Here is a 57671-nt window from a genome sequence, read left to right on the forward strand (position 1 = left end):
CTGAAGCCCCTGCGCCGGGTCATTCCGGGCTTTGGCGGTATCGACTTTGCCTCTTTGCTGCTGGCACTGGTCATACAAGCCATTCTGATTGGCCTGCTTCTGGGTCTGGCCGGTGGCGGCATGCCGGGGCTGCTGCAGATCATTGTCTGGTCTCTGGTCGGCATCACCGCCCTCTTCGTAAAGATCTTCTTCTTTGCCCTGATTATCAGCGTGATTCTGTCCTGGGTCGCTCCGCAGAGCCAGAACCCGGCCGCACTGATCGTGCACCAGATCTGCGAGCCACTGCTGGCACCGATCCGCCGCTTCCTGCCGTCCATGGGCGGACTTGACCTGTCACCGATCTTTGCCTTTATTGCCCTGCGGCTGGTCGACATGCTGTTGATCACCAATCTGGCGATCGCCACCGGCATGCCCCGTGGGCTGACCCTGGCCTATTGAACACCCAATCAGGAACAAGCGACCCGATGTCCCTATTTCCCGACGATTGCGTAGGCCTGGTAACGCCGCAGCGGCAGGCGTTCAGTGAACCCCTGCTGCTCTCCTGCGGGCGCTCCCTGGCGCCCTACGAACTGGTCTACGAAACCTATGGCACGCTGAATGCCTCTGCCAGTAACGCCGTACTGATCTGTCATGCCCTGTCCGGGCACCACCATGCTGCCGGCTATCACCATGAAGATGAACGCAAGCCCGGTTGGTGGGATGCCTGTATCGGCCCGGGCAAGGCCATTGATACCAACCGCTTCTTTGTCGTCAGCCTGAACAACCTCGGTGGCTGCCATGGCTCCACCGGACCCTCGAGCATCGACCCGTCCACCGGCAAGGCCTATGGCGCCAGCTTCCCGGTGGTCACCGTGGAAGACTGGGTACACAGCCAGGCTCGGCTGGCCGACCTGCTCGGTATTCAGCAGTGGGCCTCCGTGGTCGGTGGCAGTCTGGGGGGCATGCAGGCATTGCAGTGGGCGATCAGCTACCCCGAGCGGCTGCGCCATTGCGTGGCCATCGCCACCGCACCCAAGCTGTCGGCACAGAACATCGCTTTCAACGAGGTCGCTCGCCAGGCCATTGTGACCGACCCGGACTTCCACAATGGTGACTATGCCGCCTTCGGCGTCATCCCCAAGCGCGGCCTGACCCTGGCGCGCATGGTCGGGCATATCACCTACCTGTCCGATGATGCCATGGGCAAGAAATTCGGCCGTGACCTGCGCAGCGAACAGCTCAACTATGATCTGACCAGCGTCGAATTCGAGGTGGAAAGCTACCTGCGCTACCAGGGCCAGGAGTTTTCCGGGCGCTTTGATGCCAACACCTATCTGCTGATGACCAAGGCACTGGATTATTTTGACCCGGCTGCCGCACACCAGGATGACCTGGCCCGCACTCTGGCCGGCGTCCAGGCCGACGTCATGCTGATGTCCTTCACCACCGACTGGCGCTTTTCACCGGCGCGCTCACGGGAACTGGTCGATGCCCTGCTCGCCGCCGGCAAACAGGTCAGCTACCTGGAAATCGACGCGCCCCAGGGTCACGATGCTTTCCTGTTGCCGATTCCGCGCTATATCGAGGCCTTCAGTGGCTATATGAACCGAATCGAGGTGGACGCATGAGCCTGCGCGCTGATCTGCAAATCATCGAGCAATGGATTCCCGCTGGTACCCGCGTGCTCGACCTGGGGTGCGGCAGTGGTGAACTCTTGCAACACCTGGGTAATACCAAGCAGGTGCAGGGGTATGGCCTGGAAATCGATCCCGGGCAAATCCAGACCTGTATTGAACGTGGTGTACGGGTTATCGAACAGAACATGGACCTGGGGCTGGACAACTTTGGTGACAACAGTTTCGATACCGTGGTCATGACCCAGGCGCTGCAAGCAGTACACTATCCTGACCGGGTACTGGAAGACATGCTGCGTATCGGCAAGGAAGGCATTCTTACTTTCCCCAATTTCGGCCATTGGCGCTGTCGCATGCACCTCGGCATCAAGGGTCGCATGCCGGTGTCCGAGTTTATGCCCTACACTTGGTACAACACACCGAACATTCATTTTTGTACCTTCAGGGATTTCGAACAGCTGTGCCGCGAACGCTCGATTCGCATCCTTGAACGCCTGGTGGTCGACCAGACCCACCAGACGGGTTGGTTCAGCGGCTTCTGGCCCAACCTGCTGGGTGAGGTTGCGATCTACCGGATAACCCGACAGGAGTAATCATCATGAAACGCTTTGCTCTTTTGCTGTGCAGCCTGCTGTTTGCCGGTGGCCTGTTTGCTCAGGCACAAAGTCCGCAGCGCTTTGGTGACCTGATTGTGTATCACAACACCTTCAACAGCAGCTATCTGCAACCCGACATTGCCGCCCAGGCCGGACTGACCCGCGGTCCCACCCACGGGGTACTCAACCTGCTGGTGCAGAAAAAAACCGATGACGGTCCGGTGCCGGTTGATGCCCGCGTTGACGGTACCGTGACCAACCTCCTGCAGCAAAGCACTCCGCTGCGCTTCATTCGCATCCAGGAAGGTGAGGCCGTTTACTTTCTTGCCAACTACACCGCTGCCCAGCGCGGATTGCTGCGCTTTGAACTGACGATTCAGGAAAGCGAAGGAGCACCAGTGCATACTGTGCGCTTCCAGCAGGAGTTTCACCCGGATGACTGAATTGGCTTTTGATCGGCTGGTACTGGCCAGCGGCAACAAAGGCAAACTGGCCGAACTGCAACAAATGCTCGGTGCCCAGGTCACGGTCATACCGCAAAGCGAGTTCGTCAGTGTCGAAGCTGAAGAAACCGGTCTGACCTTTATCGAGAACGCCATTATCAAGGCCCGGCACGCCGCACATGCCTCCGGCCTGCCGGCACTGGCGGACGACTCCGGACTGGCCGTGGATGCCCTTGGTGGCGCGCCAGGCATTTATTCCGCCCGCTATGCCGATGGCGCCGGCGACAGCGCCAACAACACCAAACTGCTCAAGGCTCTGGATGGCATTCCCGATACCGAGCGCGGTGCGCGCTTTATCTGCGTACTGGCCCTGCTGCGACATGCCGATGATCCGACGCCGATCATCTGCCAGGGTGAGTGGCGCGGGCGCATACTGCACGAACCCAGCGGCGAGTTCGGATTCGGTTACGATCCGCTGTTCTGGGTAGCGGAAACCAACTGCGCCAGCGCCGAATTGCCCGCCGCCCAGAAAAACCGCCTCAGCCACCGAGGCAAAGCCATGGCGCAACTGCGTAAACAACTCGGACTACACGCCGCTGACAGCTGAAAGTATGTCCAGCGTGCGCTTTTCGGCCCCGGTGCAACCCACTTCCTGATCACAGGCTTGGTGCAATGACAACTTCTCCGCAGGCCGACACCCAGCCTTCAGCCTTCAACCTTCAGCCGCCGCCTCTGGCGGCCTATGTTCACATCCCCTGGTGCGTACGCAAGTGCCCTTACTGCGATTTCAATTCGCATGTCAGCGATAACGGACTGCCCGAAGCGGCCTATATAGATGCGCTGATTGCCGACCTGGATCAGGACCTGAACCTGATGGCCGAATACGCTGGCCAGCAACGCGAGCTGACCTCGATCTTTTTCGGTGGCGGTACACCGAGCCTGTTTTCCGCTGCCAGCCTTGCCCGCCTGCTGGACGCCATGGCCTCCCGGCTGACCTTTGCCGGCGATATCGAAATCACTCTGGAAGCCAACCCCGGAACCTTCGAGCAGGCCAAGTTTGCCGATTACCGTCGCGCCGGCATCAACCGGCTGTCGATCGGTATCCAGAGTTTCAATGCCCGACACCTGAAAGCCCTGGGCCGTATCCATGATGACCGGGAAGCCCTTGCAGCCGTCGACATGGCGCGCCGTGCCGGCTTCGACAACCTCAACCTCGATCTGATGCACGGCCTGCCCGGGCAAACTGAAACTGACGCCCTGGCGGATATCGAGCAGGCCATCGCCCTCGGACCCGAGCACCAGTCCTGGTACCAACTCACCCTGGAACCCAACACCCTGTTCTACAGCCAGCCACCGCAGCTGCCGGAAGAAGACATTCTCTGGAGCATTCAGGAAGCGGGGCAGGCCCGACTGGCCGAAGCCGGTCTGCAGCAATATGAAGTCTCTGCCTATGCCCGCGCTGACCGTCAGGCACGGCACAACCTGAACTACTGGCAATACGGCGACTTTATCGGCATCGGCGCTGGCGCCCATGGCAAGCTTACCCGCCCTGACGGGCATATCGAACGCTACTGGAAAACCCGTCTGCCCAAGGACTACCTGAATCCGGACAACGCTTTCTGTGCCGGACGCAAACCGCTGGGCGCGGATGATTTACCCTTCGACTTTCTGATGAATGCCTTGCGCCTGCAGGATGGTGTGCCCAGCCACTGGTATAGCCAACGCACCGGACAGTCGCTGGACAGTATTGCCAGCCAACTGGATAACGCCGTTGAGCGCGGCTTGCTGGAACCCTGGCAGCAACAGCTTCGGCCCACTGCACGCGGCCACCTGTTTCTCAATGATCTGCTCGAGGGGTTTCTTTAGGGGTGCGCGGGCAAGACGCCGACAGCCACGAAGCGGACTCACTTGGTTACCGCTAAATCGGCCGACTACCGTACTTTGACTCGGGCTTGCGTGGCGGATCATTCAGGACGTCTCCACTGACCTCCTGGACCTTGCCACCACGGGCAAGATATTCCTCGATCTGTTGGGCGAGGAACTGTCGCTCACGCTCTTTGGCCGCCAGCGAAGCGCCCTCCAGTTCGTCTTCATTGCTCACAGCAGCAGCTTTCTTGCGGCTTTTGACGCTGCTGTCGTCTTCATCCGCTTCCGGCAGACCGTCCAGATCGTCGTTATCTACCGCATCCATGTCGTCATCAAGATCATCAGTACTCACGGCAGCCACCTTCATAGAAAGGAAAACAGGCTATTTATAGCCCAACTGAAAATTTTCACCAGCCTGAACAGCAACTTTTTCTTTAGCTCGCACCACCCATGCAAACGCAACAGGGCGCCCGAAGGCGCCCTGTTGTTTAACCTGAGTACTGACCAGCGTTAGTTCTTGCTGCTGGTGAACTCCGGATAAGCTTCCATACCGCACTCGGAAATATCCGCACCTTCGTACTCTTCTTCTTCACTGATGCGCAGACCAATGACCGCCTTGATGATGCCCCAGACAATCAGGCTGGCGATGAAGACCCAGACGAAGATACCGACGATACCGACAATCTGTGCGCCGAAGCTGGCATCGCTGTTGGTCAGCGGCACAACCAGCACACCCCAGATACCGGCAGTACCGTGTACCGAGATAGCACCGACCGGATCGTCGAGCTTCAGCTTGTCCAGTGCGAGGATCGAGAAGACCACGATCACACCACCGACACCACCGATCAGCATGGACTGGAAGCCACCTGGAGCCAGCGGCTCGGCAGTGATCGAGACCAGACCGGCCAGAGCACCGTTGATCATCATGGTCAGGTCAGTCTTGCCGAACAGGATGCGCGATACGATCATCGCCGCGATCAGACCACCGGCAGCCGCCATGTTGGTGTTAACCAGCACCTGGGCAACGTTGTTGGCCGAGTCGATGTCAGACATCTTTAGCTCGGAACCACCGTTGAAGCCGAACCAGCCCATCCACAGGATGAAGGCACCCAGGGTAGCCAGCGGCAGATTGGAGCCCGGGATTGCATTGACCTGGCCATTCGCACCGTACTTGCCTTTACGGGCACCCAGCAGAATGACACCGGCCAGAGCACCTACGGCACCTGCCATGTGAACGATACCGGAACCGGCATAGTCAGAGTAACCGATCTCTGACAACCAGCCACCGCCCCAGCTCCAGGCACCCTGAATCGGGTAGATGAAGCCGGTCATGACCACTGCGAAAGCCAGGAAGGCCCACAGCTTCATGCGCTCGGCAACCGCACCGGAGATGATCGACATACAGGCACCAGCAAATACCAGCTGGAAGAAGAAGTCGGAACGCGAGGAGTAGTACGGAGCGTCATCGCCGCCAGCCAATACGTCTTCCACGGTATTTTCACTACCGATCAGGAAGCCCAGGCTGGGGAAGATAGAACCCTCGGAGGAGTACATGATGTAGTAACCGATAATCAGATACATCACCGAAGCGACAGCATACAGGGCGATGTTCTTCGCCAGAATCTCGGTTGTGCTTTTGGCGCGGACCAGGCCCGCTTCGAGCATGGCGAAACCAGCCGCCATCCACATGACCAGAATACCGGCTACCAGAAAGTAGAAGGTATCGATCGCATAAGAAGTGTGAAGAATTTCTTCCATTGGTAAGCCCCCCATATAGGCTTAGATGCAATGTAGTTGGTTGAAACCGCCTTAAACGGCGTCGGTACCGGTTTCCCCGGTTCGAATGCGGATGGCCTGTTCCAGATTGACCACAAAGATTTTGCCGTCACCAATCTTGCCGGTGTTGGCCGCCTTTGAGATGGCTTCAATGACGCGGTCAAGCATATCGTCACCGATGGCCACATCGATTTTTACCTTGGGCAGAAAGTCGACAACATACTCGGCACCACGATACAGCTCGGTGTGACCTTTCTGCCGACCAAAGCCCTTGACCTCAGTGACGGTAATGCCCTGAACGCCAATTTCGGACAGTGCTTCACGCACATCGTCCAGCTTGAATGGCTTGATTACAGCCGTTACTAATTTCATGTGAATACTCCCGTGTTATTCAGACTTGCCCTGGGGGGACAGTGCAAGTCTATGCCGAGTTAGAGGCTTTTAGAAACGGACATTGGCTTTTCTCAAAGTCTCGCTGGGGTTAGCGGCATGCCCTGTTTTGGGCAGGCCAACAAATCGCAGCTGACAAGCTCTCTGCAGGTTCTTTGCCAGCTTTTGTTTTATTCTTTAATTTCATCAACTTAGCGGTTTAATATGGCAACCGGCCGGTATCGCGCACCCTTTTAGTGCGCATTTTTGGTGCATGCCGCCTTTTCCCGGTGCACAACTCTGGTGAGTCAACCGGGTATCGCCACTACTGGGCCTGAAACCCGGCGCAGTGATACACTTGCACAATCTGGTCGGATGCCCCGACCACCCCTGAACACTGGAAGCCCTATGCTGCACAAGGTTCTTATAGGCGCGGTCAGCGGCCAGGCCGCCCGGCTGCTGCTGAGTGACAAAGGCCTGTCCCCGGCGGAGATGGAAAGTCGACTGAAAGTGCTGCTGAACAGCGCACTGAGCAAGCTTGACGTCGTCAGCCGGGATGAATTCGAGACCCAGCAGGTGGTACTGCAACGTACCCGTGAAAAACTCGAAGCGCTGGAACAACGCGTGGCGCAACTGGAGCAACACAAGGAAGGCTGATTTTTTAACCCCGATGATCAAGGAGTGATCATGTCTCTGGCTATCGTACATAGCCGCGCCAAGCTGGGCATTCAGGCGCCGCTGGTAAGTGTGGAAGTTCATCTGGCCAACGGCATGCCGAGCATGACACTGGTCGGCCTGCCCGAAACCGCCGTGCGGGAAAGCAAGGACCGCGTCCGCAGCGCCCTGAGCAACAGTCAACTCGACTTTCCAGGCCTGAAACGCATCACAATCAACCTGGCGCCGGCTGACCTGCCCAAGGAAGGCGGTCGCTTTGATCTGGCGATTGCCCTCGGCTTGCTGTGCGCCAGTGGCCAGATTGATGCCCGTGTGCTGGCTGATTACGAATGTCTGGGCGAGCTTGCCTTGTCCGGTGGTTTGCGACCGATCCAGGGTGTGCTGCCGGCGGCGCTGGCCTGCCGCGAAGCCGGACGCAGCCTGCTGGTGCCGAGCGACAATGCGCAGGAAGCCGCTTTGGTTCGCGGGCTGACAGTTATTACCGCCGACCACCTGCTTGACCTGGTCGCTCACCTGCGCGGTGAAACGCCATTATCCGCGTTCAGCGCCAGCACCCCGGCCACTGCCGAAGCCTATCCCGACCTGTCGGACGTACAAGGCCAGGCGCAGGCCAAGCGGGCGCTGCAAGTGGCTGCCAGTGGTGGTCACAACCTGCTGCTGTTCGGCCCACCGGGTACCGGGAAGACACTGCTGGCCAGCCGCTTGCCCGGCATCCTGCCGCCATTGTCTGAACAACAGGCGCTGGAGGTTGCCGCCATTCAGTCGATTTGTGGGCAAGGCCCCTTGCAGCATTGGCCGCGTCGCCCATTTCGCGCGCCCCATCATGGCGCATCGGCGGCGGCACTGGTCGGTGGCGGCAGCCAGCCGCGTCCAGGGGAAGTCAGTCAGGCGCATCAGGGCGTATTGTTTCTTGATGAACTACCGGAATTCGATCGCAAAGTACTGGAAATGCTCCGCGAGCCACTGGAGTCCGGACAGATTCATATCGCCCGCGCCCGCGAGCAATTGACTTTCCCGGCACGCTTTCAATTGATCGCCGCGATGAACCCGTGCCCCTGCGGCTATCAGGGTGACCCCTCCGGACGCTGCACCTGCACGCCAGAGCAGATCAGCCGATACCGCAGCAAGTTATCCGGCCCACTGCTGGACCGCATCGACCTGCACTTGCCGATGCACAACGAACCGGTTCGTCTGCGCCAGCAAGCGCCGGCGAAACCCGATAGCGCGACCACTGCCGCACTGGTAGCCGCCGCGCAAAAATGCCAACTACAACGTCAGGGCTGCCTGAATGCCCACCTGGGACTGGCCGGACTGCGTGAGCACTGCACACTGAATGAAACAGATGCCAACTGGCTGGAACAGGCTATTGAGCGTCTGGGCCTGTCCCATCGCGCCAGTCATCGTGTGCTCAAGGTTGCGCGCACAGTGGCTGATCTGGCCGCCGTTGCACAGATTGCACGCCCGCACCTGGCGGAAGCCTTGCAGTATCGTCAACTGGACCGTCAGGCCAATCAGTAAGTGCGCGCCGCTCAGGCTTCGCCAATCAGGTCTTCCCGGCAAAGCTGGTAGGCATCCAGGAAGTAGCACAGCTCGTCAAAGGCCAATGCCGGGCTGATGAAGAAGCCCTGAATCTGGTCACAGCCCATGCTGCGCAGATGCTCCAGCTGCGCACGCTCTTCCACGCCTTCGGCCACGACTTCAAGCCCCAGACTATGGCCCATGTCGACCATTGCCGACACCAGTTGACGGTCGCTGTCCTGCAAATGAATGCCCTTGACGAAACTGCGATCCAGCTTGAGCAGATCGATCGGCAAGCTGTGCAGATGCACGAAAGACGAGAAGCCGGTGCCAAAGTCATCCAGCGAGAATCGTACGCCCAGGCCGACCATGCCTTCCATGGTCTGCAGCACCTGCTCCGGATGCTGCATTACAGCGGTCTCCGTGAGTTCAAATTCAAGCAGGCGTGGATCGACCCGGGTTTTTTCCAGCAAGCGGCGAACGGTCGCCAACAGCTGGCTGTCCTGGAACTGGCGGAAAGACATGTTCACCGCGACATGCACCGCTTTATCACGGCGCTGCAGCCGGGCAAGGTCATGGCAGGCACGGGCAATAACCCAATACCCCATGGGCACAATCAGGCCAGTTTGCTCAGCCAGCGGAATAAACTCGTTCGGACCGAGCAACCCGCGCTCCGGGTGGCGCCACCGTATCAAGCCTTCCAGACCGACAATCCGGCCACTGCAAAGATCGACACGCGGCTGGTAATGCAACTCGAACTCGCCACGCCGCAATGCCTGGCGCAGGGATGTCTCGTATTCAATCAGGCTGCTGGCCTGCAGATTGATGCGCTCATCATAGAAATGGAACTGACAGCCACGCTGCTCCTTGGCTTGCTGCATGGCCATATTGGCATGCAGCAGCAGGGTATCCACTGTCTGCCCGGCCTCCGGGTAGGTAGCAATACCGATACTGCAGCCCAGCAGTAAGCTTTCCGAGCCGAGCAGAAATGGCTCGGCCAGCTCTCCAATCAGTTTCTGCGCAATCTGCAGGAGGTTGCTCGGCGAGCGGTAATCTTCCAGCACCACGGCAAACTCGTCGCTGCCCATGCGGCCAATGGTGTCGGTATTGCGCAGCATGCTGCGCAGGCGATCAACCACCTCGAGAATGATCTGATCCCCAGCCTCATGGCCCAGGGTATCGTTGACATGGCGAAAATTGTCGAGATCAATAAAGAGTACCGCCAGCGGCTGATTGGCGCGCAGGGCCCGGCGCATGCCCTGGCGCAAGCGATCCTGCAGCATCTGCCGATTGCAGGTGCCGGTCAGTGGATCGAAACTGGCCGCCCGATCCAGCGCCGTCTGCAGCCCATGGCGCTCAATCGCATAGCGCAGGCAACGCATCAGCTCACTGGAGCTGGCCTGATCCCAGATGGCATCCGCCAGGGCGTTGGGCAGCTCGACCAGTTCCGGCTGATAACTCAGATAGATCAGCGGCACACTGCAATCAGGCAACCCGGCCAGATGCTGTTCACGAACCAGCACGGCCGTGACTTCGCCAGCAGCGATTGCAGCCTGCACAGACGCCCAGGACTCCAGTCGCTCCAACCGGTAGGGCTGATCGGGAACAGCTGCCAGTCGACGACACAGGTGCACATAGGCGCCCTGATCGTCGTCCAGCAACACAATCCGCTGCACCTGACTATCTGCAGTCAAGAATAAATCCCCATTGGCCCATAAAAATTAAATAGATACAGAATATTTATAAAGTAGGTTATATCCAATTTTATGCCAATAACCAAGTCTAGCCTTTAGCCATCACTGCCGATTGTCAAGCGCAAGCTGGTAGAATGCGCGCTGACTTCAGGAGCCATGCCAACGTGTCACGTCTCAACCCCCGCCAACAGGAAGCCGTTCACTACATCAGTGGCCCCTTGCTGGTTCTGGCCGGCGCCGGCAGTGGCAAAACCAGCGTCATTACCCGCAAAATCGCCTACCTGGTGCGCGAGTGCGGCATCAAGGCCCGCTATATCGTAGCCGTCACCTTTACCAACAAGGCAGCGCGGGAAATGAAAGCGCGCGTCGGCCAATTGATCAAAGGGCCGGATGCCCGAGGCCTGACCGTTTCCACCTTCCACAACCTCGGCCTCAACATCATCCGCAAGGAGCACAAGACGCTCGGCTTCAAGCCCGGTTTTTCTATTTTCGACCAGCAGGATGCCCAGGCGTTGATCACCGACCTGATGCAGCGCGACTACGGCGCCGACGATGGCATTGATGGCATCCAGCAGCAAATTTCCAGCTGGAAAAACGACCTTGTACTGCCCGACGAAGCACTGGCCAATGCCCGCTCCCCACAGGAACAAGCTGCTGCCAGTGTCTACATGCACTATCAGCGCACGCTCAAGGCCTATAACGCCGTCGATTTCGATGATCTGATTCTGATCCCGGTGATGTTGTTTCGCAATCACCCGGACGTGTTGGAAAAATGGCAGTTTCGCATCCGTTACATGCTGGTTGACGAATATCAGGACACCAACGCCAGCCAATACCTGCTGGTCAAGATGCTGGTCGGCAGTATGGCCCGCTTTACCGTGGTGGGTGACGATGACCAGTCGATCTATGCCTGGCGCGGTGCACGGCCCGAAAACCTGGCCCTGCTGAAAGACGACTTTCCCAGTCTCAAGGTCGTCATGCTCGAGCAGAATTACCGCTCGACCAGCCGCATTCTGCGCGCGGCCAATACGCTGATCGCCAACAACCCGCATGTGTTCGAGAAACAGCTATGGAGCGAACTCGGCTACGGCGACCCGATCCGGGTCATTCGCTGCCGCAACGAAGATGCCGAAGCCGAGCGGGTAGCCACCGAGATCCAGACCGCACACCTCAAGCACCGCCATGCCTGGAAGGACTTTGCCATTCTGTATCGAGGCAACCATCAGGCGCGGCTGATCGAACTCAAGCTGCAACACCATCAGATCCCCTACCACCTGTCCGGTGGCACCAGCTTTTTCAGTCGCCAGGAGGTCAAGGATCTGATGTCCTACTTCCGCTTGCTGGTCAATCCGGATGACGACAACGCCCTGCTGCGAGTGATCAACGTGCCACGCCGCGAGATCGGCCCGGCAACGCTGGAAAAGCTCAGCAACTACGCCAACGGTCGGCAGATCAGCCTGTTCACTGCCTGCGCCGAAATGGGCCTGAGCGAACACCTTGACGCACGCTACCTGGAACGCCTGCAACGGTTCCAGCAATGGCTGGAAAACATCCGCCAGCGTTGCCAGCAAGAGGAACCCATCGGCGTACTACGCGACATGGTGCTGGATCTGGACTACGAGAACTGGCTGCGGCAGAACTGCTCAAGCGACGAAATTGCGGCCAAACGTATGGGCAACGTCTGGTTCCTGCTCGATGCATTGAAAAGCACCATAGAGCGGGATGAGGAAGGCAAAACCGACATTGAAGATGCGATCGCCAAACTGGTGCTGCGCGACATGCTCGACCGCCATGAAGAGGAAGAAGATACCGATCGCGTACAGCTTATGACACTGCATGCCAGCAAGGGCCTGGAATATCCGCACGTCTTCATCATGGGCATGGAAGAAGAAATCCTTCCGCATCGCTCCAGCATCGAAGCCGACAGCGTAGAGGAAGAACGCCGACTGACTTATGTGGGCATCACCCGTGCCCGGCAGACATTGACCTTCACCTTCGCTGCCCGACGTCGGCAGTTCGGCGAAATCAACGATTGCTTGCCGAGTCGGTTCCTCGATGAATTACCGGATGAAGACCTGGAGTGGGAAGGCACCGACGATGCTCCGCCGGAACAGAAGCAGGCGCGCGGCAACAATGCGCTATCCGACATCCGCAACCTTCTGGGTCGCTGACCAGTCACTTCGCCACGCAGACAAAAAACCGCCGCACCCCAAGGGTAACGGCGGTTTTTTTATCAGGCAAACTGCCGGATCAAAGACCAGACATATGCTTGATGGATTCCATCAACTCTTCATCACTGCAATCGCCACAGGTGCCACGCGGCGGCATGCCCGGCGGAACACCTGCAACGGCTGACTGGGTCAGCTCTTCCCAGCTGTCATTCCAGTTCGCCAGACGCTCACCCCAGGCATCGGCATCGCCAGTCACCGGAGCGCCCAACACCCCATTGGCATGGCATGCCGTGCAGAACTGTTGATAAACCTGCTCACCCGAGCGCGGCTCGCCGCTGGCACCGCCGTTGCCCGCTGGCGTAGCAGCCACTTCATCCGCACAGGGATCACCCATCAGGCAAACGCTGCCATAAGGTTTGATACGTTCGGCAACTGCCTCATCAACCGACGAAGCAAAAGCACTGCCAGCAACCAGGGCAAGCATGGCTGCAGAGGCAGCCAGGATTTTTTTCACAGTTGTCACCTTAACATCCTCATCATAGCTGTAATTATGTGCTGGCAACCCGGCCACTCCCCGGTTCCCGAAACCATACAATGCACGCGAGTATACCGGTAAACCGCCCGCCGACAAAATAGCTGCAGCCAGCATATCTGTAACCACCGACAACAGCTGCCCTGCCAGATACCAGCACAGCAGACGCTAGACGCAGCTGGACGCAATGCGTATCATTGCCGCCCTACGCACCCGTAGCTCAGCTGGATAGAGTACCGCCCTCCGAAGGCGGGGGTCACAGGTTCGAATCCTGTCGGGTGCGCCAAAAACTCCCTTAAAAACCAGCCACTTAGAGCAACCGCTCAGGCTGGTTTTTCTGTTTCCGGGTTAGAGTTTTGCGGCGTGTTACTGATCTGTTACTAATCCGACGAACGGCGCTTCAGTCCCCTACAAAATCCCTCGGCCACCCACTGCGGATCATGCCCGGTATGCTCACAGCACCAGCAAAGCATTGGCCCCAGGCTGATAACGTCCTCGAATGCCTGTTGAAGCTCTCGCCCTGATCGTCCTTGTCGGTACGCTCTGGCGTCATCCAGCAGCAGGGCTAGGACGGCACACCACAAAGCATATTCCGGCGCTGTTGAGGCTTCAGGGGGCTGTGCACCCCCATCCACCCCAAGCCCCCACCCAACCACAAGGGCTTGGCTCACTCAACCAGCCATAAACAGGCGTTGGCTGTAACTCTCTGCGATACCCGCCAGGCGCTGGCGCGACTTGGCCAGAGACTCCAGCAGGGCGCGGCAATCGCTGATCTGTTGCTTGTCTGGCTGGCCGCCCAGCTTCAATGCCTTGTTTGCCACTCGATACCAATGCAGACCGGCGTTGTCGTCAATCTCGGCAACTGCCCGGCCCAACTGCTGGGCTAGTTTTTCAACCTTGGCAAACTGCGCCAGCAGCTCGGCCTGTTTCGCGTTGGCCTGCTCCACCAGTGCGGCGGCTTCGACTGCCTGTGCTTCTGCTGCCTCATCTTCGGCCATCTGCTCAAGTACCGGCAGACGGTCATGCAGCACCGCCAGACGTGATTCAGCATCACGGACTTTCAGCGCCAGTGCATCGGCGGCGTTATCGTCCCCATTGGCGACCAGTGCAGCATGGTCGGTACGCATGGCGGCAATGCCACCTTTGCAGGCGTTAATGTCATCGTGCAGTTGCTGGAGTCGCTTACTTGCGCTTGCGTTCATTTCGCTTACCTCGTTTGTATTCTGACCGTTGAACTTGGTTTCGTAGCTTTGCGTATTCTTGCTTCAGGTTGTGGTATGTCGTCATGGTTGAGTGCTCACGTTGGGAATGAAAACCCATCGGCCCAGGCTGACAGGTCATAGGTGTTTCGGGTGCCGATATGCACAGCACAGCCCGCCACAGCATTGGCCAAGTCATCGTGGCCGCCTGGGGCATGGTCGATTGAATCCCGTCCGCCCCGGCTGGTCCGGCGCTCCAGTCCCACAAGCTGTTGGTGCAGTACCGGCAGCGGTGGCAGCTCTACTTGTCCGCTGTTTAACAGGGGCAGCAGATCGCGGTATAGCTCCGAGCGGTTGCGGCTGCTCTTGTCGTACTGGATGCCGTGCTTGCGGAACTGCTCCCGTGGCCACTCCCCGGCGTAGGCGTCACCAGTTACCCGGCTGACTCGATAGGACTTCAGCAGGGCGCAGTATTCGGCCACCACAGCTTCAGGGCTGAATGGGGGCTTAATAGCTCGGGCGCAATCAATGACAGCGGTGTTTCCGTCTCTGTGCCCTATGGCCAGAGTGAAGGCATCAGCCACACCCCCGGACGGGTCCACAAACGCGGTATAGGTCATGCCAGTAGCAGGGGGCAGTTCTACTTGCCCTGGGCGTGTGCAGGCGTCCACGGCCTCAACGGATACGAATGATTCAACGTCAGTGCGGAACTCGGCCCCGTACTCGGCTGCTGCTGATACCGGGTCATCGGCGTAGGCTTCCTGCACAACGGATTCGGGCAGTGTGGGGTTCATCAGTCGGCTAGGGGCTTGGGCCACCAGTACGCTACCTTCCTTGCCGTACTGTCGCTTGTACGCATTCCACAGCACCCCGCGTCGGGCATACGGGCTTGATAGTGCAATCAGCTTGCCGCCCAGGGTCGCCAGTGAAGGACGAACCGCGTTTAGAATCTCGCGGTCAGGGTTGGCCCCGTCGCTATACCAAAAGGCTATTTCATCGCAGATAACACAAGCGGCAGTGTAACCCCGTGTGCTGCGGTGGCTGGCTGTCATCACTTCAATGGCGCAGCGGTTGGCCAGCTCTATGCTTTCGGCCTGATCGCGGACCACATAGCGGGTCAGCATGGGATGGGCCAGCAGTCCCCGGACGTAACGCATCACTGCCCGCGCCTGCTTACGGTCTGCGGCAATGACCATCACCGTGGCCACCTCACCCGGTGCCAGCTTGTCGCGGTGGTCATTGAATACAGCCTCAAACACGGCCAGCAGGGCAGCGGCTGCGCTCTTGCCACCTCTGCGGCCAATGACCAGCCACAGCTCATTCAGTGCGACCGTTGGCGGTTGGCGGTCTGTCAGGGTATGGAATGCCTCCGCCTCGATAGCATCCAGTTCTAGCCCGTAAAACCCGCCTAGCAGCGCACGCCATGCCGTGAATGAATCACCCGCGAACTGATCCCCAAACAATGCCGAGTCTGTCATCAGGTCGCGGATGGTAATCATTGGGCGGCCTTCGCTTTCAGGTAGTCGGCCAGATCCGGCACATCACGCGCCTGGCGCTCCAGTCCCAGCTTGGCGCAGATCCCTTGAAGGCTGTTTGCCGCTTGTGTCCACTTGCCCACATCGAAGTCACCACCAGCGGCCAGCGCCTGTTCTTGCTGCTGCATCCAATACTCAAGCCAGAGCGCACGCTCTACCAGACTGCGCTGGGCATAGCTCAGACGGTCAGATCCACCCAGGTCATCGGTGAACTGCTGCCAGCGTTCGCGCATAACCTGGGCAATGCTGGTCCGGCCATCCAGTGACTGGAGCCAGTTTTGTGAGAAGCGGTCAGGCGGTGCGGACAATCGGGGCATAATGGGGTGCTATCTCTGGTCAATCTTATGCCTAATTTTGCCGCTTTTGGTAACAGATTGGTAACACAGAACGAACAAGCGCGAACAAATACAATAACTTTCAATTAGTTACGATTAATATAGTACGCCTACACAAGGCGGGGGGTTTATGTTCGATAGGGTACTGGCGGGCGGGGTTGCGGGTTGTGCGGCTGGTTCTAGGCTGTATTCCCACAAAATGTAGATAATGTAGTACGCGCGCCCGTGACGTTAAGGCATTTTCTCTCTCTCCCTGTATTACTCTCCTTTTGTTCTTGTAACTGCTACGCGCGCGCGTGCTACATCCTCTACATTGCATAAAAAACCCTGCGCTATGGCCGGGCATGTTGTGGATTGTGAGGGCGTCACCCGGCTTTCAGGTCCGCCATTATTCGCGCCACCTCTGCCCGGCGTTCCCGTTCGGCTTCGGCGCTGGCCTTGAATCGCTCGTGAATGGTTTGGTTTACGCAGTAGGCCACCGGCTTTCCGCGCTCGTTCAGGCGTCCGCCAGGCTCCGGCCAGATCCAGCCGTATGCTTCCAGACGGTCCAGCATTTCCTCCCTCTCCCAGTCCCTCATCTTCCGATAGGCCAGCATGTTGTTATGCAGGTCTCGCTTGGGTGTGAATCGCTCCCATCCGCGCGCCAGCAGTAGGCCAGCCAGGGCGCGGGCGTTGCTGTCGATAGGGTCCAGCCCATCATAAAACTTCACCGCATGGGGCAGCAGTACGCGCCACAGCAGATCCGATACACGCTGCGCGGTGTCTTCCTTTACCTGGTTGTCGGTCGGGTACTCTTGCCACTGGGCGCATTCTGCAACGTGGTAGGTCAGCAGCAGCCGAGCAAAGGTGCCTTCCCACTTGCCCAGCATGGCCGTCAGATGCTTGTTGGGCATCGAAAGCACAGCCCGGTGCAGCTTGTCGTTGAACGCCTCCCGGACCTTGTGCGCGCCCTCTGACAGCTTCACCACGCTATGCTCTCCGGCCTTAATGCCTACTATCTGCTCCAGCAGATCCGTATAAGTGTTTTTGGCGTCCATGTCGGGGTAACGGTCTTTGCCGCGCCTGGCGGGTGCCGCGTGTATCAGCAGGAACCGTTGCAGCATTCCATCATGGTTTGTGGCGTGTGCGTACTCCTGGATAACCTGGGGCTGAATGCCGCCCACTACGCACGCGCTCCAGTTCTCTACCCACAGAGAACCGCGATTGATGCGGTCAATTTCCATGCCGCCACCGTTGTAGGCTTCCAGCCATGCGGCCTTGTCCTTGCCACCGCTCCCGGCCTTGTAAGCGTCCATGCTTGCCAGCCACCCGGTCATTTCATCACGGTCAATCAGGATGCCACGCGGCTCGCACTTGCTCAGAATGTCGCCCAGCTTTTCAACGGTCACATCACTGGCGGTCAGTCGTTTAAGCGGGGGCGCTGGCGGTAGTGCGGCTTTCTTGTTCTCCTTGGTCAGTTCATCGCATTCCTCTTGCCACTTGGCCAGGGCTTTGGCGTAGTCCTCCCGCCACTTGGCGGCAATCTTGCGGACATGTCCCAGCGCCTTGCTTATGCCGGGTGACTTTTTCGCGGACGGGTCGCCAATGATGCCCACCCATAGGCGCGCCGATTCTGTCCATGTTGGGTCATGGCGCTTCGGTTGGATCTTCACCCGGTCATCAATGCAGCCTGCTATAGCGCCCAGGGCAGCCATGCCGATAACGGCAGGGTCCACGCCTATAAGTTCGCCCTGGTCGCGCGCATACGCGGCCACAGGCGGCGGCAGCAGATCCACCGGGAACGCGGGCGGCTCAAGGTTGCCGAATATGTCGGCGGCGGCGGGTGTGTTGTCGTTGAACTCGGCAAGCTCCGCGTCCAGATCCGCGCGGGCGTTCTTCACCGTATGGTCAAGGGTCCAGCCGATTGCCTGGGCGCGTGCTCCGCGTCCGCCTTCGTAGGCTTTGGCGGATAGGCCATAGGTCGGTTCAGTCAGGATCTCGGCCACCTGGTCATCCCTCAGGCCCAGCTTTATCAGATCCTTTGCTACGCCGAAAATGGCATCCGAGCGGCTGCCCTCTGCTACGCCGTCCAGCAGTTGACGGCATACATGCTCTGACAGTCCCGCCAGCGTCTTGCTGTGCTTGGTCAATGGCTGTGCCGCGCTGCTTGTGGTTTGTGGCTTGCTGGGCGTCTGGGGCGGCTCTGCGGCGTACTGGTTAAGCTCCGGCTGCGCCTTGGCTGTGCTGCGGGCAATCTTGTGGCTTGGTGTCTTGCTCAGGGGCGGGAACGCCTCCAGGATCTGTTCCGCGCTGTATTCGTTGCCGTTAAGCTCGCCAATGATGCGGACCTTGAATGGCTCGGCCTTGCGGTGCCAGTAGCCCGGCAGGCGCATCACGCGGGGCAGGTCGTTCACTGCCTTGTCAGTCTTGAACAGCTCGGCAATTTTCCATTGCACGCCCTTGAACTTGTCCAGGGGCAGCTCCGAGCACAGCCAGTAAGGGTGCCAGCTCTCCGGGCTTGATTCCACAAGGCCGGACGGTGCCAGCTTGAATGCCTGTATTGGCTCCAGAGGCGCGCCGTCAGTGTCAGCGAATACAGCACGCACGCGCTTGACGTTGTGAACCTCTCGACCTTGCAGGTCGGTTTCATTCACGGTCACAAACACACCGGCCCCGGCGTTGTTCAGGCGCTCCAGCTCGGCGGCGTGCTGCTCAAGTGTGCCATGCAGCAGGCGCGCATACATTGGCGGCTTTTTTGCCTTCTCGCGGCGCTTGTCCTCGGCTTTGGCCTCCTCGGTGTCGGCAAAGGTTTGGAACGTGAAACGGGTTTCCCAGGCTCCGAGCCAGTCCAGGAAAGCGCGCGCCTGGTCCAGATCCGGCGTCAGACTTGTGGAACCGTCAGCATGGAAAGTGCAGGGCAGGGCGGTCATGGGCGCATCTCCCCGGCGTTTTTGCTATAATTGCTGCGCGTATCTTTAGGGCTGCTCTTCGGGGTGGCCTTTTCTTTTTTCATTGTCCGCAAGCCTCCCGCTGCTTTGATTCAAGCCACGCATCTAGCTGAACTTTCGTCCATCCGACACAGCGGTTTGATATGCGAACTTTGCGGGGGAAACTGGCGTCATACTCGGCCAGTTCGTGCAGCTTGGTACGGCCAATGCCTAGATATTTACAAGCGTCAGCCGGACGGTAGAACGCCTGCTGAATGGTTGATTGAGATTGCATGAAAATCACCGTTGTTGTCCGTTGGTGATTCCTCATCCTCCACACGCGGTATTAGTCGCGGTTAGCGCAATCCCGCTTTTTTTAACCAGCGCCGAATTGTGTCCGGCTTAGCGCCTCCCATTCTTGCGGCAATAACGGCCACGCGCTCTCGCTCCGGCCTTCCTGTCTGCTCTAGTTCGCGCCATATTCTCGCAGCTTTTTTTATCCGCTCAGCGGCAGCCGCCTTTGCTTTAATGTTTGTAATAGCTGCTCCCGTCTCCCTACCTCCCTGCACTGCTGCACCATCATCGACAAAGGTGTTTTTGCCCGCTTCTCGTAGAAAGCTGCTGGCCGCCTCCTTCCAGGCAGCAAGCTCTGGCCGGTTTGATTCCGGGGAGTAGTACCAGCGCAAAATGGCAAAATCACGCATCGGTGCAATATGCTCTGGGGCAAGGGTGCCGGACCAACACACCAGCCAGCCACCTATGCGCTGGGGGGCATCGCTGGGCAGTTCTAGGCGGGTGGTCATCAGCGCATCAAAACTTAGGCCGGTCCGCTTCATTGCGTGCCGGGTGATAACGTCGTTTTGTAAGTAGTACTCGGGCGACTTCATGCGCTGGTACCCACCACACCCGAACCCTGTCGGACTTTCTGCGCTGCTGCAATCTGGTCAGCAACGATATTCATTGCCTGTTCTGCCTTGGTCGGGCATAGGTGCGCATAGTGCCGCTCTATCATCTGCGCTGATTTGTGGCCCACAAGCTGCGCCACCAGCAGCAACGGCACGCCAGCCATTACCAAGCGGCTGATAAAGTTATGCCGCAAGCCGTAGAAGTCCAGATCATCGGTGACGCCTCCCAGCGCCTTGACTCGCTCCCAGTGCCGCAAATGCGCTTTGCGGTCGCGTTGTGACGCCACGCGCTTGGGTGGAAACACCAAGTCTTTAGGGTTGGCGCTGATCCCTATCACGTCCATGTGCTCCCGCTGCCAGGCTTTCATCACTGCTCGAATGTCTTGATTAAGGCTGATACTTAACTGCGCCGGTTCGCGGTCATTCCGTAGCAGGTGAATCGTCTTGTGGCGGTACTTTCGCAGCACCCCAAATTGCACATTCAATTGATCCCACTTCAAGCTGTACAAGTCACTTGGTGCAAGCCCGGTATGCAGCGCCAGCAGGCAGAACGGAATAAACCAGTGCGGGTACTCCACCTGGTCTAGATCAAACAGGTCAGGCTTGCCACGCTTGCGACTGTTGCGGCGTTCGGCCCGTATCTCTTCCGCGAACTGATCCAGCCCGTTCAGGATTGCGCCCTGCTCGTCGTCTGTCATTGCTCGGCGCTTGGCCTTGCCGGGGTCCTCTGATTCACGCTCCAGATCATCAGCATTCAGCAACGGCAACTTATAACCCTTGATTGGGTTTGCCTCCAGCACGTCATCTTCCACAGCAGCATTCAGCAGCGCCTGCAATGCGCCATACACTCGGCGGTGTGTGGTCCTGGCCAAGCTGGCGTTGTCTTGCACCCACTTGATTATGTCGTGCTTGGTTATGCTGGCCAGATCACGGGGCAGCAGGTCGGAAAAATGCTTTTTCAGTCTGCCCGCTGTCATCTTTGCCGCTGAATCACCCCATGCAGCCATCCGCACGGCATAACCGCCAGCCAAGTAGCTGGCAAGGGTACGCTGCTCTGCCTGTAGCGCCTCTGTGCGGCGCTGGTGCTGATTCTGTCGCTGTTCATGTAAAGGGTCGGCACCTTCGCTGATTAGCTTGTAAGCGCGTGCCGAGGCTTCCACGGGTGGCATGGCGGGGTACTTGCCAATGGTATAAGTGCGCACCTTGCCGAGCGCATCAGTGTAACGATAACGCCACGCGCCACCGCGCTTTAGCTTAATCAGGTACAAGCCGGTCAGCTTGTCGCACCACAGCGTTGCCCGTTCCTGTGACTGCTCCAGGTGCTTGGCTGCCCTTGCGTCGGTGATACTGGTTATGCTCTTTTGCTTTGCCATGATGGGCCTCTGCTCGCCTGCCAGTAACACAAAAACGTGTTACTGATCTGTTACTAAATCCTAGCTACAATAGCGAACAAACGCAAACAACAAAAAACAACGATTACTTGAAAATCAGTAACTTATGAAAACAGAAGGCTCTAGACCGGGGGCATTTCTCGCCCTCCGAAGGCGGGGGTCACAGGTTCGAATCCTGTCGGGTGCGCCAGTCAAATAAAAAAGCCCAGCGATGCTGGGCTTTTTTATTTGATAGGTGTATCCGACGGCAGAAGAGAACCTGTCGTTCGACAAATCGCGCCAGCGATTTGGGCGGAGCAACGCGACGGGGCAAAGCCCCAAGAATCGCCAAAGCGATTCGCAGCCAATCCTGTCCGTGCAACGGCTCGAGCCAATTCTGCCTCCACGCCACCGCAAAAAGCCGTGCAAAGCACCCACTTCATTCATTGGCTACGTTTTCCCGCCCTTTCAAACCCTGCATCCGCTCATACCCAACACGGGTAACCAACACCAGATGACGGGTCGTCAGGTAAATACTGCCTGCCACCTTGAGCGACTCGATAAAATCGCCATGCGACGCATCCGGCAGGTAATAGTAATCCCGCCCCTCTTCAAGCTGATCTCGACAACGCTTGAACAACCGAAAAGCCGTTCCCTTCGCCAAGCCGTTCATGTCGTCAATCTGTCGAAAACTGAGGGCTTCAACACCCTGATAAACAATGGGTTGCATGCTGATCCTGATTTCCCGAATGCCTGGACATCTGTCAGGCTGCTGAAGGGTCGCACTGCTTATTCTGCGGGTGATAGGTTAGCACTACCAATTATTACCGGTCCCCCGGTTTCAAATCGCCCTATCCAATGAGGACGCATTATGTCTGACAACGATACCCTGACAGCCCTGAAAACAGCCTTTACCTTTATGCCACAGCCGGTCGATGTCACCCGTTTCGAATACGGCGACGATGCCGGCAGAATTCTTGAGCAGATCAATTTCGTGCGTGAGGTGCTGCTGGATCACGGGATAGACCCGGATGAAGTGGCCGGCGAGATCAATCCCGACACCTCGCCGAACTCCTGTTACTGACTTCCTGCTTGCTTCAAAACCCGCGAGGTAAGGTGTCACACCCTGACAAAAACCGGCCGATGTGACACCTTCGTGGTTTACGAGGGCATCAAATCCGTCACCGCCCCCTCGGAAGCCGAACCCACGGTGCGTGCATACTTCGCCAATACCCCGCGGGTATATCGCGGGGCCGGCGCCTGCCAGGCCTGGCGCCGGCGATCCAGCTCCTGCTCGGAGACGTCCAGTTCAATGCGATTGGCCACCGCATCAATGGTAATGGTGTCGCCGTCTTCCACCAGGGCGATCGGGCCGCCATCGGCGGCTTCAGGCGTAATGTGCCCGACCACGAAACCGTGACTGCCTCCGGAAAAACGGCCGTCGGTGATCAAGGCTACATCGCTACCCAGGCCCTTGCCCATGATGGCTGAGGTGGGGGTGAGCATTTCGCGCATGCCGGGGCCGCCCTTGGGGCCTTCGTAGCGAATGACCAGCACATCGCCGGCCACCACCGAACCATCCAGAATCCGTTCCTGGGCTTCTTCTTCCGAATGAAACACCCGCGCCCGGCCGACAAAATGGGTGCCTTCCTTGCCGGTGATTTTTGCTACCGCACCGGTCGGGGCGAGGTTGCCGTACAAAATGCGCAGGTGGCTGTCGGCTTTGATCGGGTTGTCGAAGGCATGAATGATGTCCTGACCTTCTGGGTAGGGGGCAACATCGGCCAGGTTCTCGGCCAGCGTCTTGCCGGTTACCGTCAGACAATCGCCATGCACCAGTCCCCGCGCCAGCAGCAACTTGATCAGTGGCTGAATGCCGCCAATGGCGACCAGTTCCGACATCATGTAGTGACCACTGGGGCGCAAATCCGCGAGCACCGGGACGCGCTTGCCGATCTCGGCAAAATCTTCCAGCGCTAGCTCGACGCCGACAGTGCTGGCCATGGCCAACAGGTGCAGCACGGCATTGGTCGAGCCACCGAGGGCGATGACTACAGTAATCGCGTTCTCGAAGGCTTTGCGGGTCATGATGTCGGAGGGTTTGATATCGCAATCCAGCAGATGCAGCACAGCGGCACCGGCAGCCCGGCAGTCGGCCACCTTGGTATCGGATACCGCATTCTGCGCCGAGCATCCCGGCAGGCTCATGCCCATGGCCTCAATCGCCGACGCCATGGTGTTGGCGGTATACATGCCGCCGCAAGAGCCGGGGCCGGGGATGGCGGTTTCTTCGATCTGCTTGAGCTCGATCAGGTCCATCTTGCCCTGGGCGTGGGCGCCAACAGCCTCGAAAACGGAAATAATGTCGGTGTGGTTGTCACCCGGCATGATGGTGCCGCCATAGACGAATACTGCCGGACGGTTGAGTCGCGCCAGCCCCATCAGGCAGCCGGGCATGTTTTTGTCACAGCCCCCAATGGCCACCAGCCCGTCAAAGCCCTCGCAGCCGGCAACGGTTTCAATCGAGTCGGCAATCACTTCGCGGGAGACCAGCGAATACTTCATCCCCTCGGTGCCATTGGCAATGCCGTCCGATACGGTGATGGTATTGAAAATCAGCGACTTGCCACCGGCCTCATCCGCTCCGGCTGCCGATTCTTCCGCCAGCCGGTTGATGTGCATATTGCAGGGCGTCAGGTTGCTCCAGGTGGAGGCAATACCCACCTGCGGCTTGCGAAAGTCTTCGTCGGTAAAACCCACGGCGCGCAACATGGCGCGACTGGCTGATTTGCCGAGCCCATCTACAACCGGGGATGAGTGCCGGCGGCGTTTGTCTTCTGACATGGATGCCTCTCTGCTGGGTCTGAATGCGATGGATAATGATCAATCTCACAGACTAGCAGAGACAGGCAAACATTCGGGGGTGGGAAAGCAAGCAATTGGTGCTGGGTAGCCTCTGAAAAAGTCACCGCAGTGCGCCAGCAACAACCGGGCTTCGAGAATGTTGTGCAGCAGCTCAGAAAACCAGCACCTCGTCACCCACGCGTATCAGATCCTCTCCATCGATTGCCCCATAGATGCCAAGGTTTTGTTCTGCCTCACGGACAATGCTGCGCAGAATACTTTTATCATCGCCCAGCTGGCTCTGGGCCCGGGTTACCGCGCCACAGCGCGGCGCAGGACCGGCGCAATCAATGGTGATATTGCCAATGCGCATCTGTTTACCCAGCCAGGACTGTTCAACCAGACCCTGCATACCCGGCAGCGACTCGATCACCAGATTCGGCCGAAACCGCTCCACATGCCAATCAGCCGCAGGGTTGATCGATTGCATATGCTGCAGGCTGGCGGTGGTCAGGATATGCATTGGTGAGACAAGAAAAAAGGTGCCGGGTAACGCCACATACTCCTGCATCTCGGCAGGCAGATTATCCAGGTCCGGCAAGGGTTCGCCGGGCTCGCGGTCAAAAGTGGCTTTCAGCTCCTGCAGCCAGGTCGTGGCATCGGCCTTGTAACGTCGATAGAACCCGGCATCGTCGGCGAACGGCCGTAATGCCTGCAAGGCACTGGCATGGCCAATAGCGCTGGAGATCTGCTGATCAATAGCCGGATTGCCGCTCGCAAGCACGCTGCCATCGGGGAAGGTGATCTCCACAGCCCCGGTTAACTCGCCCTGCTCGTTCAGCCGTTGCCGGGCTCGGTACTGCAACAGACCCGGGCGAAACTTGCAGCTCTGGATTTCTTGCCGCTGACAATCCTGCACCGCCCAGGTCCGGTCTCCCGTGATGCCACCCGCACCCAGCCGGCATTGCGACAGGCTTTCACCGGCCATGCCCTTGACCGGGTAACGCCAGATGGACTGAATCGTACCGACTTTCTGCATGCCTCCCCCTCAAACCGCAACATTCATGAGCCCATTCTATGGCGCTGTGGGCCGCGGACCATACGCCATTTAACGTAGCGTACACAGGTTGCAAAAAGCCCATAGGGGGAAATATCCACTGTGGATTCTGCTGTATGCCGGGCTGGAATAAGGTTAATGTTGCTGGAAACAGCATAATCGCTTCAGGGAGCAGCCAAGCACATGGAAGCACGCCGTCGAGTGGATGAGCCACGCTCGCAGTTCTGGTTGATGAGCATGCGTTGCTGCCTGATGGCAGGCAGTGTGGATGTCGCCTTTTTCTTTATTTTCCATTACCTTGGCTCCCCTATTCTGGCCTGGATCAACGTGCTCAGTGTGGGCATGTACGTCATCGCCTACTGGGCTTTGAAACACCGCCACAATCGCCTGGCCGTGCTGCTGATATGGGTAGAGGTGATCGTGCATGCCGCGCTGGGCACGCTGCTGATCGGCTGGGACAGCGGCTTCTACTACTACCTGCTGATGTTCATTCCGGCCCTGTATGCCGGCAACCACAGCCTGCGCTCGGCCAGCATCGCGGTGTTTGCTTTATGGCTGTTCTATGTCGGGCTGAATACGACCATGCGCTTTGTCGAGCCGATACAGCCGATCGCCGAAAGCGCTCTGCTGGGTGTCTACCTGTTCAACCTGACCTGCGTATTCATCATGTTCAGCTACTTGTCGCTGTATTACATCACGACCGTCAAAAAGGCTCATCGCATCCTCGGTCACATGGCCACCACAGACCCACTGACTCACCTGTTCAACCGGCGACACATGATCGAGTTGGCCGAGCGTGACATTACCGATGACGCCGGGCAAACGGTGAACGTAGCTTTCTTGCTCATGGATATCGACTATTTCAAGCAATTCAATGACCGTTACGGACATGATTTTGGTGACCGCGTGTTATGCGAGATCAGCCAGATCCTCAGCGCAACATTGCGTGAGCAGGATTATGTCGGCCGTTGGGGCGGGGAGGAGTTCCTGGCCGTGCTACCACATACCGATACCCAGCAAGCGCAGTTGATTGCCGAGCGCGTGCGTGCCGCCGTCGCGGAGCATGACTGGATGCAGCACGGCCTGACCACACCGGTGACCATGAGTATCGGTGTCAGTCATCACCGGCGCGGTGAAGTGCTCAGTGACAGTATTGTCCGTGCAGACGCTGCGCTGTATGCAGGCAAGGATAGCGGACGAAACCGGGTCGAGGTGGCCACAGGCGGCGCTTGACGATCGGCAGAGGCACTCTTGCTGCTGTTGAAAAAACAATGATCACGGAGTTCACATGCATATTTCCACTCAGCTTCTAGCCTTTCTTGCCGCAGCATTGCACGTGCTTATTTTTTGCATGGAAAGCCTGTGGTTCATGCGGCCGCAGGTACACAAGCGGTTCGGCGCAGCCACGGCAGAAGATGCTGAAGCCAGACGCTTGTTTGCCTTCAACCAGGGTTTCTACAACCTGTTCCTGGCCATTGGCGTACTGCTCGGCCTGGTCCTGCTGTATTGGCCTGCCAGCCTGATCGTTGGCCAGACATTGGTGCTGTTTTGTTGTGCCAGCATGTTGGGCGCCGCGGTGGTGCTGCTTGTTTCCGGCGGCAAACGGATGTTGCGAGCAGCCGTGATGCAAGGCGTGTTTCCATTGCTGGTTTTGCTCACCTGGCTGGTGTTGTAAGCGCCTTCCAGAGCAGCATCTGCCAAGGGTTATTCGCGTGTTTTCAACAGCCGATATTTGACAGACAAAAATTCAGTGTGTATATACACTATATGACCGATAAAAACGCTCAGATCTTTCCCGTCATTGCTCGTGATTGCCTGTGCCGAAAGGCGCGAATGGCGGATCGCATGATAACCCGTGCCTACGACGAGGCATTGCGGCCAAGCGGGTTGCGGATCACCCAGTTTACCTTGCTGGTCGCCATAGGTTATGGCGCACCCGGCTCGATCAGCGAGCTGGCAGACTGGTTGGCGATGGAGCGCACGACGCTGACCCGCAACCTCAAGCTGCTGGAGAAAGAGGGGCTGATCGAGACTCATGCGGGAGCCCATCACCGTGCACGCGCTTCCGGGTTGACGCCCACTGGCAAAGCCAAGCTGGATGAAGCCTACCCTTTGTGGCAAGCCGTGCAGAAAAGGTACCGGGAAGGGCTCGGAGAAGAGCAATGGCTGGAAAGCCATGATACGTTGGTCGGTCTGACCAGAATCGCTCGCTAGAGCAATTGCAGCGCCAGCACCTTGCTGCAAGCAACAGAGCCCCCACGGGCTTTTTTTTGCAAGCCATAACGTGTATATACACATATATAAGGAGTTTCCAGTGAGATACGAGACGGACCGGACATGACGCAATTTTCATCCCATCGCGAGCTTGCGTTGACTTGTCTCGCGCTGGCAGTTCGGTCAGCTCGGAACCGCCAGCCGGGCCCATGCCGGGCTCACCCAGGCGCTCTGACCTGACACCTTAAACATGCAAGAGGACGAAAAAATGGCTATCCGCAATGTGGGAATTAAAGCAACAACCGCAGTGACGGGTTTTATATCGGCGCTTTTGCCCGGTTACTTTGGTTCGCTGGGGGCACGCGCCTTTCTCAAGCCACGCCCCAATACCAGCAGACGGCATTGGGCGGAGGCATTCAGCGGGTTCGAGCGCAGAGAAATCAGCGTTGATGGCCTTCAGGTTCCATTCTGGGTCAAAGGCAAGGGTCCGCTGGTCCTGCTGGTCCATGGATGGGAGCGGGATCATTTTGCCATGGGCGGTTTCGTGGCACCGCTGCTGGATGCCGGCTACCGAGTAGCCGCTCTTGATCTGCCCGGGCATGGCGAGGCGGATGGCGAAAGCGCGCCACTCCCCCTCCTGGCCAGATCAATCACTGAAATAGCCTCTGCACTCAAGCAGCCCTGCACAGTGATCGCCCACTCCATCGGCGCGGCAATGACAGCGCTGGCGACAGAGGCCTATGGGCTCAAGCCCGACTGCGTAGTGCTGATCTGCGCCCCGCGTGGTGCTGAGGATTATGCCCTCGCGCAGGCCCGGCGCCAGGGGCTCAGCGAGCGCGCTTTGCATCAGATGGTCAGGCAGATCAACCAGGCTCTGGGTGAACCGCTGGAGCGCTACCGGGTCGATCGGGCACTCGACTCGATGACGGCCCCGATTCTTCTGGTCCATGCCGCAGACGACGCCATCGTGCCGCTGTCGGATGCGCAGGAAAACCTGCGTGCCTCATCCGCCCACTCGCTCTGGTTGTCCAGCGGCGGTCACAACCGAATCCTGGCCGATCGCCTGATGATCGACAACGTCCTGACATGGTTGAACTCGCCAGTACCCATGCCAACCAGGGTCGTGGAAACAACCACCGCTCATGGGTAGCACGCGAGACATCACCAAAGCACCCATACCAAGATAACCTGGAGATACCATGAAAGCCTTGATTTCAGCCTACGCCCGCAGTCCCTTTCACTTTGCCCGCAAAGGGGCCCTGGCAGACACGCGTCCGGATACGCTTGCCGCACATTTGATACGCGATTTTACCCAGCAGTTGGATATTGATCCCGCCTCACTCGAGGATGTGATTGCCGGCTGTGCCTACCCCGAAGGGCCACAGGGCAACAATGTGGCAAGAATCGCTTCGCTGCTGGCGGGTTTTCCTCACAGCCTCAGCGGTATGACGGTCAACCGTTTCTGCGGCTCATCCATGTCGGCGGCGCACATCGCCGTCGCGCAGATTGAGGCCGGCATGGGCGAGGCCTATTTGTGTTTCGGCGTGGAATCCATGAGCCAGGTTCCTCAGGGAGGATTGACCTTTTCACCCAACCCGGAGCTGATCGAACACACCGACGCTTATATCAGCATGGGTGAGACAGCCGAGAATGTCGCTTCGTTGTACCAGGTCACCCGCACTGACCAGGAGAAACTGGCACTGGCATCGCACCGCAAGGCAGCTTCGGCCCGTCAGGAAGGCCGGCTGGGTGACGAAATCATTCCGCTTCGTCTGCCTTCGGGTGAACTGATCAGAGAAGACGGCTGCATTCGCCCGGCAACATCGCTCGAAGCCCTTGCCAGCCTTGCCCCCGTATTTCGATCCAATGGTGTGGTTACCGCCGGAACGTCCTCGCCATTGACCGATGGTGCAGCCGTTGTGCTGGTGACCACCGAAGCCTATGCGCACCGCCACGGCCTGGCGCCGTTGGCGCGCGTAATGGCGGTAGCCACGGCGGGCGTCGATCCTGCGATGATGGGTCTGGGCCCCGTCCCGGCCACGCGCAAGGCGTTGGCCCGCGCCGGAATCAAAGCCGACGCACTGGATGTAGTGGAGATCAACGAGGCTTTCGCGTCACAGGCACTGGCCTGTATCCGGGAGCTAGGCCTGAATGAAGACACAATCAATCTGGACGGCGGCGGCCTGGCGATCGGGCATCCGCTTGGCGCCACCGGCGCCCGTATTACCGGCAAGGCTGCGGCCCTGTTGAACAGAACCGGTGGCAACTATGCCCTGGCGACGCAATGCATTGGCGGCGGTCAGGGGGTAGCCACTGTACTGGAGCGGCTATGAGCGGGGGGCATTTACCTCTGCTGGCGCCCCTTCGCCAAGATCGACACGCATAGTCCTGTACACACCAGGGCGCTCATATTCAGGATTGTCTGCGCCGAAACAGCGGCCGCGGTTCAAGCACCGAGCGCCCGTACAGCACACTCAACCCCTGCAGCCCCTTGAGCGCATCGTCTACCGATTTGTCCTCTCGCACGGCAAAACTGTCGAAGCCGCATTGGCGCATATGTGCCAATTGATCACGCAGCACATCACCCACGGCGCGCAGCTCGCCCTGCCAGCCAAGCCGAGTACGCAGCAGATAGGCCTGGCTGTAGCCGCGGCCATCACGGAAGCTGGGAAAGTCGATCGCGATCAGGGGTAACACCGGCAACCAGTCCAGCAGGGTCTCGGGCTCGTCATCCGGTTGCAGCAGCAGGCCATGACGGCTGATCTCCTGCCCCTGCAAATCGCCCATGCTGTGCAATTCCCGCCAGCGTTGCAGGGGCAGAATCGCCGTGTCCGGCACCGGGTCTTCCGGGCCGCGAACAAGCTGCCATGGGTCGTCCACAATGATCTGCGCGCTGTCCTGTTGCAACCGAATCAGGTTGATCATGATGACACCTCCTCGCTGCGATACACCCCGGCACGGAAGGGCTCCAGGCCGGCACGATTGACCGTATCCAGAAAGTTCTCATCGCCCTCGCGTTGTTGCAGATAGACCTGAGCAATACGTTCGATTACCTCGGGTACTTCATCGGCGGCAAAAGCCGGCCCGATCACCTTGCCCAGCGCGGCCTGCTGACCCTGACTGCCGCCCAGGGTCAACTGGTACCACTCGCTGCCGTTCTTATCGACCCCAAGAATGCCGATGTTGCCGATGTGGTGATGGCCGCAGGCGTTCATGCAGCCGGAAATGTTCAGGCTCAGTGAGCCCAGGTCATGCAGATAATCCAGACGCTCGAAGCGGTCCTGAATCGCCTGGGCAACGGGGATCGAACGCGCATTGGCCAGTGCACAGAAGTCACCACCCGGACAGGCAATTACATCGGTCAACAGGCCGATATTGGCGGTAGCCAGCCCGACGTCGAGCGCTTCGCGCCACAGGGCATACAGATAGCTGCGCGGCACATCCGGCAATACCAGGTTCTGCTCGTGTGCGACGCGTATCTCGCCGCAACCGTAGCGCTCCGACCAGTCGGCGACCAGGCGCATCTGTTCGGCCGTCACATCACCCGGCGGCGCGGCAAGGCCCGGCTTGGTCGAGAGCACCACGTTGCTGTAACCGGACACCTTGTGCGTCATCACGTTGCGCTCGACCCAGCGGGCAAACGCCGGCTCCTGACTCAACCGGGCACCATGCTCCAGATCGACATCTGCCAGCGGGGCATAGGCCGGGCGCTGGAAGGATTCGGCCACCCGCTCATACTCGGCCAGCGTCAGGCGTGCCGGGCCGTCCTTGATCTGTTCCCACTCGCGTTCCACTTCCGCGGCAAAGGCGTCGATACCCAGCGCCTTGACCAGGATCTTGATCCGCGCCTTGTACTTGTTGTCACGCCGACCGTGGCGGTTGTATACCCGCAGAATCGCCTCGACGTAGGACAGCACATCCCGCCAGGACAGGTCATCACGCAGTTGTCTGGCAATGATCGGGGTACGTCCAAGGCCGCCACCGACCATGACACGCAGCTTCAATTCACCTTGCTGCTGATAGATGTACAGACCGATATCGTGCACCTGAATAGCGGCACGGTCTTCCGCTGAGGCATTCAGCGCGATCTTGAACTTGCGCGGCAGAAACAGGAATTCCGGATTGACGGTCGACCACTGCCGGAGGATTTCTGCCAGCGGGCGCGGGTCCAGCCACTCATCGGCGGCCACGCCGGCAAAGGCTTCGGTGGTGATATTGCGCACGCAGTTGCCCGAGGTCTGAATGGCATGCATGTCATGATCGGCCAGCCATTCGAGGATGTCCGGCACCTGCTCCAGCTCGATCCAGTTGAACTGGATATTCTGCCGCGTGGTGAAATGGCCGTAGCCCCGGTCGTATTCGCTGGCGATGTGCGCCAGAGCACGCAACTGATCCGACGACAGGGTGCCGTAGGGTATCGCGACCCGCAGCATGTAGGCGTGCCGCTGCATATACAGGCCATTCTGCAGCCGCAGCGGCAGAAACTCTTCCTCTGTCAGCTCACCACTCAGGCGGCGTTCAACCTGATCACGAAACTGCGCAACCCGCTCGCGCACCAGGGCTCGGTCGTAGTCATCATAGTGATACATGCGCTCATCGCCTCCGGTCACAGCTGATTCGAAGGCGCACTATGGGCTGTTCGCTGGCATATAAACAGACTCAGGCAAGCGCTGAAAAACCATATCAGATGCCATGCATCAAGCATTGAAAGGAGGCTATACAGTCAGTCATCTACCCCATAGCAAAGCCATGCCTGCGACGCAATGCCACGCCTGATATGGTTTTTATTCCAGAATCTGAGTCTGTTTCGTATCAGTCGGACTGCGCACTATCCCATCAGCCTGATAACGACTGATGGGGTGCCACCATGAGCGAGAGAATTCCCGCCAAGATCATTGACGCCGCCGCGACGCGGAGAACACCTGCCGACGCCGGTGGGCCAATCCACACCAAGGCTTTCAGCGGCCGCTACCGGCTTTTTCGCATACTCGGCGCCGGCTCACTTTTTGCGCTCTTCTTTGGTACCGTCTGGCTGACCTGGAATCAGCGCCAGGCCGTGCTCTGGGATCTGGTCAACCGTAAATTCCATATCTTCGGCGCTACTTTCTGGCCACAGGATCTGATCCTGTTGTCGGCCATTCTGATCATCGCCGCCTTCGGCCTGTTCTTCATCACCGTCGCGGCCGGGCGTATCTGGTGCGGTTACACCTGCCCGCAGAGCGTCTGGACCTGGGTGTTCATGTGGGCGGAGAAAGTCACCGAAGGCGACCGCCATCAGCGCGTCCGGCTGGACGCCGCGCCCTGGTCGGCCAACAAGATCCTGCGCCGTGGCGGCAAACACGCCATCTGGCTCGGCGTCAGCCTGCTCACCGCGCTGACCTTTGTTGGTTACTTCACGCCCATACGCGAGCTGACCACAGGGCTGCTGACACTCGACCTGGGCTCGCAAGCGGCTTTCTGGGTATTCTTCTTTACCGCCGCCACCTACATCAATGCCGGCTGGCTGCGCGAGAAAGTCTGCCGCGATATGTGCCCCTATGCGCGCTTCCAGAGCGTGATGTTTGATCGCGACACCCTGGTGATCTCCTATGATGCCGCGCGCGGCGAACAACGCGGCCCAAGACGCAAAGACAGTGATCCGGCGGCCCAGGGTTTGGGTGACTGCATCGATTGCACCCTCTGCGTCCAGGTCTGCCCAACCGGCATCGACATCCGCGACGGCCTGCAATTCGAATGCATCGGTTGCGCCGCCTGCATTGATGCCTGTGACAGCGTGATGGATAAAATGGGTTACGCTCGCGGGCTGGTCAGCTACACCTCGGAAAGTGCCCTGGAAGGCGGCAAAACACAATGGTTGCGGCCCCGCCTGGTCGGCTACGCTGGCGTGCTGACACTGATGATCGGGCTGTTTGTCGTCGCCCTGGTAGAGCGCCCACTGATGTCGATCGATGTCACCCGCGACCGCAACCTGTTCCGCGAGAACAGCGCCGGTCAGGTGGAAAACGTGTACCGCTTGAAAGTCATCAACAAGCGCCAGCAACCGGGTAGCTATCAGATCAGCCTCGATGCGCCGGACGGCTTCCGCCTGGTATCCCCGGACCTGCTCCACTTGGGTGCTGAAGATATTCTTGATCTGCCGGTCAACGTGATCTGGGAGGGCGAACAATGGCCTGAACCAAGAAAAGAGATAAACTTCGTGCTTTCGGCGGTGGATTTCGTTAGCAACGACGTCGTGGCTGATTCCACTTTTCTGGCACCGGTCAGACGCTAAAAACAGCAGAACGCTGAATCGAGACACGCCCATGAAACGCTATGAACGCCTGGCTGACGATATTGCCGGACTTATCCGCAACGGCATCCTCACACCGGGTGAAAAAATCCCCTCGGTGCGTCATGCCAGCAAGACCTACGGCGTCAGCCCATCCACGGTGTTTCAGGCCTACTATCTGCTCGAGGACAGAGGCCTGATCCAGGCCCGCGCTCGTTCAGGCTATTTTGTACGCGCCCTGGCGGGCCTGCCCACACCCGAGCCGCGCTCCGACCTGTCGACTCAGGAAACCACGGATGTCGGCGTCAGCGAACTGGTGTTTTCCGTGCTCGGCTCACTGAAGAATCCGCACACCATGCCCTTTGGTTCGGCCTTCCCCAGCCCCGATCTGTTTCCGCTGGCACGACTGGCGCGCTCAATGACGCACAGCCTGCGCACCCTGTCGCCCCATGACATCATTGCCGACATGACCGCCGGCAACCCCGACCTGATGCGCCAGATTGCCCTGCGCTACATGGTCAGTGGTGTGATGCTGCCGATGGAAGAACTGGTGGTCACCAATGGCGCCCTGGAAGCACTCAACCTGTCACTGCAAAGCGTTACCCAGGCCGGCGACCTGGTCGCCATCGAATCACCCGCCTTCTACGCCTGCCTGCAGGTGCTGGAACGGCTGGAACTGAAAGCCGTAGAGATCCCCGTCCATCCCCGGGATGGGGTCGACCTGAAAATACTCCGCGAACGCCTGGCCAGCCTGCCGATCAAGGCCTGCTGGTTCATGAGCAGTTTTCAGAATCCCGTCGGCGCCAGCCTGAATGAAAGCCGCAAACAGGAACTCTACAGCCTGCTATGCGAGCATCAGGTGCCCCTGATTGAGGACGATGTGTACGCCGAACTCTACTACGGCGAACGGCCGCCCAAGCCGATCAAGACCCTGGATACCCAGGGTCTGGTGATGCACTGCAGCTCCTTCTCGAAAAGCCTGGCACCCGGCTATCGCGTCGGCTGGGTTGCTGGTGGCCGCTTCGCCGAACGCATAGCCCGGCTCAAACTGATGACCACCATCTCACCTTCGGTACCCGCGCAAACCGCCATCGCCGATTACCTGCAACACGGCAACTACGATCGTCACCTGCGCAAACTGCGCTACGCCCTGGAAAGCCAACAGGACGCCATGCTCGCTTCGGCGGCTCGCCACTTTCCAGCGGGCACCCGCGTAACCCGTCCCGCAGGCGGTTACTTTCTCTGGTTTGAGTTTCCCGACAATGTGGATTCGCTTCAGCTGTTCAAACTGGCCCTGGCTCAGGGCATCAGCCTCGCACCCGGCCCTATCTTTTCCGCCAGCCAGGGCTTCCGGCATTGTGCGCGGTTGAATTACGGGCATTCGTGGGGAGCGGAGAGTGAGCAGGCTATGGCGTTGTTAGGACGGATGTTGCGGTCGTTTTGATTTTGGGCGGACTTTAATAACAAATGAGAAGTACGTCACATTTTCTTAATGATGACGTTGAAAGCTACTCGTCACCCCTCTATTATTGCCGCGCTCCTAAATAGAGCACCCTGTCCTCAGGATCAAATAGCAAAGGAGTTTGCTTAGTGAAATTTTCCGGTTTTATCCTTACCCTTTCCCTGACCGCTCTTGCCGCTGGCTGCAGCAGCCTGGACGGTAACGTCATGCAAGCAGGCTTGTCAGGCCTGAAAGCTGCCACGCTCAGCGACGATGAAGTCATCAGCATGAGCAACGAAGCATGCGCAGACGCGGATGCGAATTCCCCCATTGCACCGAGCAACAGTGCCTACAACCGCCGTCTGAACAAGATTGCGAGCTCACTGGGCAATGAAATCGCTGGCATTCCAGTCAACTACAAAGTCTATATGATCGACAACGTCAATGCCTGGGCCATGGCCAACGGCTGTATTCGTGTCTATTCCGGTCTTATGGACAAGATGAACGACGACGAAGTAGCTGGCGTATTTGCCCATGAAATGGGCCACGTTGCCCTTGGTCACAGCCGTCGCGCCATGCAGGTCGCCTATGCGGCATCAGCCGGTCGCAGTGCTGCCGCATCCTCTTCCAATGCCGCTGTTTCTTCTGCCGCCAGATCTGACCTGGGTGGAATGACTCAGGCCTTGATCAGTGCGCAGTTCTCACAGTCGCAAGAGTTTGATGCCGACGAGTTTGCTCTGGATTTGATAATCGAGCGGAACATGAATCCGCAAGGTTTGGCCACGGCTTTCGACAAGCTCTCGGAAATGGGTAGCTCAAACAGCAGCATGTTTGACTCTCACCCGGGCTCGGACAAGCGGGCTACTCGCATTCGCAACATGATTGCAGAGCGTCAGGACTAAGCGGATCCGCATTATTTCCGCCTGACCGTCAAAAGCTGCCATTACGCATAGTTCTGGCAGCTTTTTTATGGTCTTCACACCGGGTTAGTTTGCCAAAGGGCCGGGCTTCGTTTTTCAATGCTTGATCAGCTTGGTAATGTCCTGAAGATCAACAGAAAGCCCGTGCAGTAGTTCGCTCGCTTTGGTGGTTCGCTCCACATTTTTCTGGTTGGTTGATCCGATGTTGGTGATCTCGGTCAGGTTGCGCGATATATCGTTGACCACAGCATTCTGTTCTTCTGCAGCGGTAGCGATTTGGCGATTCATATCCCGGATTGCCTCTATGGCTCGAGTTACATCATGCAGCATGTCGCCAGCTTCGGTGACCAGACGAACACCTTCGTCGCTGCGCTCCTGGCCAGCCTCGATGGCCTTGGCCGCTTCAATGGCACCCCGTTGCACCGCCTCGATAATCTCGTTGATCTCGGCGGTTGAAGCAGCAGTGCGCTGGGCAAGCGTGCGCACCTCATCTGCCACCACAGCAAAACCTCGGCCAGCTTCACCGGCACGTGCGGCCTCAATGGCGGCATTGAGCGCAAGCAGGTTGGTTTGCTCCGCCACACCACGAATCACGTCCAGCACTTTTCCAATTCGGCCGCTGTCATTAGCCAGATTGTTGATTACGTCTGCTGTTCGAGTAACTTCACTGCGCATGTCGGAAATACTTTGCACCGTTGTCTGCATCACGGCTTCGCCTTTTTGCGCGGCAATATCGGCGGCATCAGCGGACTCAGCAGCCGTGCCAGCATGAGCGGCCACCTCTGCCGTGGCGGCAGACATCTCCTCCATCGCGGTTGCCACCTGGTCAGTACGCGTCAATTGCTCACGCGTACCACCGGCGATTATGGTTGCAACGCTATTGAGCTCACCGCTTGCTTGATCAAGCTCACGCGTGCTGATTTCCAACTGGTTGAATGTTGCCGCAAGAAAATCATTCAACGTGTTTGCTGCATGAGCCAGGCGACCAAGCTCGTCTTCACGCTGGATGCGCGACGTAACGCCCAACCGACCTTCACTCAAGGCCGTGACCTGATCAATCAGCGTTCGCACGGGAGCAACCATACTGCGGTCAATGCGCCAAATGCTCAGCAACGTTAAAACAGCGCCGGTCAAGATCAGCGTCAGGGCTCCGATCAAGACGGCACGATGCGCGCTGCTGGCAATATCATTCGATCTGTTATCGGCTTGCTCTCCTAACTCGCTAACCAAGGCGTTCATCTGCTCAGAGGCAGCACGATCAATCCCGCTCACCGCCATGTCACCAGCCTGAGGATCATAACCTGACGCAGCAAACGCCTGATAACCCTTTCGGTATGCCTCACCCAACCTGAGATGCTCTTCTTTGAGCGATTCAATGCCATTCCGGGTTGCCTCCGGCACCCCTTCGAGATCCCCCAGCAGGCTGAGCGTCGCTTGCACTTCTTTTTCCCGGTTCTGGAACGCAGTCCAGTACTTGTCGAGGGCCGCAGAGTCCTGACCTCTCAGCAATACATTCTTCCATTCCTGCACTTGGGTCTTGAATTGGCTATTACCCTGCTCAATAAGTTGAGCAGCCCGGAGCGGGCCTTGCACCAGCTCCTCGTAGGATTTGACGCTCGACGACAAAATGCTTTGGCTGATTAAGGCGATGGCTGTGAGCAACAGCAAACTTCCAGCAATCAACGCCAGCGTCTGCGCACGAATGGATTTACTCAGCATGAGTTCCTCTGGGGGTTACGGGCATGGGGATAACGAGCTTCAGCACAAGTCAGTGGCTGTGCAGATTATCGGCAAATACCTGGTACGCTTTAGGCAAAAAGTGTCAGATTTATTTTCCTGCGGCTAATGGCCAATTTTTCTCGGCTTCGGTGATTGAAGCATCGAAAAACGAACCAGCCTGGCGTGATACCGCCTTATAAACAGATTGCGAACGACGCATCCATCGTATTCAAGGCCCGTCCATCTGGCATAGGATAGGCGGCACCTTTTTACTGAACGCCAACAGCCAACCCCAGGAAGCGTCCAATATGATCACGTTACACCACCTGAACCAGTCCCGTTCCAAACGCATTATCTGGATGCTGGAAGAGCTCGGCGTGGAATATCAGCTGGTCGCCTACCAACGGGACAAGGTCACTCGCCGCGCACCCGAGGCGCTCAGGGCCATCAACCCCCTGGGCAGATCACCCGTGATCGAGGATGACGGCTTGGTGATCTGCGAGTCCGGCGCTATCATCGACTACCTGGTCAGCCGCTACGGCGCAGACACCTTCGCGCCGCCGGCAAACACACCCGCACATGCCCGCTACGTGCAATGGCTGCACTTCGCCGAAGGCACCGCCGCCTTCCCGCTGATCGCGCTGTACCTGTTGAGTGCAGACAACAGCCAGAAGTGCTTTCTGGGCGGATTCGCCCGCGAACAGATGACCGACGTGCTGACCCTGGCCAACAACGAACTGGCCGACAAGACCTACCTGATGGGTGACCAGTTTACCGGAGCAGACGTGCTGAATTCGTTTGTATTCGAGAAGATCGGGGGAACGCAGGGGCTGGATGAGTATCCCGATCTTGAGAAATACATGCAGCGAATTCTGGCGCGGCCTGCTGCGCAGAAGGCCGAGGCGTTGGAGCGGAAACATGATGCGGAGGCGTAATTTTTACTGATATCAGCCTGTGATTACCACCCACATCCATTAATAACAATGAACCTAGAAGGGGTTGTCAATGAAAGCCATCACTACCAATGAAGGCCGCAACCAGGGCCACTTGGTCGGCTTCGGCTCCAAAGCGTACCGCAACTATGTGCTCTTCGCGCTGACGCTTATATACATCCTCAATTTCGTCGACCGCGCCCTGCTAGCGGTCGTCGGTCCCGATCTGGTGCCGGACCTCGGGATTACCGACACCCAGTTTGGCCTTCTCACCGGCTTCGGTTTTGCCTTGCTCTATACCGCCGTGGGCATCCCGCTGGCGCGCTTTGCCGATGTCGCCCACCGCGTGTGGATCATGACCGTCTGCGTCGCCCTGTGGTCGCTGATGACGGCGCTTTGCGGCCTGGCGACGGAAGTGACCATCGGCTCGGTGACCATCGGCGCGTTCTGGATTCTGCTGATGTGCCGCGTCGGCGTGGGTATCGGCGAGGCGGGCTGTACGCCACCGGCCAACTCCCTGATCGCGGACTATTTCATTCCGCGTGAACGCTCCCAGGCGCTGGGCTTCTACGCCATGGGCGTCACACTCGGCACCATGTTTGCCAACCTGGTCGGCGGCTGGGTGACCGACGTGTTCGACTGGCGCACCGCCTTCTTTGTCGTCGGTTTGCCGGGCCTGCTGGTCGCCCTTGTTTTCAAATTGACGGTCAAGGAACCACCGCGCGGCTACACCGATCCGTCGCAAGCGGTGCAAAAAGAGCGAGCCAGCCTGGGCGAGGCTATCCGCGAGCTGATGGGCAAACCGGCCTTCTGGCTGATGACCGGCGGCGCCACGGTTGCCGCGTTCTGCGGTTACGGTATCTCCTCGTTCCAGTCGCTCTTTCTGGTCCGCACCTACGGAATCACCGCCGGTGAGGCGGCGATCTGGATCAACACGCCGGTAGCTCTGTCTGCGGCCATTGGCACCTTCGCCACCGGTTGGCTAGCGACCAGGATCTACAAGAAGCACCCGGGCGCCATCGCCTGGGTACCGGCAATGGGCCTGGCACTGTCCGTTCCCTTCTATATTTTCGCCTTCACGACCAACAACCTGTTCTACGCAGCAGTTGGCCTGGTTATCGGCGGTTTTGTGAAGTATGGCTACCTGGCCGCCCAGTACACGATCGGCCAGGGTGTGGTAAGCATGCGTGTGCGCGCAATGGCCACGGCAGTGATGCTGCTTCTCGTCAACCTGTTAGGCTACGGCTTCGGCCCGCTGTTCATTGGCATGGTCTCTGACATCTTCTTCAACTCCGGCGTCGCCGAGCTCGGGGTCACAGTTGGCGAACTATCGCGCAATCAGTGTCACCCCACAGTAATCGGTCAGCTGGATCAGACCCTGCAAAACGTATGCGGTCAGGTCTACGCGCAAAGCCTGCAAACCTCCATGGTCATAATGGCCTGCCTGTACGCTGCCAGCGCCCTGTTCTTCCTCCTCACCTGGACCCGACTGGGCAAGGATATGGTGGACAGAGAGGTTAAAAAACCGGCCACTGCATAAGTGGCAAACCAGAGGGCGCAATGCGCCCTCTTTTTTTACCCCTGTTTTCGTTCGCCTGATTGCCCTGCCTTGATTTTCAACCTATCCCAACCCCACCTCATACTGACCCAGAGCAATACGCCGTACGCCAATAATGGCCAGACTGCCCTTTTGCGCAGCCGTACGGAGACCCCAACATGACCTACGATATCGCCATCATCGGTGCCGGCCCCAGTGGAATATGCCTGGCCCGCGCCCTGTCCGGCCACGGGCTGAATGTGCTCCTGATGGAACGCCAGCCCGAAGCCGCGCTGGCCGAACCCGCCTTCGACGGTCGCGAAATCGCCCTGACCCACAGCTCGCAAGCACTGCTGGAGCAACTGGATATCTGGTCGCGCCTGGACGCGCAGGACATCGCCATACTGCGTGATGCCAAGGTATTCAACGGCCCCTCCGCTTTTGCCCTGCAGATCAACGCCAGGCAGACCGGCGCAGACCGCCTGGGCCACCTGGTCGCCAATCACGCCATCCGCCGTGCGGCCTATCAGAGCCTGCTTGCGGCAGCCGATACCGAGCTACGCTGCGAGGCCGAGGTCAAGATAATCAAACAACAGCCCGACGCCATCGAGCTGACCCTGGCCAATGGCGATGTGCTGCACACCCGATTGCTGGTCGCCGCCGACAGCCGATTTTCCGAAACCCGTCGCATGCTGGGGATAGGTGCGCAACTGAAGGACTACGGCAAGAGCATGCTGGTGTGCCGCATGCAGCACGAAGAAGACCATCAGCAAACCGCCTGGGAATGGTTCGGCTACGGCCAGACCCTGGCCCTGCTGCCGCTCAACGGCAGACAGTCCTCCGTGGTCGTCACGCTGCCCCCGCGGCAGATCGCCCAACTACAACAGATGGACGAGGCGCAGTTCGCCATGGAAATGGCCGAGCGCTTCGACCACAGGCTGGGACGCATGCAGCTGATCAGTACCCGGCATGCCTACCCCCTGGTCGGCGCCTGGGCCCGACAGATGGCCGGCCCCCGCTGCGCCCTGATCGGCGATGCCGCCGTCGGCATGCACCCGGTCACCGCGCACGGCTTCAACTTCGGGCTCGCCAGCGTACACCGGCTAAGCACATTGCTATTGGCCGCCCACGCCCGCAACCAGGACCTGGCCGCGCCAGCCCTGCTGGAGCGCTACCAGCGCCAGCAACGACTGGCGACCTGGCCGCTGTACCAGGCCACCAACCTGCTGGTTGAGTGCTACACCAGCGACAAGTTACCCATGCGCCTGCTGCGCAATGCCGGGCTGCGGTTGGCACAGCAGGCTCAGCCGTTGAAGCGGGGGATCGCGCGGCATTTGACTAGTCATGGGTGAGGGATATAGGCGCAGATCAGCCGCAGGTCAACATTAATCCGGGCGAGTTTACGGGTGCTTCCGCTACTGATTAGCCATGTATTCGGCAAACTTCTCAACATCCAGGGAGCCGAGGCCGGTCGCGATATCGTAGCCAGGGCCTGTTGGATAGGAACCCCCGGCGTGCCCATCCACGACATCATTCAGCACGATGGAACCGTCAGGCACGGCATTTGTTGATACAAGCTGGTAGAGACTTTTATGGATCGAATTTGGCGAGGTGTGTGCGGAAGTCAACATCGGCTTTTCGCGGTTTTTCCTGGCCTGATTGGCAATGGCGACCGCACCGGCGAAGAACGACGACGATACCGAGGTGCCGCCAACCACATACCACCCTCCGAGAATGGATGAATAGATACGGGCACCGTAGCTAGGATCAGCGTTAAAGGCCAAGTCCGGTACGGACCGAAACGCCGTAGTGTTGGCATTCTGGACGGATGAAATCCCCTGGTAACTGGGCATTGGTACGTACACTGACATGCCAGCCCCAGCATCTACCCACGCCGCCTCGACGAGGGGGGTTCCCGAAACCGGTGTGGTGCCACCAACCGCGACAACGTCCGCAGACGCGGCCGGAAAGTTGACCACCGCGTTATTGCCCGCAGCCGCGACGAAGACTATTTGACTATTCAGAAACAAGTGAGTCTTCGAGCCTTCCGTCCTGAACTCTGAGATGCCGAAAGGCATCAATATGACATTTACCCCTAAATTTTCAGCAGTCTTTACTGCCGTGAACATATCGGCCTGATTCACGGATTTTGCCTCGATGACGTAGACAGTCGCCCCCGGGCTTATGGCATTGATCATCTGAACCGAGAGGTTGCTCTGCAAGGACCAGTTGGAATTGGTAATATTCCCGGCCTGGTTGATGATGTTCAGGTTGATCGGTTTTAGATTATATTGCGCTGCGAACTTATTGAGGTCGTACTGCAGGTTCGAATAATGATACGCCGTGATGACAGCCACTTTGATCCCATAGCCTGCGGGCTTGTTATTTAGAGAAGCCGGCACGTTGTAGGCCTGCTGAAACTGCTGAGGCGTCCACCCGCTTGACGAAGTCGAACTGGCCAAACTGACCGAACTCTGCAAGCTCATGGTCTGCCGAAAGCTGGAGGTCTCCACGGGAGCGTCGTCAGTGGCCAGCACGTAAGCATGCTGGAAATCGTCGTCGGCCGGCACATACCCCGCTTCCTCGGGAGGGGTTTCCTGAGCAGGGGCCTCCTTGTCGCCGTTCTCGATCTTGCAACCGTAAAGCCCTGAGGCTAGTAACAAAACAGCCAAACAGGCGCTGCGCCGCACCGAAACTGCAAGTTTGTTCATTGTTTTTTTGGAACCGAGTGGCCTGAAGGTATCGAGAGCATAGTCGGCCTTTCGATTAATAGCCATCTGCCAGAAGACCCGCTATTGCCTGTGTTCGAACAAACCTGCCCTGGGCCCGAGCTCACCAACGATTCTGAGTGGTCGCTAAACTAACCGGGGCAGACTAGCCCGCAAGAACCCTCAACCGCTCTCAAGGCCAGAAAGCGGTGAGTGCTTGTACCCGTTTCAGGTATATGTGTTCTGCGATAGCCCATACGGAAAATACGGGCTTCAGGGGCGTTCCATGACTAGCAGCGTCGAGGTCGCAGAGGCCAATAACCGGTCATTTGCATCGACAATCCGACCTTCTGCGTAAGCGGTTCGGCGGCCGATCGTCATCACTGAACCAATGGCTCTTATCGTGCCTGTCTTTTCTGTCATTGCCCGGTGATAGGCGACTTTGAGTTCCAGCGTGGTATAAATTTGATCAGCCCGAAGTTTCGAATGCACTGCGCAGCCGCAGGCGCTGTCCAGCAATGTTGCCGCGAAGCCGCCGTGCACAGTGCCGATCGGGTTATAAGCATGCCGGCCCGGTTCCGCTTCGAATACCGCTTGGCCATCAGTAATGTCGACAAGACGAAACTTCAGCGTTTCGCCAATCGGTGCGCTCTTGCCGGAAGCAATCAATGCCTGCAGCTGTTCCAGCCCGGTCGCGTCGGGATTGGTATCGTTGACGTTCATAGTTGGACTCTCTTGCTCATCAGTTGTTGATATCTGCTGCAACCGCGGCGCTCACCCTGGCCCGGGGCAGGCCGACGATAACCGGGATGAAGGCAAGCAGCGCCAGCCCCGAGCCAGCCGTCATCGTGGCTGCCAGAGCGGTTGTTGGGGGCAATGGCAGAACGCTCGCCGCTGTGGCACCGATCGCTGCACAGGCCATCTGCAGAAAACCCAGAAGCGATGAAGCGATTCCGGCATTTTGCGCGAAGGGTTGCAGCGTGATCGCCGTTCCCAGCGGGTTAAGGAAGCCCATGCCGAGCAGGAACAACCCCAGGCCAGCGGTAATCGACAACAAGGTCGGGGATGCAGCCAGGGCCAGAATCACCAGACTTCCTGACAGCGCGATTAGCGCGCCGACCATGACAGCCCTGGCTTGCCCCAGTTTGCGCGCCAGGCGCGGTGCGAGGAAACCGGCGCCAAAGACGATAAACACGGTTGCCGCGAAATACAGCGCAAGCTGCAACCCGGTTAGCCCAAGTTCGCTGATCAGGATGGCCGGCGCGGTCGCAAAAAAGGTATAGAGCATGCCAATCGTCAGGCTGACCGAGAGTGCTGGGTAGATAAATCGGCGATCACAGGCCAGCGCGCCATAGCCTGCCAAGACAGTACGAAGTCGCAGGGGCTGTTTGGCGTCGCTCGGCTGCGTTTCGCCCATGCTCCGCAGATAGAAAATACCGAGCACCAAGGCAAACAAACCAACAGCGGCGAAGATGAAGCGCCAGCCCAACAGCGCACCGAGCCCGGTACCGACGAGCGGCGAGAAGCCCGGCGCTGCAGCCATGGCAATCATGATCAATGCCAGCGCCCGCGCAAGTGCTTCGCCATCAAACAAGTCACGTGCGATCGCCCTGGCCAGCACGGAGGCAGCACAGGCGCCCAGCGCCTGAACAACGCGCCCTATAATCAGCACTTCCAGGGTTTGGGAGAGCGCACACAACGCGCTGCCGGCAGCGAAGGTGACCAATCCGCCAACTACCAAAGGCTTGCGGCCGAAACGATCGGCCAGCGGCCCGACGAAAAGCTGTCCTACAGCGAAGGCGATGAAAAAGCTGCTCAAGGTCAGCCCAAGATCGCGTGGCTCCACACCAAGACTGAGGCTTATGCCCGGGAATACCGGCAGGATCACATTGGTTGCCAGCGATCCCATCGCTGCCAGCCCCGCCAGCAAGAAGAGAATCGATCCATTCAGGACTCGTGGAGATTCGGATGACATATTCACAGGCATTCTCTCTACAGTGACGGCGCTATAACCCAGGGCGTTTGCTCTTCAGGCGACCGACACCTTGACAAAGCCGATGGAACTTGTAACTCTCATCATAAGAGTTACTAAGGGAATGTCAAATGAAAACCAAATCCTTTGCTGGCATGCGTTGCTCGGTAGCGGGCGCACTGGAGATCATCGGTGACCGCTGGATTCTTTTATTACTGCGCGACCTGGGCCTTGGACTATCAAGGTATGACGACTTCAGGAAAAGCTGTGGCATCCCGACGACAACGCTATCCAAGCGGTTGCAACTGCTGGAAGAGCACGGTGTGGTCGAGCGAACGCGCTACAACGAGCGGCCGCCACGCGATGAATACCACCTGACCGAAAAAGGCCGGGATCTCTGGAAGGTCACTACCGCCCTGCGGGAATGGGGTGATCGCTGGGATGCCTCGGGCTATGGCGCACCAACCATCGAGGTGGTTGATCGCGACAGCGGAAATGAAGTACGCCTCGCACTCGTCGACCCGAAGACTGGCCGGGTCGTTCCGCGCGACAGGATCTTGTTGCGCCCCGGTCCCGGCGCGGATGAACGCGTCCACGCGATGCTGGGCACCGCCAAGACCAAGGCCGAGAAATGAAATTCAGTACACATACCGAAGCAAGCTCGCCCGCTCAGACTGAAGTGGCACTGATCGTCGGCGGCGGGCCGGGCATCAGCGCAAGCTGCGCACGACTGCTCGCGGCGAACGGCTTTCAGGTTGCCATCGCGGCAAGAAGCGCCAGCAAGCCGGTCCTGCTGGAATTGGCGCAACACCCGAACATCCATTGCTATGCCTGTGATGCCAGCAATGCCGCAGAGGTAGAGCAGCTATTTGCCACAGTGGCAGCCGACCTGGGAGACCCTTCGCTGGTTATTCACAATATCGATGGTCGCTCTGCCGGTATTTTCCGCAAAGGCGTGGGTGAGGCCGACTCGAGTCTTTTGCTGGATACCCTGGTCAACTCGGCTCTCAGCGCGTTCAATGTTGCACAGCAGGCCGTGCGTTCGATGCGAGGCCGGGATCTACCCGACTCTGGCCACCGCGGCACCGTCCTGTTTACGAACGCCAGTGCAGCGTTGAAGGGGTTTGCCAAGAGCGCGGCCTTTGCCATGGCCTGTCAGGCAAAAACCGGATTGGCGCAAAGCATGGCTCGTGAGCTGATGCCGGAGGGCATTCACGTCGCCCAGGTCATCATTGATGCGGCGATCGGAGTCCCGCAAGCCGATGGCAACCGCAAACACTGGGCCGCCGGACTAACCCAAGACGACAACATGGCCGACCCGGACGAAATTGCGCAGGTGTACCTGCAGCTGCACCGGCAGCACAGATCGACGTGGGCCTTTGAGGTAGCGCTGAGACCGTGGAATGAAAAATGGTGAAAAGACGACAACTGTAGCTTTACCCGAATGACCCAATCTCTCGCGCAAAATTCGCTGCAGGCTAAAGGGCCTTGTACGTCCGGCGGCTTTCGGCCAGAAGCAGCCGTTCGCGAATGGCATTCACTGACCGAAAGCGACACGTCTTGGGGATGTTGGATCCAGCTTCGAGCCAACCCCGGAAAGTTGTGCGAAAATCTAAGCCAAATCGCCCAAACCAAAACGGACTCATATGGAAGTGAATCACCCCACTTGTTACCACATCGCATTTCACTTCTGTGTAAGCTACATTCCTGGTGCGACCATTCCCGCTACCCGCCTCAGCAAAATCCTTGAAAGCATCTTTTATGGACGGCCGCTTAGCTCTGTGGCGTTGAATTATCTACAGCAAAAGCACCTCACCGAGCTATATAAGTTGGCAACAGGAGAGATGTCCTACGAAAGCTACATCGCGGCTTTGGATCCGATTTTAGTAGCACATGAGCAAGCAGCCAAAACAGAACATCTGGTGCAGCAGGCTGAATGTTTGGAACAAGAGCGCAGGAGGCATGTTGAGGCGCAGCGCATGCGTGAAGCCAGGAAGACTGACCATATTTCTCGAGCTGCCACGCAGAGAGCCCAATACAATCAAGAGCGTGGGTCAGCAGTTGCGGCACGTCTATCCGCTGAGTCCATGTGGGAAACTCAATCCAAACAGAATCGTGAACTGGCTGAAGCAGCATATTCAACTCGCATGAGCGAACCCGATTGTAAAATCCCAACAGCTCGAGAAATTGCTCAGCATTTCCGTGTGAGCTGGCCTGAAGCGCTAACTTCGCCGCTCAGCAATATCCTGAATGCACTCTATCAAGGGCGTCCACTTTCCGTTGCATATCTCAATTACCTCAAGCTCAAGTTCCAGCCGATTTATCAACTGGCCATCGGACAAGCGACTTACGAGTCTTATATTTCAGACTTCGATGCAACTGAGGCTGCGCACAAAACAGCCGAGTTAGCTCGCCTTGAACAAGCCGACGCGCACAGACTCCGCCGTAAACAAGCTGAGGCTGCCAGGATTGCTCAAGAAAACGACCCGGCTTACATTGCCCAAAAGAAACACGAGGAAAAGTGCGGCAGGTATGGCATCGCCAGTTCCAACCAGCTTCCAGAGCAACTGATACCAATTCTGGACAAACTGGATAACGGCACCGCGTTGTCGGTAGACGAATACCTGTGGTTAACCAGTTCCGGCAAGCGCTACTTCACTGTACAAGTTCAGCGGGGCTACCATCGATGCCAAGCCGAGCTGTGCGTCAATGATTTCAACCGCACACAATATCCGTGGCATGCAATTAATGGCAGTGGTCATTACCGAAAATGCGACATGCCCGACGAAGCGCTTCAGCTTCTTGATAGGACGGACATGTCTTTGCTCACTTCTCACAAACTGAAATCCGCTTTTTTTACGACTCGCGGCGGTGTAATGCGGGATCTCTGCAGGTTTAAGCAGGCGGTAGAGTTGGGCATGCGAGCCTATGAACTGACACCCAAGGATTTCAGGCCATGCACGCTATTGGGTGCCGTTCACATGGAGCTGGGTAACTACAGGTTGGGGCATGACTGGTACACCAAAGCAATCATGCTTGGGGCAGATGAGCGGAGCGTCGACAGCGAGCTCAAGCGTATTTACGCACAAACCGACAAGGCCACACGTAAACGCATGAAGGCGTCCTTACTGGCTGAAGACTCCATGCGGTTCAGTTGGGTCGATGATAAAACTGGCCGCAAAGACTGATGGGCTTTATGGCCCCTACGTTGCGACTCGGTATTAACCGGAGTTTGTAAGAACTGGAGTGGCCGCTCCTGGCCGAAAGCAGACACCTTCGAACGCGGCGTTGGCTAGTGACTGCCGGTATTTTATCCAGCCCATTCAGTAACAGTCGTGTGGGCGGTGCGGCGAACACCGCCTCGGTTGTTCTTGCCGGCAACCGCCCACGCTAGCTGCAGGGCTCCTGCCACGGCCTACCCTCAGGTTGTCGGCACGTCGAAGACAAAACAGGTTGTGGTTGCATGGGCATAGAGCTTGCCCGCTTCGTCTTCGATGCGGGCGTCAGCCGTGGCGATCTGCTTCCCGCCGCCTGCCATCGAGCGCTGCAGTGAGGCTTGCTGCTGGCCGGTCCAGTCTATAGTCGATGTGGTCATGGGGTTTCCAGGTGGTGTTAAGCAGGCTGCGTCTCCAGGGAGCGGCTGCCGCTGTCAGGTTTGATGCGGAACCAGATGGAATACATGGCCGGCAGGAACACCAGGGTCAGTACAGTTCCCGCCAGGGTGCCTCCGATCAGGGTGTAGGCAAGCGTTCCCCAGAACACCGAATAGGTGAGCGGAATAAACGCCAGGATCGCGGCCAATGCGGTCAGGATGACCGGTCGGGCACGCTGTACGGTTGCCTCGACCACTGCGCGGAACGGGTCCAGCCCGGCCTGCTCGTTGTGATGGATCTGCCCGATCAGAATCAGCGTGTTGCGCATCAGGATGCCGGACAGTGCAATCAAACCAACCAACGCATTGATGCCGAATGGCTGCTGAAAAATAATCAGCGTCGGCACCACCCCGATCAGCCCCAGCGGGCTGGTGAGGAAGACCATGACCATCGCCGAGATCGAGCGCACCTGCAAAATGATGATGAGCAGGATGATTGCCAGCATGATCGGGAACAGTGGCCGCATCGCCGCCATCGCCTTGCCTGACTCCTCAATGGAGCCTGCCTGCTCGATACGATAGCCGCTCGGCAGCTTATCCAAGATCGGTTGCAGCTGCTGGGTGATGGCGGTCGATACGTCCGGCGGCTGCAGACCGTCGCCTATGTCGCCACGTACGGTGATCGTCGGCACGCGGTCACGGCGACGCATGACCGGTTCCTCCATGCGCACATCGATCTCGCCGACCTGCGACAGCGGGATGCGCTGGCCGTTGGCACCCGCCAGGGTGAAATCCATGATCCTGGCCGGATCGAAGCGGGTGTCTCCAGCCGAACGCGCCATCACCTGTACGGTGCGAATGTCTTCCCGCACGCTGGTGACGGGCACGCCGCTGAGCAGGAACTGCAGTTGCTGGGCCACAGCATTGGAGCTCAGCCCCACCGCTTGCAACCGGTCCTGCTGCAGGCTGAAGTGCAGCGTTGGCGTACGCGTGCCCCAGTCGGTGTTGACCGTGCGCATCATCGGACTGGCAACCATGACCTGCTGCACTTCGGCGGCAATTTCACGCAGCTTGTCCGGGTCTGGCCCCGCGACTCGGTAAGCAACCGGGAACGGCGAATATGGGCCGAACACCAGTTGGGTAACACGCACCCGTGCCTCAGCGGCCAAGCCATCGGCAATCGCCTGGCGCAGCCGATGTTTCAGCGCTTCGCGCTCGTCTTGATCACCGGTACGCACCACGATCTTGGCGAATGACGGATCAGGCAGTTCCGGCCCCATGGCCATATAGAAGCGTGGCGCACCCTGGCCGATGTATGCGGTGACGATCCGCGCCTCTTCCTGCTCGGCCAGCCAGGCTTCCACTGTCGCCGCGGCAGCGCTGGTTTGTGCCATCGAAGTGCCGTAAGGCATCTGCACCTCGACCAGTACTTCGGGCCGGTCGGAGATCGGAAAGAACTGCTTCTTGACCAGGCCCATGCCGAGTATGGCTGCCACGAACAAGCCAACCACTGAGCCGGCGACCAGCGACTTGTGGCCGATGACCCATCCCAACAGCCGACGCAAACGGTTGTAGCGCGGCGTATCGTAGATAGCATCGTGACCACCTTCGACCGTCTTGAAATCAGGCAGCAGCTTGACGCCCAGGTAGGGCGTGAACACGACGGCGACCAGCCAGGAGGCGATCAAGGCAATGCCGACGATCCAGAACATGTTGCTGGTGTATTCCCCCGCACTGGAGCGGGCAAAGCCATTGGGCATAAAGCCGACGGCCGTGACCAGGGTGCCCGACAACATCGGCGCAGCGGTGTGGCTCCAGGCGTATGCGGAGGCGGCGACGCGGCTGTAGCCTTCCTCCATCTTCACCACCATCATCTCGATGGCGATGATGGCGTCGTCCACCAGCAGGCCCAGCGCCAGGATCAGCGAGCCCAGGGTGATGCGGTCAAAGCTCTTGCCGGTCGCGGCCATCACCATGAACACCATCGCCAGGGTCAGCGGTACCGCAGCTGCGACCACAATGCCCACGCGCCAGCCCATGCTGAGAAAACTGACCAGCATGACTACCAGCAAGGCGACAAAGAACTTGACCATGAATTCATCGACCGCCGCGCTGATGTTGTCGGCCTGGTCCGTGACTTTGCTCAGGCTCATGCCCAGCGGCAGTTCGGCGTTGATATCGCTCACCTCGCTGTCCAGGGCCTGGCCCAGGTCAAGGCCGTTCCAGCCCTCGCGCATGATAATGCCCAACAGCAGGGCAGGTTCGCCGCCATTGCGAATCAAGAACGTCGCGGGGTCTTCATAGCCGCGCGAGACTGTGGCGATGTCCGACAGTTTCAGCGTACGGCCCTGCGCCACAACCGGAGTGTCGCGAATTTTCTGCAAGTCGTCGAAGGCGCCGTCCAGGCGGATAAACACCTGCGGCCCCTTGGTTTCTATGGAACCTGCCGGGGTCAGTGCATTCTGTCCATTGAGCGCGGCAAACACTTCCTGCGGGCCGATCCCCAGCGTCGCCAGGCGTTCATGGAAGAGTTCGACAAAGATGCGTTCGGGCTGCTCGCCGAGGATATTGACCTTCTTCACGCCCGGCACATGCAACAGCCGCTGACGCAGGCTCTCCGCCTCGCGGGCCAGCAAGCGGTGCGGTTCGCCCTTGGCCTTGAGCGCGAACAGAGCGAAGGTGACATCCGAGTATTCATCGTTGACCATGGGCCCGATTACGCCAGCCGGAAGCTCCATCGTTTCGTCGCTGACTTTTTTACGCGCCTGATAGAACTGATCCGGCACCTGTGCCGGTGGGGTGGTGTCAAGCAGGGTCAATGTCGTAAAGGCCAGGCCGGGTCTGGTGTAGGTCTCGGAGCGGTCGTACCAGCGCAGCTCCTGCAGGCGCTTTTCGATTTTCTCGGCGACCTGATCCTGCATTTCCTCGGCGGTGGCACCGGGCCAGACGGTGACGATGGTCATCACCTTGACGGTGAACGCTGGGTCCTCCGCCCTCCCCAACTGGAAGAAGGCGATAAGCCCGGCCAGCGAGATCAAACAGACCAGGAACAGGGTGATGGAGCGCTCGCGCACAGCGAGTGCTGACAGGTTGAAACGCCCTTCGCTCATGGCTGGACTCCCTCGACCGCCGTGACCGTGGCTTCACCGGCCACCCGCACTTGCTGGCCTTCGCTCAGAAGGTGAGCGCCAAGCGCAACGACTCGCTCGCCTTGATTGAGCTGAGCGGTGATGCGTGCTTGCCCATCATTGAGGTGCTGAACCACGACCGGATGCCAATGAACCTGCGCCGGCTCGCCCTGAATGGCCCATACGCCGGGGCCCTGGCCCGTGTCGAACAAGGCTCCGATCGGCACCTGCAAACCGCCTTGCGCGGAAGACTCTTCGTCCGGGACCCGCGCGTTGGTCACATGCTCGCCCGGGATCTGCAGGGTGACCGTGGTACCCAGGGGCGCGTCAGCCAGCTCGCCTTCCAGCACGTAATGCGCAGCAAAGGTGCGCGTCAGTCGATCGGCGGAATCCGAGAGCTGCCGGAGCCTGGCCGGGACGCTAATCGATTCATTGGCAAAGAGCGTGGCCTGTGCGGTGGAGCCGATCGCCGGCCGCAGCGTTTCCGGCAAATGGATACGTGCTTCACGGGGGCCGGCATGGGCCAGGCGCACCACGACCTGGCCAGCACTGACGACCTGGCCAGGCTCGGCCAGCGTGTCCATGACAATGCCATCGGCATCCGCCAGCAACTCGGCATAACGGGTCGCATTGACGGCTACTTCTGCCTGGGCCTGGGCCGCACGGAGCTGGGCGTTGGCAGCATCTGCCGCCGCCTTGAACTGATCGTAGGCCGACGCTGATATCGCGCCGGTGCCACGTAGATCGCGGTAGCGTGCTTCATCATCGGCCGCTTGCTGCGCCTTTGCTCGCGCAGCGGCGACCGCTTCGCGCTGCGCATGGGCGGCAAGCTGCAGATCGACAGGATCAATGCGCATCAGCGGCTGACCGCGCTTGACGCTCTGCCCCGTATCCACAAGCCGCTCCAGCACCTTGCCGGCGACGCGAAAGCCCAGGTCACTCTGCACGCGAGCCGCTACGGTTCCGCTGAAGGAACGTGACACGGAGGTTGCCGGTTGCACAGTAGCGGCACGCACCAGCGGCGCTTCAGTACGTGGATCGGTTTGCGTCTTCTCGCCGCACGCGATCAACGCAAACGGCAATACGCAAATAAGGGTAGGTAGAACAAAGCGACGCCTGAGCATGGTAGTCCCATATACGAAATGAGCGGGACTATTACTTTGTATCTAGTGACCATATTAGTCAATAGTCACTCGATACAAATCACGGCGACAGGCTTCGCAGTACCAGGCTGGACAATTTCGTGGGGGCTTCTTCGGTGTATTCAAAGCCATACTGCAAGAGCAGCGGGTTGAGATAAGGCCGCAGCACCAGGTAGATCGCTGTCACTGTTTCGTCGAGGGGCGTCTTGCGCTCAAAGTCCCCGCTTTGCCGCCCAGCCTTCAGGATGTCTTGCAGCAACGCCTGGATGCGCGCTTCATAGTCCAGCGTCGCTTGCCAGCGCTCGGTCGCCGCCGATGCGGCAATCTCGTAGAGCTTGCGGTCCTGAAAAAACAGACGGAGGCTAGCCTCTACAATCGACTTGAACATCCGCCGTAGCTGCTCCGGCGGGTGCTCGGCTTCATTGACGGCAGCCCTGACATCGGCCTCGATCTGGCTTAAACAGTTCGCGCAGATCGCTTCGCCAATGGCCTGTTTGGACTCGAAGAACTTGTAGATATAGGCCTTGGAAAAGCCGACGGACTTGGCGAGATCGGAAACAGTCGTCTTCTCGTAGCCATAGCGGCTGAAGTGCTCGGTCGCTGTGGAGACAATCTGATCACGCACTTCGTGTTCGGCCGGGCCGCGGGCCGGACCTGAATTTGCGTCGGTTTTGCTCATGGTTTTTATGCCTACTGCCAATATTAAAAGTGGACAACGTGTGACCAAATTGTATTATGGTCACACTCGACTTGTTTATTATACCCCGTTCCGGAAGAACCCCATGCCACCCAAACATATCCTTGCCATGCTCGTTACCGCCAGCCTTTCGGCAGGCTGTGCCGTTGGACCCGATTACGCCAGCCCAGTTCTGCCCATGCCGGAGCAATACATGGGCCAGGAAGCACTCGATCAGCGACAGGCCAAGGCCAATGCCGACCTCGTTGCCTGGTGGACCGGTTTCGACGACCCGCACCTGACCCGCTTTGTAACCCTTGCACTGGAGCAGAACCTCGACCTGGCACAGGCGACCGCCCGCGTTGCTCAAGCACGTGCAGGACTCGGGGCGGCGAATGCCGCCTTGCTGCCCTCTGGCAACATCAGCGGTCAAGCGGCCAGGGGCTATCAGTCAGTTGAAACGCCACTGGGACAAGTACTGAATTCGACGGCCGATTTCGACCGCTACGGCAACGCCTATGAAGCCAATCTTGGTGCGAGCTGGGAACTGGACCTGTTCGGTGGCCTGCGCCGTAAACGCGAAGCAGCGCTGGCCGAGTACCAGGCGACCGACGCCGGGGCCAGCGCCATACGATTGGCTGTGGCGGCGCAGACCGCAGACGTTTACATCAGCATCCGCGGACTGCAAGCCCGTCTGGACATTGCAAGCAAGCAGATACAAACCCGGCAGGAACTACTTGAGAAGGCCAATCTTCTTCACAGCAAGGGGTTGGCCGCCGAACTCCAGGTCAATCAGGCTGAAGGCGCGCTCGCACAGGTTCAGGCGTCTGTCCCCGTTCTTGATACCGCCCTGATTGCGGCCATGAACGCACTGGATGTGATGCTGGGTACATCGCCCGGCACACATCGGACGGAACTGGCCGAGATTGTCGCCATACCAGCTGCACCGCAGATTGTGGCCACGGGATCGCCGGGTGACCTGCTCAGGCGCCGCCCCGATTTGATAGCGGCCGAACGCCAACTGGCCGCCTCCAACGCACGCATCGGTGTCGCCATCGCCGAGTACTACCCCAAACTGTCCCTGAGCGGGCTGATTGGCAGCGCGACCTCGGTGTCCAGCAGCAACCTGCTCAGTAACGCTGCCAGCCAGCGCGCCGGGGTACTCGGCCTGCGCTGGCGTCTGTTCGATTTCGGCCGCATCAACGCACAGATAGACCTGGCCAAAGGCCAAGAGGCCGAGACGCTAGCGCGCTATCGACTGGCCGTGCTGCGCGCCACCGAGGATGTGGAAAACGCTTTCACCGAACTGGTCAAACGCGAGGAGCAGGTGACCCTGCTTGCCAAGGGAGTCGACTCGCTCGACCAAGCGCGCAATGCGTCATTCATGGCCTACCAGAAAGGTGCTGTCAGCCTGATCGAAGTCTTGAATGCCGATGAAAGCTTGCTGCGGGCTGCCGATACACGCGCACAGGCGCAAACGGAATCAGCCCGCGCAGCAGTTGCCGCTTTCAAGGCGCTCGGCGGCGGTTGGCAACCCCCTGAGCAGCCACAGCATTTAGTAAGCCGGGACGGCTGATACGACGCTCAGCGTGGCGATCAGAAATTCACCATTGATCGCTTTCGGCCAGAAGCGGCCGCTGGTCGGGATGGCCCGCGTCAATCGGAAGCGGGATGTCTCTGGACGCGTTTATACGTCATTCAGTGACCGCCAAGCCGCATCAGCGAGTACTTGTCTGTGCGCGCTTGGGCTCTGTTTCACCCTGCCGGAAAGCCAAGCCCTGCAATAGCTCTCTGACGCTCCGATTATGAGAGACGGGACCAGCTCATCGGGAAAACGCGTCAGCAGTTCTCCTACTCCCGGTCGCAAAAACCATTCTTGTACTTGCTGATTGCGAAGCCTGTTTCTTTCAGCCAGTTCTTCTTTATGAGGACCATTGGACACCGCAAAGCCGGCATTGAACTGATAGCGTGCCCACTCAGGCTGGCTATCAACCCAGTCGACGTAGCTGAAGACCAGCGCATTCACGCCATCCTTTGTGGTTTCCGCTTCTTCAAAATAGCGCAGGCGCAGCGACGCCTGATCGCTCATTGCAGCGAAGAACAGAGCAGCAACCAAGCCTTCTTTGTTACCAAAATGATGGTAGATCGCGCCGACGCTGGTATCGCATGCGAGGCGGATCATTTCGATAGTAGTTGCCTCTATACCGTTGCTGTTGAAACACCCCAAAGCAGCGCGGAGGATGTCTCGTTTCAGTTCAGCGCGACGCCCTGGGTAGCTCCGTTCCAATAAGTCCGTTACCGGCATCTCAGCGCTCCAAAAAATAAAGAATGGTACCCCGTTCCTCTAGCAACGCACAGTGTTGACATGATTACGCCGAAGAGAATAATATTCTGTTTCCGAACATTATTCTGTTTATGCAATTGGAGTGATTATGAACCAAATACTCAGCATGTTTCAGTCAGCCGGTCCTGAGGCGTTCAGCAAGATGACCTGCCAAACAGCACCCTATTTCAGCACTATCAATCCGTTGATCTCTGGACTGGAGCCGAACCAGTGCACAGTTCAGTTCCCTTTTGCGAAAGAGGTGACCAATCACCTTGGGACCGTTCATGCCATTGCCATGTGCAACGCGGCTGAATTGGCAGCAGGCGTGATGACTAATGTCTCGATCCCGGACGGTGCGCGGTGGATACCGAAAGGAATGACAGTGGAGTATCTCGCTAAAGCAAAAACAGACCTGACGGCCATTGCAAGTGGGGAAGGGATCGACTGGAGCAAGGAAGGCGACAAGGTAGTACCGGTCGATGTCACTGACACTGAAGGCAAGACAGTCTTCACCGCCCGAATCACCATGAATATAAAAATGGGATAAGTAGTTTGCGGCTCCCGAGATCAGGAGCCGCAAAAAAGTGCAGTGATTTTAAGTAGAGGTCACTGCCCCTTCCACCGACGAAACAGCACGCTGGCATTGACCCCGCCAAAGCCAAACCCATTGGACAGTGCATGGTCAGTTTCGATCGTGCGCCGGGCACCGTCGCCATCTTCCGGCCCTGAGGCAATGTGACAGGCATCGGCATTGGTGCCGTAAATGCTTACTCGCTCACCACTGTAATAGATGTGATGCCTGCGGACTGCGCCGCATTGAATATTGGCGGCAATGCATCATCGGTAGCGCCCTCTCTCAAGATGACGCGAATTTGTGAATGCTCAGGACTGTTGCCCTCAAGGGATGATTCAAGCATTTCCGCGCTGATGGTCGAGTAGGCTTGATCTTCCAACAAATAGTCATGCTTGCCACTAACGTAGATCTCGACTGTATGCTGAGCGGAATCATCAACGTCAGCGCGGACAAAACTAACCACATGGAAGCTCAGATACTCAGGACACTCCCATGACGCGTTGGTTATGGACTCAATTCGCTGTTGCAGCTGCTGGTACGTAGCCTGGCTTTTGGGCTGCCGCTCCGCCCACTCGATGGCGTCCATAAGTGAAGAGGACGTGATGGCCTCAGAGATACGTTGGTCGCGCTCTTCGGCTAGAGTATTTGCCGACGTACCAGGCTCAATATGTTGCCAGCTCTGCGCAAGGTGAATCGTGCAGAAGTCCTGTGCCTGTCGCTGTAAGTTCGTATCCGAAGTACAAGCGATTGCTGTAAAACTTATCGTGGCAGCAAATAGATAATTTCCTGGCACCATTCCTTTGATCAACGCCACCCGGACATCTCCCGATTAAACGCTTTGAAAGCACCTTCCAGATTCTTGAGTGTCTCTAGCGCGGCCCTTGGATTCCTCAGAATCTCACTCATAATCTGGACCGCCTCCTGTTGAGTTATCTCGACGTGTGAATCTTCGAACATTGCGACCACCTCCAGTGCAACATCCCGGACTTCGCTCGGGTTATCCCAGTCAATATTTATTAGGCGATCTACAACCGGCGTAAACCTTCTATCTAGCTCTACGCCGTAAGTCTGGGGAGATAAAGTGACCGATTTAACTGCCGCTGTGGTTAGGACGGTCA

At 58.4% G+C, this 57671-nt stretch carries 54 protein-coding genes and 1 tRNA gene (2 of these 55 running past the window's edge); 27 read left to right on the plus strand and 28 right to left on the minus strand.

The window, feature by feature from the left end; genetic code table 11:
• The 6 genes from BLU07_RS14355 to hemW form a co-directional block, all read left to right on the plus strand.
• Nucleotides 1-438 carry the 3' portion of a YggT family protein gene (locus BLU07_RS14355; protein ID WP_092388178.1) on the plus strand. Its footprint begins 153 nt before the window's first position, so only the last 438 of its 591 coding nucleotides appear in the window; its start codon lies off the left edge, out of view; it ends in the stop codon at nt 436-438.
• A 26-nt stretch (nt 439-464) separates the two neighbouring features.
• Entirely contained in the window at nt 465-1607 is a 1143-nt protein-coding gene (gene metX / locus BLU07_RS14360) for a homoserine O-succinyltransferase MetX (RefSeq protein ID WP_092388181.1), read from the plus strand.
• A 2-nt stretch (nt 1608-1609) separates the two neighbouring features.
• On the plus strand, nt 1610-2206 hold the full coding sequence (gene metW, locus BLU07_RS14365) for a methionine biosynthesis protein MetW (protein ID WP_092389896.1): 597 nt from the start codon (nt 1610-1612) through the stop codon (nt 2204-2206).
• A gap of 5 nt (nt 2207-2211) precedes the next feature.
• Nucleotides 2212-2652 carry a DUF4426 domain-containing protein gene (locus tag BLU07_RS14370; RefSeq protein ID WP_092388183.1) on the plus strand — a complete coding sequence of 147 codons (441 nt, stop codon included), beginning with the start codon at nt 2212-2214 and terminating at the stop codon, nt 2650-2652.
• The gene (gene rdgB, locus BLU07_RS14375; RefSeq protein ID WP_092388186.1) at nt 2645-3259 is read left to right on the plus strand and encodes an RdgB/HAM1 family non-canonical purine NTP pyrophosphatase; all 615 of its coding nucleotides are present in this window, start codon (nt 2645-2647) and stop codon (nt 3257-3259) included. The genes BLU07_RS14370 and rdgB overlap by 8 nt, the downstream gene beginning before the upstream one ends.
• A gap of 65 nt (nt 3260-3324) precedes the next feature.
• A complete protein-coding gene (gene hemW / locus BLU07_RS14380) occupies nt 3325-4518 on the plus strand; it encodes a radical SAM family heme chaperone HemW (protein ID WP_092388189.1) in 1194 nt (397 codons plus the stop codon).
• Nucleotides 4519-4570: 52 nt separating this feature from the next.
• Here hemW and BLU07_RS14385 read toward each other — a convergent pair whose 3' ends face one another.
• From BLU07_RS14385 to glnK, 3 genes are all read right to left on the minus strand, one after another.
• Nucleotides 4571-4870: a hypothetical protein gene (locus tag BLU07_RS14385; RefSeq protein WP_092388192.1), complete on the minus strand. Its 300-nt coding sequence runs from the start codon at nt 4868-4870 to the stop codon at nt 4571-4573.
• Nucleotides 4871-5028: 158 nt separating this feature from the next.
• A complete protein-coding gene (locus BLU07_RS14390) occupies nt 5029-6276 on the minus strand; it encodes an ammonium transporter (RefSeq protein ID WP_092388195.1) in 1248 nt (415 codons plus the stop codon).
• Nucleotides 6277-6327: 51 nt separating this feature from the next.
• Nucleotides 6328-6666 carry a P-II family nitrogen regulator gene (gene glnK / locus BLU07_RS14395; protein WP_092388199.1) on the minus strand — a complete coding sequence of 113 codons (339 nt, stop codon included), beginning with the start codon at nt 6664-6666 and terminating at the stop codon, nt 6328-6330.
• A gap of 405 nt (nt 6667-7071) precedes the next feature.
• Here glnK and BLU07_RS14400 point away from each other — a divergent pair, with 405 nt between their 5' ends.
• Both BLU07_RS14400 and BLU07_RS14405 read left to right on the plus strand, forming a co-directional pair.
• Nucleotides 7072-7320 (plus strand): accessory factor UbiK family protein, encoded by a 249-nt coding sequence (locus BLU07_RS14400; RefSeq protein WP_092388202.1) that lies wholly within the window; start codon nt 7072-7074, stop codon nt 7318-7320.
• A 30-nt stretch (nt 7321-7350) separates the two neighbouring features.
• On the plus strand, nt 7351-8856 hold the full coding sequence (locus BLU07_RS14405; protein WP_092388205.1) for a YifB family Mg chelatase-like AAA ATPase: 1506 nt from the start codon (nt 7351-7353) through the stop codon (nt 8854-8856).
• A gap of 11 nt (nt 8857-8867) precedes the next feature.
• On the opposite strand, the gene BLU07_RS14410 is transcribed toward BLU07_RS14405, so the two are convergent.
• Nucleotides 8868-10550: a putative bifunctional diguanylate cyclase/phosphodiesterase gene (locus tag BLU07_RS14410; protein ID WP_157719210.1), complete on the minus strand. Its 1683-nt coding sequence runs from the start codon at nt 10548-10550 to the stop codon at nt 8868-8870.
• Between the two features lie 164 nt (nt 10551-10714).
• On the opposite strand from BLU07_RS14410, the gene rep reads away from it, so the two are divergent.
• On the plus strand, nt 10715-12721 hold the full coding sequence (gene rep, locus BLU07_RS14415; RefSeq protein WP_092389898.1) for a DNA helicase Rep: 2007 nt from the start codon (nt 10715-10717) through the stop codon (nt 12719-12721).
• A 79-nt stretch (nt 12722-12800) separates the two neighbouring features.
• Here the strand turns inward: rep and BLU07_RS14420 are convergent, their stop codons facing one another.
• On the minus strand, nt 12801-13235 hold the full coding sequence (locus BLU07_RS14420) for a c-type cytochrome (RefSeq protein WP_331457061.1): 435 nt from the start codon (nt 13233-13235) through the stop codon (nt 12801-12803).
• Between the two features lie 227 nt (nt 13236-13462).
• Here BLU07_RS14420 and BLU07_RS14425 point away from each other — a divergent pair.
• Nucleotides 13463-13539, plus strand: a tRNA-Arg gene (locus BLU07_RS14425).
• Between the two features lie 385 nt (nt 13540-13924).
• Here the strand turns inward: BLU07_RS14425 and BLU07_RS14430 are convergent.
• The 8 genes from BLU07_RS14430 to BLU07_RS14470 all read right to left on the minus strand — a co-directional run bounded on the left by BLU07_RS14430 (nt 13925) and on the right by BLU07_RS14470 (nt 22233).
• Nucleotides 13925-14455: a hypothetical protein gene (locus BLU07_RS14430; protein ID WP_092388211.1), complete on the minus strand. Its 531-nt coding sequence runs from the start codon at nt 14453-14455 to the stop codon at nt 13925-13927.
• Between the two features lie 95 nt (nt 14456-14550).
• Nucleotides 14551-15951, minus strand: coding sequence for a hypothetical protein (locus BLU07_RS14435; RefSeq protein ID WP_092388214.1), 1401 nt, complete (start codon nt 15949-15951; stop codon nt 14551-14553).
• A complete protein-coding gene (locus tag BLU07_RS14440; protein ID WP_092388217.1) occupies nt 15948-16304 on the minus strand; it encodes a hypothetical protein in 357 nt (118 codons plus the stop codon). The genes BLU07_RS14435 and BLU07_RS14440 overlap by 4 nt, the downstream gene beginning before the upstream one ends.
• 383 nt (nt 16305-16687) lie before the next feature.
• Nucleotides 16688-19231 (minus strand): DUF3987 domain-containing protein, encoded by a 2544-nt coding sequence (locus tag BLU07_RS14445; RefSeq protein ID WP_197675015.1) that lies wholly within the window; start codon nt 19229-19231, stop codon nt 16688-16690.
• Between the two features lie 79 nt (nt 19232-19310).
• A complete protein-coding gene (locus BLU07_RS18085) occupies nt 19311-19559 on the minus strand; it encodes a helix-turn-helix transcriptional regulator (protein WP_407920079.1) in 249 nt (82 codons plus the stop codon).
• Between the two features lie 25 nt (nt 19560-19584).
• The gene (locus BLU07_RS14455; RefSeq protein ID WP_092388222.1) at nt 19585-20115 is read right to left on the minus strand and encodes a hypothetical protein; all 531 of its coding nucleotides are present in this window, start codon (nt 20113-20115) and stop codon (nt 19585-19587) included.
• A complete protein-coding gene (locus BLU07_RS14460; RefSeq protein ID WP_092388225.1) occupies nt 20112-21506 on the minus strand; it encodes a tyrosine-type recombinase/integrase in 1395 nt (464 codons plus the stop codon). Before BLU07_RS14460 ends, BLU07_RS14455 begins: the two co-directional genes overlap by 4 nt.
• A gap of 436 nt (nt 21507-21942) precedes the next feature.
• A complete protein-coding gene (locus BLU07_RS14470; RefSeq protein WP_092388228.1) occupies nt 21943-22233 on the minus strand; it encodes a hypothetical protein in 291 nt (96 codons plus the stop codon).
• Nucleotides 22234-22374: 141 nt separating this feature from the next.
• Here BLU07_RS14470 and BLU07_RS14475 point away from each other — a divergent pair, with 141 nt between their 5' ends.
• Nucleotides 22375-22587, plus strand: coding sequence for a penicillin-binding protein (locus tag BLU07_RS14475; protein ID WP_092388231.1), 213 nt, complete (start codon nt 22375-22377; stop codon nt 22585-22587).
• A 77-nt stretch (nt 22588-22664) separates the two neighbouring features.
• Here BLU07_RS14475 and ilvD read toward each other — a convergent pair whose 3' ends face one another.
• Both ilvD and BLU07_RS14485 read right to left on the minus strand, forming a co-directional pair.
• Complete coding sequence (gene ilvD / locus BLU07_RS14480; RefSeq protein ID WP_092388234.1) at nt 22665-24347, minus strand: dihydroxy-acid dehydratase; 1683 nt, start codon at nt 24345-24347, stop codon at nt 22665-22667.
• Between the two features lie 172 nt (nt 24348-24519).
• Nucleotides 24520-25386 carry an MOSC domain-containing protein gene (locus BLU07_RS14485; RefSeq protein ID WP_092388237.1) on the minus strand — a complete coding sequence of 289 codons (867 nt, stop codon included), beginning with the start codon at nt 25384-25386 and terminating at the stop codon, nt 24520-24522.
• A gap of 201 nt (nt 25387-25587) precedes the next feature.
• Between BLU07_RS14485 and BLU07_RS14490 the strand changes: the two genes are divergently transcribed.
• The 5 genes from BLU07_RS14490 (at nt 25588) to BLU07_RS14510 (ending at nt 29951) form a co-directional block, all read left to right on the plus strand.
• Nucleotides 25588-26637, plus strand: coding sequence for a GGDEF domain-containing protein (locus BLU07_RS14490; protein ID WP_092388241.1), 1050 nt, complete (start codon nt 25588-25590; stop codon nt 26635-26637).
• 55 nt (nt 26638-26692) lie between these two features.
• Nucleotides 26693-27079, plus strand: coding sequence for a DUF1304 domain-containing protein (locus BLU07_RS14495; protein ID WP_092388244.1), 387 nt, complete (start codon nt 26693-26695; stop codon nt 27077-27079).
• Nucleotides 27080-27249: 170 nt separating this feature from the next.
• Entirely contained in the window at nt 27250-27618 is a 369-nt protein-coding gene (locus BLU07_RS14500; protein WP_197675016.1) for a MarR family winged helix-turn-helix transcriptional regulator, read from the plus strand.
• 307 nt (nt 27619-27925) lie between these two features.
• Nucleotides 27926-28768, plus strand: a complete 843-nt coding sequence (locus BLU07_RS14505) for an alpha/beta hydrolase (protein WP_157719211.1) — start codon at nt 27926-27928, stop codon at nt 28766-28768.
• 49 nt (nt 28769-28817) lie between these two features.
• Nucleotides 28818-29951 carry a thiolase family protein gene (locus BLU07_RS14510; RefSeq protein WP_092388253.1) on the plus strand — a complete coding sequence of 378 codons (1134 nt, stop codon included), beginning with the start codon at nt 28818-28820 and terminating at the stop codon, nt 29949-29951.
• 79 nt (nt 29952-30030) lie between these two features.
• Here the strand turns inward: BLU07_RS14510 and BLU07_RS14515 are convergent, their stop codons facing one another.
• Complete coding sequence (locus BLU07_RS14515; protein ID WP_092388256.1) at nt 30031-30543, minus strand: DUF934 domain-containing protein; 513 nt, start codon at nt 30541-30543, stop codon at nt 30031-30033.
• Complete coding sequence (locus BLU07_RS14520) at nt 30540-32207, minus strand: nitrite/sulfite reductase (RefSeq protein WP_092388259.1); 1668 nt, start codon at nt 32205-32207, stop codon at nt 30540-30542. Before BLU07_RS14520 ends, BLU07_RS14515 begins: the two co-directional genes overlap by 4 nt.
• 278 nt (nt 32208-32485) lie before the next feature.
• On the opposite strand from BLU07_RS14520, the gene ccoG reads away from it, so the two are divergent.
• The 3 genes from ccoG (at nt 32486) to BLU07_RS14535 (ending at nt 36229) form a co-directional block, all read left to right on the plus strand.
• On the plus strand, nt 32486-33889 hold the full coding sequence (gene ccoG / locus BLU07_RS14525; protein WP_092388262.1) for a cytochrome c oxidase accessory protein CcoG: 1404 nt from the start codon (nt 32486-32488) through the stop codon (nt 33887-33889).
• Between the two features lie 31 nt (nt 33890-33920).
• Entirely contained in the window at nt 33921-35330 is a 1410-nt protein-coding gene (gene mapR, locus BLU07_RS14530) for a GntR family transcriptional regulator MpaR (protein WP_092388265.1), read from the plus strand.
• A gap of 146 nt (nt 35331-35476) precedes the next feature.
• Nucleotides 35477-36229: a M48 family metalloprotease gene (locus BLU07_RS14535; RefSeq protein ID WP_231701645.1), complete on the plus strand. Its 753-nt coding sequence runs from the start codon at nt 35477-35479 to the stop codon at nt 36227-36229.
• A 114-nt stretch (nt 36230-36343) separates the two neighbouring features.
• Here BLU07_RS14535 and BLU07_RS14540 read toward each other — a convergent pair whose 3' ends face one another.
• Nucleotides 36344-37966, minus strand: a complete 1623-nt coding sequence (locus tag BLU07_RS14540) for a methyl-accepting chemotaxis protein (protein ID WP_092388268.1) — start codon at nt 37964-37966, stop codon at nt 36344-36346.
• A 308-nt stretch (nt 37967-38274) separates the two neighbouring features.
• On the opposite strand from BLU07_RS14540, the gene BLU07_RS14545 reads away from it, so the two are divergent.
• The 3 genes from BLU07_RS14545 (at nt 38275) to ubiM (ending at nt 41787) form a co-directional block, all read left to right on the plus strand.
• Nucleotides 38275-38901: a glutathione S-transferase family protein gene (locus tag BLU07_RS14545; RefSeq protein WP_092388271.1), complete on the plus strand. Its 627-nt coding sequence runs from the start codon at nt 38275-38277 to the stop codon at nt 38899-38901.
• Nucleotides 38902-38971: 70 nt separating this feature from the next.
• Nucleotides 38972-40438: a spinster family MFS transporter gene (locus tag BLU07_RS14550; RefSeq protein ID WP_092388274.1), complete on the plus strand. Its 1467-nt coding sequence runs from the start codon at nt 38972-38974 to the stop codon at nt 40436-40438.
• Between the two features lie 176 nt (nt 40439-40614).
• Nucleotides 40615-41787, plus strand: a complete 1173-nt coding sequence (gene ubiM, locus BLU07_RS14555) for a 5-demethoxyubiquinol-8 5-hydroxylase UbiM (RefSeq protein ID WP_092388276.1) — start codon at nt 40615-40617, stop codon at nt 41785-41787.
• A gap of 63 nt (nt 41788-41850) precedes the next feature.
• On the opposite strand, the gene BLU07_RS14560 is transcribed toward ubiM, so the two are convergent.
• From BLU07_RS14560 to BLU07_RS14570, 3 genes are all read right to left on the minus strand, one after another.
• Complete coding sequence (locus BLU07_RS14560) at nt 41851-43212, minus strand: S53 family peptidase (RefSeq protein WP_092388279.1); 1362 nt, start codon at nt 43210-43212, stop codon at nt 41851-41853.
• A 204-nt stretch (nt 43213-43416) separates the two neighbouring features.
• Complete coding sequence (locus BLU07_RS14565; protein WP_092388282.1) at nt 43417-43866, minus strand: PaaI family thioesterase; 450 nt, start codon at nt 43864-43866, stop codon at nt 43417-43419.
• Nucleotides 43867-43885: 19 nt separating this feature from the next.
• Nucleotides 43886-45073, minus strand: a complete 1188-nt coding sequence (locus BLU07_RS14570) for a Bcr/CflA family efflux MFS transporter (RefSeq protein WP_197675017.1) — start codon at nt 45071-45073, stop codon at nt 43886-43888.
• Between the two features lie 173 nt (nt 45074-45246).
• Between BLU07_RS14570 and BLU07_RS14575 the strand changes: the two genes are divergently transcribed.
• The 3 genes from BLU07_RS14575 (at nt 45247) to BLU07_RS14585 (ending at nt 48303) form a co-directional block, all read left to right on the plus strand.
• The gene (locus BLU07_RS14575; RefSeq protein ID WP_092388285.1) at nt 45247-45750 is read left to right on the plus strand and encodes a winged helix-turn-helix transcriptional regulator; all 504 of its coding nucleotides are present in this window, start codon (nt 45247-45249) and stop codon (nt 45748-45750) included.
• Entirely contained in the window at nt 45747-46532 is a 786-nt protein-coding gene (locus tag BLU07_RS14580; protein ID WP_092388288.1) for an SDR family NAD(P)-dependent oxidoreductase, read from the plus strand. Before BLU07_RS14575 ends, BLU07_RS14580 begins: the two co-directional genes overlap by 4 nt.
• A 229-nt stretch (nt 46533-46761) precedes the next feature.
• Nucleotides 46762-48303: a hypothetical protein gene (locus tag BLU07_RS14585; protein ID WP_092388291.1), complete on the plus strand. Its 1542-nt coding sequence runs from the start codon at nt 46762-46764 to the stop codon at nt 48301-48303.
• A gap of 233 nt (nt 48304-48536) precedes the next feature.
• Here BLU07_RS14585 and BLU07_RS17775 read toward each other — a convergent pair whose 3' ends face one another.
• The 4 genes from BLU07_RS17775 to BLU07_RS14605 all read right to left on the minus strand — a co-directional run bounded on the left by BLU07_RS17775 (nt 48537) and on the right by BLU07_RS14605 (nt 53656).
• Nucleotides 48537-48710 carry a hotdog family protein gene (locus tag BLU07_RS17775; protein WP_197675018.1) on the minus strand — a complete coding sequence of 58 codons (174 nt, stop codon included), beginning with the start codon at nt 48708-48710 and terminating at the stop codon, nt 48537-48539.
• Between the two features lie 17 nt (nt 48711-48727).
• Complete coding sequence (locus tag BLU07_RS14595) at nt 48728-51817, minus strand: efflux RND transporter permease subunit (protein ID WP_092388294.1); 3090 nt, start codon at nt 51815-51817, stop codon at nt 48728-48730.
• On the minus strand, nt 51814-52959 hold the full coding sequence (locus tag BLU07_RS14600; protein ID WP_092388297.1) for an efflux RND transporter periplasmic adaptor subunit: 1146 nt from the start codon (nt 52957-52959) through the stop codon (nt 51814-51816). The genes BLU07_RS14595 and BLU07_RS14600 overlap by 4 nt, the downstream gene beginning before the upstream one ends.
• A gap of 79 nt (nt 52960-53038) precedes the next feature.
• Entirely contained in the window at nt 53039-53656 is a 618-nt protein-coding gene (locus BLU07_RS14605; RefSeq protein WP_092388300.1) for a TetR/AcrR family transcriptional regulator, read from the minus strand.
• 103 nt (nt 53657-53759) lie between these two features.
• Between BLU07_RS14605 and BLU07_RS14610 the strand changes: the two genes are divergently transcribed.
• Nucleotides 53760-55229: an efflux transporter outer membrane subunit gene (locus BLU07_RS14610; RefSeq protein ID WP_092388303.1), complete on the plus strand. Its 1470-nt coding sequence runs from the start codon at nt 53760-53762 to the stop codon at nt 55227-55229.
• Nucleotides 55230-55340: 111 nt separating this feature from the next.
• On the opposite strand, the gene BLU07_RS14615 is transcribed toward BLU07_RS14610, so the two are convergent.
• Complete coding sequence (locus BLU07_RS14615; RefSeq protein WP_092388306.1) at nt 55341-55958, minus strand: TetR/AcrR family transcriptional regulator; 618 nt, start codon at nt 55956-55958, stop codon at nt 55341-55343.
• Between the two features lie 127 nt (nt 55959-56085).
• On the opposite strand from BLU07_RS14615, the gene BLU07_RS14620 reads away from it, so the two are divergent.
• Nucleotides 56086-56526, plus strand: a complete 441-nt coding sequence (locus tag BLU07_RS14620; RefSeq protein WP_092388309.1) for a hotdog fold domain-containing protein — start codon at nt 56086-56088, stop codon at nt 56524-56526.
• 220 nt (nt 56527-56746) lie between these two features.
• Here the strand turns inward: BLU07_RS14620 and BLU07_RS14625 are convergent, their stop codons facing one another.
• Entirely contained in the window at nt 56747-57367 is a 621-nt protein-coding gene (locus BLU07_RS14625) for a hypothetical protein (protein ID WP_092388311.1), read from the minus strand.
• Nucleotides 57358-57671: the final stretch of a hypothetical protein gene (locus BLU07_RS14630; RefSeq protein WP_092388314.1), read on the minus strand. 769 nt of this gene lie beyond the right edge of the window; the window shows 314 of its 1083 coding nt (coding positions 770-1083); its start codon lies off the right edge, out of view; it ends in the stop codon at nt 57358-57360. The genes BLU07_RS14625 and BLU07_RS14630 overlap by 10 nt, the downstream gene beginning before the upstream one ends.

The sequence above is a fragment of the Halopseudomonas salegens genome (assembly GCF_900105655.1).
Lineage (GTDB): Bacteria > Pseudomonadota > Gammaproteobacteria > Pseudomonadales > Pseudomonadaceae > Halopseudomonas > Halopseudomonas salegens.

Coding starts and splice junctions, on each gene's coding strand:
- BLU07_RS14500 (WP_197675016.1), top strand. CDS start 27,250: ATGATAACCCGTGCCTACGACGAGGCATTGCGGCCAAGCGGGTTGCGG.
- rdgB (WP_092388186.1), top strand. CDS start 2,645: ATGACTGAATTGGCTTTTGATCGGCTGGTACTGGCCAGCGGCAACAAA.
- BLU07_RS14515 (WP_092388256.1), bottom strand. CDS start 30,543: ATGATCAACCTGATTCGGTTGCAACAGGACAGCGCGCAGATCATTGTG.
- BLU07_RS14470 (WP_092388228.1), bottom strand. CDS start 22,233: ATGCAACCCATTGTTTATCAGGGTGTTGAAGCCCTCAGTTTTCGACAG.
- BLU07_RS14595 (WP_092388294.1), bottom strand. CDS start 51,817: ATGAGCGAAGGGCGTTTCAACCTGTCAGCACTCGCTGTGCGCGAGCGC.
- mapR (WP_092388265.1), top strand. CDS start 33,921: ATGAAACGCTATGAACGCCTGGCTGACGATATTGCCGGACTTATCCGC.
- ilvD (WP_092388234.1), bottom strand. CDS start 24,347: ATGTCAGAAGACAAACGCCGCCGGCACTCATCCCCGGTTGTAGATGGG.
- BLU07_RS14600 (WP_092388297.1), bottom strand. CDS start 52,959: ATGCTCAGGCGTCGCTTTGTTCTACCTACCCTTATTTGCGTATTGCCG.
- BLU07_RS14485 (WP_092388237.1), bottom strand. CDS start 25,386: ATGCAGAAAGTCGGTACGATTCAGTCCATCTGGCGTTACCCGGTCAAG.
- BLU07_RS14490 (WP_092388241.1), top strand. CDS start 25,588: ATGGAAGCACGCCGTCGAGTGGATGAGCCACGCTCGCAGTTCTGGTTG.
- BLU07_RS14575 (WP_092388285.1), top strand. CDS start 45,247: ATGAAAACCAAATCCTTTGCTGGCATGCGTTGCTCGGTAGCGGGCGCA.
- BLU07_RS14435 (WP_092388214.1), bottom strand. CDS start 15,951: ATGATTACCATCCGCGACCTGATGACAGACTCGGCATTGTTTGGGGAT.
- BLU07_RS14495 (WP_092388244.1), top strand. CDS start 26,693: ATGCATATTTCCACTCAGCTTCTAGCCTTTCTTGCCGCAGCATTGCAC.
- BLU07_RS14520 (WP_092388259.1), bottom strand. CDS start 32,207: ATGTATCACTATGATGACTACGACCGAGCCCTGGTGCGCGAGCGGGTT.
- ubiM (WP_092388276.1), top strand. CDS start 40,615: ATGACCTACGATATCGCCATCATCGGTGCCGGCCCCAGTGGAATATGC.
- BLU07_RS14475 (WP_092388231.1), top strand. CDS start 22,375: ATGTCTGACAACGATACCCTGACAGCCCTGAAAACAGCCTTTACCTTT.
- BLU07_RS17775 (WP_197675018.1), bottom strand. CDS start 48,710: ATGACCACATCGACTATAGACTGGACCGGCCAGCAGCAAGCCTCACTG.
- BLU07_RS14405 (WP_092388205.1), top strand. CDS start 7,351: ATGTCTCTGGCTATCGTACATAGCCGCGCCAAGCTGGGCATTCAGGCG.
- BLU07_RS14440 (WP_092388217.1), bottom strand. CDS start 16,304: ATGCCCCGATTGTCCGCACCGCCTGACCGCTTCTCACAAAACTGGCTC.
- BLU07_RS14510 (WP_092388253.1), top strand. CDS start 28,818: ATGAAAGCCTTGATTTCAGCCTACGCCCGCAGTCCCTTTCACTTTGCC.
- metX (WP_092388181.1), top strand. CDS start 465: ATGTCCCTATTTCCCGACGATTGCGTAGGCCTGGTAACGCCGCAGCGG.
- ccoG (WP_092388262.1), top strand. CDS start 32,486: ATGAGCGAGAGAATTCCCGCCAAGATCATTGACGCCGCCGCGACGCGG.
- BLU07_RS14560 (WP_092388279.1), bottom strand. CDS start 43,212: ATGGCTATTAATCGAAAGGCCGACTATGCTCTCGATACCTTCAGGCCA.
- BLU07_RS14430 (WP_092388211.1), bottom strand. CDS start 14,455: ATGAACGCAAGCGCAAGTAAGCGACTCCAGCAACTGCACGATGACATT.
- hemW (WP_092388189.1), top strand. CDS start 3,325: ATGACAACTTCTCCGCAGGCCGACACCCAGCCTTCAGCCTTCAACCTT.
- BLU07_RS18085 (WP_407920079.1), bottom strand. CDS start 19,559: ATGAGGAATCACCAACGGACAACAACGGTGATTTTCATGCAATCTCAA.
- BLU07_RS14455 (WP_092388222.1), bottom strand. CDS start 20,115: ATGAAGTCGCCCGAGTACTACTTACAAAACGACGTTATCACCCGGCAC.
- glnK (WP_092388199.1), bottom strand. CDS start 6,666: ATGAAATTAGTAACGGCTGTAATCAAGCCATTCAAGCTGGACGATGTG.
- BLU07_RS14615 (WP_092388306.1), bottom strand. CDS start 55,958: ATGCCGGTAACGGACTTATTGGAACGGAGCTACCCAGGGCGTCGCGCT.
- BLU07_RS14605 (WP_092388300.1), bottom strand. CDS start 53,656: ATGAGCAAAACCGACGCAAATTCAGGTCCGGCCCGCGGCCCGGCCGAA.
- BLU07_RS14585 (WP_092388291.1), top strand. CDS start 46,762: ATGGAAGTGAATCACCCCACTTGTTACCACATCGCATTTCACTTCTGT.
- BLU07_RS14460 (WP_092388225.1), bottom strand. CDS start 21,506: ATGGCAAAGCAAAAGAGCATAACCAGTATCACCGACGCAAGGGCAGCC.
- BLU07_RS14540 (WP_092388268.1), bottom strand. CDS start 37,966: ATGCTGAGTAAATCCATTCGTGCGCAGACGCTGGCGTTGATTGCTGGA.
- BLU07_RS14400 (WP_092388202.1), top strand. CDS start 7,072: ATGCTGCACAAGGTTCTTATAGGCGCGGTCAGCGGCCAGGCCGCCCGG.
- BLU07_RS14550 (WP_092388274.1), top strand. CDS start 38,972: ATGAAAGCCATCACTACCAATGAAGGCCGCAACCAGGGCCACTTGGTC.
- BLU07_RS14620 (WP_092388309.1), top strand. CDS start 56,086: ATGAACCAAATACTCAGCATGTTTCAGTCAGCCGGTCCTGAGGCGTTC.
- BLU07_RS14580 (WP_092388288.1), top strand. CDS start 45,747: ATGAAATTCAGTACACATACCGAAGCAAGCTCGCCCGCTCAGACTGAA.
- BLU07_RS14545 (WP_092388271.1), top strand. CDS start 38,275: ATGATCACGTTACACCACCTGAACCAGTCCCGTTCCAAACGCATTATC.
- BLU07_RS14610 (WP_092388303.1), top strand. CDS start 53,760: ATGCCACCCAAACATATCCTTGCCATGCTCGTTACCGCCAGCCTTTCG.
- BLU07_RS14445 (WP_197675015.1), bottom strand. CDS start 19,231: ATGACCGCCCTGCCCTGCACTTTCCATGCTGACGGTTCCACAAGTCTG.
- BLU07_RS14370 (WP_092388183.1), top strand. CDS start 2,212: ATGAAACGCTTTGCTCTTTTGCTGTGCAGCCTGCTGTTTGCCGGTGGC.
- BLU07_RS14565 (WP_092388282.1), bottom strand. CDS start 43,866: ATGAACGTCAACGATACCAATCCCGACGCGACCGGGCTGGAACAGCTG.
- BLU07_RS14390 (WP_092388195.1), bottom strand. CDS start 6,276: ATGGAAGAAATTCTTCACACTTCTTATGCGATCGATACCTTCTACTTT.